The following is a 57,671-nucleotide window of genomic DNA, read 5'->3' as shown; positions in this document are numbered from 1 at the left end:
AACATCCTGCTCAGGAATGCGGGCAGGAAGCCTGCATTCCTTCATCCAAACTTCCCATTCTCCCTAAACTCAAATTAATAATTTGTTACGCAATAAAAATGAACCTTCTCGCGACAATACCAATGCTAATAATTACTATTCCCGTTCTCATTGCGATCTGTTCTTGTAAAAATAAAAAATAGAAACAGCGTCGCGTCATCAAAAAATTCTACGAGAATGCGTTATGTCCTTTACTGGCAGGGGAAAAGTCGCGGAGTTTTGCGCACCGGATATAAGAAAAGTCTTTACCGTTTCATCACTGGCGCTGGCTATTGTTGTGGCGATCAATCCCGTCTGGGCGGCTGAAACCAGCAGCACGGCTAATGCTGCAACGTCAGGTGACTCGCAGGATATGGTGATCGAAGGCTCACCGACCGTCGCCGGCAGTGACGCGCAGGATTACGCGGTTAAAACGACGACCGCCGGCACCAAAATGAACCTGACCCCGCGCGATATTCCGCAATCGGTCAGCGTGATCACCCGTCAGCGTATGCAGGATCAGAACCTGCAATCGGTCGGCGATGTGCTCGACAACACCACGGGCATCTCCACGGAAGTGATCGACAGCGAACGCGTGTCCTATTTCTCCCGTGGCTTTTACATCAACAATTACACCTATGACGATATTCCTTCGTCCGTCAGCGACACCTGGAACTTTGGCGATGCAGCTGAAGACACGGCGATTTATGACCGTATCGAAGTGGTGCGTGGCGCAACCGGTCTGATGACCGGCGCAGGTAATCCGGCAGCGTCGGTGAACATGGTGCGTAAGCACGCCGACAGCAAAGAATTTACCGGTAATATCAGCGCCAGTTATGGCAGCTGGAACAAGCAACGTTATGTGCTGGATGCTTCCGGCCCGCTGAATCAGGAAGGTTCAGTGCGCGGACGGGTCGTGGCGGGCTATCAGGATCAGGACAGCTGGCTGGATCGTTATCACAAGCGTAAAAAATTCCTCTACGGCGTGATCGATGCCGATGTCACTGACAACACCACGGTATCTCTGGGGTACGATTATCAGGAAACCAACACCGGCAATCCGACCTGGGGCGGTTTGCCGACCTGGTATACGGACGGTTCGCGTACGCATTATGACCGCAGCACTAATACCTCCGCTGACTGGACAAATTACGCCATTCAGTCGCGTAAAGTGTTCGCCAACGTGAAACACGATTTTGATAACGGCTGGACATGGCGGGTTAACGGCACGCATGGCGAGCAAACCTTCAATGATAAGCTGCTGTATCTGATGGATTTCCCGGATCACACCACTGGCGAAGGGCTGAGCGGTTTTGGCAGTAAAGACCGTGGCACGCGCAAAGTGGATTCGGTGGATACCTATGCCACCGGGCCGTTTGAACTGTTTGGTCGTCAGCATCAGATGGTTGCTGGTCTCAGCTATAGCCGCCAGCATAACCAGACTTACAGTGCGGATGGATCCATTGACAGCGACGCCATTGGCAGCTTTGGCAATAGCTGGGACGGCAGCGTCAGCGAGCCGGAGTGGGGCGACTGGTACCTGAACGCCGACGATGTGGTTCGTCAGAAAGCGGGCTATTTCGCCACACGCTTTTCGCTGGCTGATCCGCTTTCACTGATCGTCGGTGCGCGTTACACCGAATGGACCAGCAATGGCAGCAGCGGCAACATGCAGAAGAACAACATAACGCCATACGGCGGGCTGGTGTATGACATCAATGACACCTGGTCGGCCTACGCCAGCTACACCTCAATCTTCCAGCCGCAGACAGACCGCGATATCAACGGGCATTATCTGTCACCGACTACAGGTAAAAACTACGAAACTGGCCTGAAATCGGCGTGGATGGACGGTCGTCTTAACGCCTCGCTGGCGGTGTTCCGCATTGAACAGGATAATGTCGCGCAGGCCGATGGCAGCAATTACGTCAACGGTTCCAGCGAGCAGGCGTACGTCGCGGCAAATGGCACAGTGAGCAAAGGGGCGGAGTTTGAGCTGAGCGGCGCTGTCACCGACAATCTGCAAATGACCTTCGGTGCGACGCGTTATGTGGCGAAAGACGATACCGGCAGCCGCCTGAACAGCAACATGCCACAGACCCAGCTGAAACTGTTCAGCCGTTACCAGTTGCCGATGATGCCTGATCTGACGGTCGGCGGCGGCGTTAACTGGCAAAACCGCACCTTCCAGGATGCAACCGGGCCAGACGGCGAGACCCATCGTGTATCGCAGGGCAGCACGGCGATTGTCGATCTGTTCACCCGTTATCAGGTGACAAAACAGTTGTCGGTTCAGGCCAACATCAACAACCTGTTTGACCGCACCTATTACTCGTGGCTCAGTGATTACGCTGTTTACGGCGAACCGCGCAGTGTGTCGGTCAGCGCGAATTATGCGTTCTGATGTGATGCGATAAAGACTATCAGGGCAGCATCGGGATTTCCGGCGCTGCCTTTTTTATGCCTGGTTCAGGTAAAACGTCGGATTTTTGTACAGGGGATGTGAAGGATGCGAGACTTATTACAACTCAGTCAGACGCTGAACGTTCAGGCTTTCCAGTTTACCGTTCAGGATATCGAGAAAATCATCGTGGTAAGGCATTGCCACGTGTTTTTTCAAATCTTCTTCAGACTTCCAGCGTTCAATAAAGACGAATGAGACTTTGCCTTTATTTTCGAGGTTACGCACATCGGGTACAGCATGACTTTCATGCAGATCATATTGCAGGCATCCTGCTTCTTGATGAGTTGGAGAAACCATTGCCAATGCGGCATCTCTTACCGTTTCGATGAATTCGGGCAAAGGGGTCAGTGTGGCAACAATTTTTACTTCGCTCATAGGGAGGCCTTTGGTTGTCAGTTATTTATACTGGATTTACACAATCCGGATGCGGATTATTCAAGGTAGTTATGAATTGGGCATTGTGCCAGCCAATATGACAGAATCAATACTGAATGAGTCAACATGCGACGGGGGGATGGGGTATGAATGATGAACGCATTGATCAATGCATTCAATTTAACATAATCATGATTATGCGCACCGAGTGTGTAAGTCCCATTTGATAATGTCACTTTGGAGATGCGGAGATTTCCCGAAATCCCGGTAGATAAAGTCCTGACTATACTTACCCAATCCGACTCCGATGCGTTTTCCGGATTGTCGTATCCGTTTAGTCCGCGCTGTTATCTGGAGCCATGAGCATGACGGAAATCGGATTTGCTTTGATGGTGTTTACCCTGCTGCTGGCCGCCACAATGGTCGGAATGATTGTCAGGCCATTATTGCCTGAAGAACATAAGGCGCATGAAACCGTGCAACTGATGCAGCTGGTCATTGGTATGCTGCTGACGTTCGCCGCGCTGGTTCTCAGTCTGATGACGGCGTCCGCGAAAAGCAACTTCGATACACTGACCAATGATTTTCGCAATTACGCCGCCGATCTCATTCAGCTCGATGTCACGCTACGCGATTATGGCCCGGAGACTGACAGCGCACGTTTAAACCTTCGGCTTTACACGGCGGCTGCCATTGCCAGTACCTGGCCCGCCGACGCAAAACCAGCTGACACTGCTGTGCAGAAAACAGCACGGCCTGAAAATATACAGGACCGGTTAGAGGATTATCGTCTTGGCGAAATGCTCAATTCAACTCAGCGGCAAGTGCGCGAGTTACCGGCGCAGGACCCGTTGCAGAAAAGAGTCATGGAAGTGGCACTCAGTCAGTTTGACAGGCTGATCCAGGCTCGCTGGAAGCTGATTGAAGTCTCGCACAGCTCTATGTCACAGCCCTTTTTTGCCATGCTAACGTTCTGGCTGATGATCATCTTTCTAAGCTTTGGTCTGATTGCCCCGCGTAATGCGCTGGCGATTGTCACCATCACCCTTGGCGCGCTGTCCATCGCTTCCGCTATTTACGTGATTGTCGATCTGGATTCACCTTTTACCGGTCCGATCATGATTTCCAGCCAGCCCATGCAGGAAGCTTTGCAGCATTTAAGCCGCTGAAAATCAGATTTTTTCCTGATTAACCCGTTCGGACAGTTCCTGATGGCTTTCTTTCCTTTCGCTGTAGCGGTCGGCCAGATAAGCGGAATGCCCTTTCAGAAGCAATGTGATTTTGAACAACTCCTCGGTGACATCCACAATCCGGTCGTACCAGGCCGAAGGTTTCATGCGCCCTTCATCGTCAAATTCCTGCCATGCCTTGGGCACTGATGACTGATTGGGAATAGTGAACATCCGCATCCAGCGGCCCAGTATCCGCATCTGATTTACCGTATTAAATGATTGCGACCCGCCGCTTACCTGCATCACCGCCAGCGTCTTGCCCTGCGACGGTCGCACCGCGCCATCACTTAGCGGTATCCGGGGTCCCCTTGGAAAACGGAAATTATCCTACGCTAAGACTAACCGACGACTTTATGACGAAATTTTGCTTATATTAGAAAGGGGGATGCTGTTTTATGATCTGATGATTCATGCCCTTGTCTGCAAACACAAATCGATCCTGAAACGGAAACGATACCTCCCTTTAAGGCACTAAGATAAGCGCCTGTTCAAAACATTCTTTCACTACCATCGCAATTCACAATATTAATGAATGTCATTCATAGTCCCTATCATCCCACCTGTGATTATCCGCATGAACAAACCCGTTAACATGCCCCTTATCTCTTCATGTCCAACGGATCCCCATGCTTAATCAACAGGCACAAACACAGTCAGCTACAGCTAAAAAAACCGGTCTCTCGTTTCTGCTCATACTCAGCGCCCTGATGGCTGTTACCTCTTTATCAACCGACATTTATCTTCCGGCTATGCCCGTCATGGCGAAAGATTTACAGGGTGATGCAGAGCTGACAATCACAGGGTTCCTTATCGGCTTTTGCGTTGCACAACTGATTTGGGGGCCGATTAGCGATCGTTATGGGCGTCGACTGCCGCTGTTTATCGGTTTAGGTCTATTCATCATCGGTTCGGTGGGCTGCGCGTTATCAACGGATATCGTGCAAATTGTCTTCTGGCGTGTTTTTCAGGCGTTAGGTGCCTGTACCGGGCCGATGCTGGCTCGAGCAATGATCCGTGACTTGTTTAGTCGTACTCGTGCAGCACAAATGCTTTCGACTCTGATGATCATCATGGCTATCGCGCCGATTGCCGGGCCCCTGATCGGCGGGCAGATAATTAAAGTCACCTCGTGGCATGCCATTTTCTGGCTGCTGGCGATTATCGGAACATTAATGCTGATGTCTTTATTCTGGTTACCCGAAACATTACCTGCTGAAAAACGCTCGCAAGCCTCCGTAACCAGAGCCTTTCAAAACTACTATGCTTTGCTAACTAACGCTAAATACATGCGGTTTACGCTATGCCTGACGTTCTACTACGTTGCAGCCTACGCCTTTATCACCGGTTCCCCGTTTGTGTACATCACGTACTTCGGCGTTGATCCGCAGCACTACGGTTGGCTGTTTGCAGTAAACATTGTGGGATTAATGGCTGTGAGTATGGTCAACAGACGTCTGGTTCACCGCTATCCACTGGAAGCGTTGCTCAGGAATGCCGTATTCATCGCCACTATTGCCGCAATAGTGCTGGCGGTCACCACCGGCATGGGTGTAGGTGGAATTACCGTGATTGTCGGCGCTGTGTTCGTATTCTTCTCCATGAATGGCATCATCGCGGCGACATCCACGGCTTGCGCATTAGATGCAGTGCCAAATGTGGCTGGCTCCGCATCGGCGCTAATGGGGGCATTACAATACGGCAGCGGCATCATCTCTTCACTTCTTCTTGCCCTGTTCAGTGATGGCACACCATGGACGATGGGATGGATAATTGCGTTGTTTACAGCAGCCAGCGCCCTGATGGCATTGACCGTTCAGCTAAAAAAATAAAACGTCGTTATTGATGCCAGACGACACTTTCGTCCAGAGATACCCGCCCTTCCCTGTAACTTAGGGAGGGATGCGTTTCATCTGGGATCCCAAAAGAAATACCGTAAAGCAGCCTGAAGCCCTCAGGAACATTTAATATTCGACGCACCGTTTGGGCAAAATAACTCAGCACTGCCTGTGGAACGCCTGCGTAACCGCGAGCTGCCAGAGAAAGCAGGAATGTCTGCGCATACATACCGGCGTCCGAGGCTACGCGAACGTTGTCCCCTACAGCAGGAATGAACAGCAGGGCAACATGAGGCGCGCCGAAAAATCTCACATTACGCTCGACAACTTCTGAGCGACTTAAGTTATCCCCCCGCGCAACGCCCAGTGCCTGATAGTACGAGCGCCCCTGTTCCGAAGCCCGTTGCCTGAATGGCTCGGGATAAGCTTCTTTATCAAACGTAAAATCAAGGCTGTAGTTTCCAGCCCTCAGATCTTCCGTCAGTGCGTGGCTTAATTCACGAAGTTTATCTCCTGCAACGATATGCAGGGACCAGGGTTGAGTATTGCAGTTGGATGGTGCGCATTGCGCTTCGAGCAAAATGTCTTTGAGGATATCGCTGGGGATGGGAGATGGAAGAAAGGCTCTTGCCGAGTACCTGTTTTTTACTACCTCACTAAATGTTGGCTCTTGCGTACTCATTTGCTTCTCCGCCTGAAAGTAATTTTAAGTGAATGATTCACTCTCTCCCGAGCCATCCTGTCACATCAGGCTCATCGTTTTCATTCCCGGTTCCAGATTAGGTCTATGAATTCCATTCATAGCGCCTATTTAAGCAGCGTAATTATCTTTAACCGCAACTTCGTTAATCTGGGTCTATCGTGTGAACACGCAAGCGGAAAGTGGCTACAGCTGATGGACACACCCCAGCCTGCGCGGCTGGGGCGTCGTTGGAGGCTAACTAAATATTCTTATCGAAGAAGACGTCTAACTTTTGCATTGCCTGGTCAACGTATTTTGGCACCCAATACGTCTCGATATGGGTAGCGCCATCGATCAGGAAGAGTTCTTTGTCCTTCGTACCTGTGGCTTTCGCGAACGCATCTTCAGTCATATAGAGCGTATCCGCTTTTGTACCGGCAATCATCAGCAGCGGTTTATTGATGAGATTGATATGGTCCGTTACGTCAAAGCTCATCAAGTCTAACAGGCTGCCTGTAGTGTATTTAAACGTAGAGTTCGGATGGGCGTGGGTTTTCCAGTAATACTCGTAGCCCTGGCGATACAAGGAAAAAGGTAATTTAGCAATCTGTTCATCAGTCAGGTTGGCATCACCAGAGTAAAGCACTTCTCCTCCGGCGGCTTCCTGAGCACGTGCGTCAGAAGCCTGCTGAAGACGCTTCTGGACAGTATCCAGCTGTGAATCCTGCATACCGTTGCGGCGCACAAGGCCTGAATTAAACATGCTGATGGTGGCTATCGATTTGAACCGCTTGTCAGTTTCGGCAGCAACGAGTGAATAACCGCCGCCACCGCAAATGCCCAGCAGACCAAGGCGTGCGGTATCTACGCCAGGATACTGGCTGATGTAGTCAGCCATGCCGTGGACATCCTCAATACGGTTAGCCGGTTTATCCACGCTGCGAGGCATCCCACCGCTGGCGCCCTGATAAGCCGCGTCGGCGGTAATCGTGATGTAGCCCTGTTCGGCAAGACGCTGGGCATACAAACCCGCGACCTGCTCTTTTACGCCGCCATTCGGATGTGCAACCACCACCGCAGGGTATTTTTTGGCGGGATCGTAGTCAGCAGGGGTATAGACATTCGCCGCAATCTGGATGCCATGCAGATCGTATTTCACCGGATGAATGTTGACCTTGCCTTTGACATTCTCAGTAATGGCATCGTCATAGACGAGTGTGAATGGATTTTTTTTGTAATCAGCCGCATTGACTGAGGTGGCTCCGGCCATTGCCGTGATTAGCATTGCACTGATAAGCGTAAATTTCATGGTCTCTCCCGATGAGTGTTGGCCTGGTTATGCAGGCTCGCGGAATCAAATTTGCAGGCTCAGAGTAGTCAGAGAGGGCTGTCAGCATCGTGACGGGGAAATAACATTTTCGTCAGGAAAGGGACTGAGATGGGTAAGTGTTTCTGACAACGCTGTCAGGTAACTGTCAGCTTTATGTTGGCAATCAGGAGGCAGAATGGTCTCGCTTAAATGAGATTCATGTTCAATTTTCTGAGAAACGGAGCGATCAATGAAAAGCCAGAATGCCCCAACAATGCCAGAGCGGCGCAAGCTATTAGTCGCCGGGGCCGGTATTGCCGCCGCCTCGCTGATTCCGCACGTATCAGCGGCGAGCCAATCCTCTCAGGTCGATTCATCCAGACAACCCAGCCAACGCAATGCTGCTCCGGGCAAGCGTAAACTCGGGAAGCTGGAAGTTTCTGCCGTCGGTCTGGGCGTGCAGAACATGAGTCGTAAATACGACACCTCCGTTCCCTGGCGTCCCGAGATGATCAATGTTATCCACCGGGCATTTGATGAAGGGGTAACGTTCTTTGACGCTGCTGAAGCCTACGGCCCGTTTGAAGTCGAAAAAATTCTCGGGGAAGGCGTCGCCCCGTTCAGGGACAAAATCGTTATCGCCACTAAGTTTGGCTGGAACATTGACCAACAGACGGGTAAGCGTCTGCCGGGCCTTAACAGCAGACCTGAGCATATCAGGCAGGTCGTCGACAATATGCTCAAACGCCTGCGTACCGATCGTATCGACTTACTGTATCAACACCGGGTTGATCCACAGATCCCGATCGAAGATGTCGCCGGTGTGGTGAAAGATTTAATGGATCAAGGGAAAGTCCTGCACTGGGGTCTGTCTGAAATGGGCATCAACACGTTGAGACGCGCTCATGCAGCATTACCCGTTACCGCCGTACAAAGTGAATACTCCATGCTCTGGCGTGGCCCTGAAAAGCAGGTATTTCCGGTGTGTGAAGAGCTGGGCATTGGGTTCGTGCCATGGAGCCCACTCGGCGTGCAATTTTTAACGGGCTGGATTGATGAGAATACCCGGTTCGCTGCCGGTGATTTCCGCGCGACAGAAACGCGTTTCTCGCCTGAAAACTTGCCACACAACTTACAGCTGGTTGAACTACTGAAATCCTGGGCAATACGAAAAAATGCCGCACCGGGACAGATTGCACTGGCATGGCTCCTGGCGCGTAAACCCTGGATTGTTCCCATCCCTGGCACCACCAATAAAGACCATATGCTGCAAAACACAACAGCTACTGGCGTGTCGCTGACAGCCATAGAGATGACCGAGCTCACCCGCTCACTGGATGCCATCACTATCCAGGGGCAACGTCTGCCGGATGCTGTTCAGGTGTATTCCGATGTTGAAGCACCATTGAAAAGTTAAGAGGATGTCCCGTTATGCGCCTGTTGTTAGTCGAAGATGAAGAAAAAACGTCAACCTATCTCAACCGTGCGTTGAGTGAGTCCGGGTTTACGGTCGATGTCTCTGCGGATGGCGCTGAAGGTCTTCATTACGCGCTGGAGTTCGACTACGACGCGATAATACTGGACGTGATGTTGCCGGGGATGGACGGCTACCGGGTACTTGAGGGTGTGCGGGCAGCCAAACAGACGCCGGTGCTGATGCTCTCTGCACGGGGATCAGTCGACGAGCGCGTTAAAGGACTTCGTCTTGGCGCGGATGATTATCTGCCCAAGCCCTTTTCCCTTATTGAACTTGTGGCGCGTATTCAGGCGCTGGTGCGTCGCCGCGCTACGGATGGCGCAGACATCACCCAGCTGCAAATTCACGACCTGCATCTCGACTTACTGGCTCGCCGGGTATTTCGCGACGGAACGCGACTGGAACTGACCGCAAAAGAGTTTTCCCTGTTAAGCCTTCTGGCCCGGCATCAGGGGGAGATTTTGTCAAAAATGATGATTGCGGAGCAGATATGGGACATGAATTTTGACAGCGATGCCAACGTGGTTGAAGTCGCCATTAAACGACTTCGAGCCAAGGTGGATGCCCCGTTCGATATCAAACTACTGCATACCGTTCGTGGCATGGGGTATGTCCTCGAAGTCCGGTCCGCATAAATGAAGGGGATAAGCATGCCTAAGCGTTCCATCTCCGTCCACCTGGCGCTGATGTTTGCCTTATCCGCGCTGCTGATTGTCTCCGTTATCGGCATCCTGCTCAGAAGCTCCTTACATGACTCTTTGCAAAAGCAGATGCATAACGAACTGCTGTTCCGGGAATCATTGATGAGTCCGTGGATCACCGCACGAACCTCGGCGGACGGCTGGTCACTGCTTGCCAATAAATTCACCGTGTTAACCAATTCTGAAGGTGAGCGCGTTCGCTACTGGATTGTGAGTGATAACCCACGCTTCAGCATGGGGGGAACACCACCGGTGGGTGTACAGTGGTCTTCTTTGCAGGAGGGCTTTAATAAAGTGCCCGGTGCATCGGAAGGCGCATGCTCGCTGTTTCTGTTAGTCAAAACCATCCCCGCGAACGGAGAAAGACCTGAGCTGCGCTATGTGGTTGCCATCGACTCCACGCCGTACATGGGCACGCTCGATGCGTTCACGCGTACACTGCTGATCATTACTGCACTGGGCGTCGTGATTGTCGCCTTGCTGGGATACATCGTATCAAGGATCGGTCTTCGTCCCGTTGGGGCGCTCAGTAAACAGGCCCAGCAACTCGCTCCCGGGGACTCTGGTCAGCGCCTGAATACCGAAGCATTACCTGACGAATTACAGCAGTTAGCATCATCTTTTAATGGCGTGCTGGAACGGCAAGAGGTCGCCTGGAGGCAGCTCGAAAGCTTTAATGCCGATGTTGCGCATGAACTCCGTACACCGCTGACTAACCTGATTGGTCAGACACAACTGGGGCTCTCACGCCGACGTTCACAAGATGAACTGGAAGAGTTACTGGGTTCTAATCTGGAAGAGCTTGAACGTATGACGTCGATCGTAAACGACATGCTGTTCCTGTCCCATGCCCATGCGGGTGAGCATGCGTCCCAGCTTACCCAAGTGTCCCTGCGGGAAGAAACCCTGAAAACAGCGGATTATGTTGAACCCTCTTTTGCTGAAAAACAGCTCTCTATGGATGTTGAGGGCGACGTCACCGCGCACATCGACCGGCGACTGTTCCACCGCTCACTGGCTAATTTACTGGAAAATAGCGCAAGACATTCCCCCTCCAACAGCACGGTTACGGTACGGTTAAGCGAAACCGGTCATCAGGCCTGTGTTGAAGTTTCAAACCTTGGCGAACCGATATCGCCAGAGCACTTACACCGGCTTTTCGAGCGGTTCTATCGCGTTGACACCTCCCGGGCTAGGAGTGATACCCATCATGGGCTGGGCCTGTCGATCGTACGTGCCGTTGCCATTATGCACCGGGGAGATGTCTTTGCCCGTAGCGAAGGTGGCATCAATACATTTGGCCTCACCTTTGCGATACAAGCGGATAAAGCGGCGGGTAATGCTCACTCCGACACTGAGCCGGGACCAGGGTTAACTGACAGAATTGTCAGGGGGGCGTCAGCCTGACGTCATCACCCCCTCGATAAAATCATCGCAGGCAATCCCCCTCTTCATTGATAAGGACGCTTTGCATGATCGGACATTTACGTTACCTCGGGCTGTTACTGCCCTTCTTCACCTTTTCATCCTGGGCTGCGGAGCAAAATCCTGCTGTCCATATCGCCCCCGCAGGAAGTCAGAATGCGGTGTTCGGGCCAGCCGAGAACTTTACCGGTCGCGTCAGGGTTGATCCTCTCTTCAAACCGGATAACGACATCCGTGTTTCTGGGGCTTATGTCACCTTTGAACCCGGCGCTCGTTCCGCCTGGCATACGCATCCGGCAGGTCAGCGGCTGATTGTGACCTCGGGTGTTGGGCTCACCCAACAAGAAGGCCAGCCGGTGCAGGTTATCCGCGCCGGTGACGTTGTCTCTTGCCCGGCGGGGATCAAACACTGGCACGGGGCGGCACCCGGCAGCGCGATGACGCATCTGGCGATAACCGGGATTGTAGATGGCAAAAGCGTTAACTGGATGGAGAAAGTGACAGATGAACAATACCACGCCCATTAAGGCATTAGCGGCAGCGGTGCTGCTGACCTTTGGTTTTGGTCTCGCGGCACTTGCTGCGCCCGTCAATAAAGGAGCCTCAGAAATGAACCACGAACAAACGGTCTCAGATACGCTGTCAGCCAGCCAACAGTCCATCCCGTTGATAGCGGCATCGATGGCCAGCAGTCAGATGGATAAGCTGAATGCAGCGCTGAATCAGGGTCTTGACGCAGGGCTCACGATAAACGAAACCAAAGAGATTCTCGTCCAGCTTTATGCCTATACGGGCTTCCCCCGTAGCCTGAATGCGCTTAGTGAACTGATGAAGGTCGTCGAAGCACGTAAACAACGTGGTATCAAAGACGTTGAGGGTAAAGAACCGGTTGCCCCGATCCCTGTCGGAGATGAACTTCGCCGTGTCGGTACCGCAAACCAGACAAAAATCTCAGGCGCTGCCGTCCAGGGACCGCTGTTTGATTTTGCCCCAGTGATTAACCAGTTCCTGCAAACGCATCTTTTCGGCGACATTTTCGCCCGCGATAACCTCGACTGGCAAAGCCGCGAGCTGGCAACGGTTGGCGCATTAGCGGCCACACCAGGCGTTGAAGCCCAGTTGCTATCGCATACACGAGCAAGCATGCGGGTCGGCCTGACGGCAGCGCAGCTGCGCCAGCTGGCACAGGTTCTGCGTGAACATGGCGAAAGTGATGCAGCAACGCGAGCTGAAAAGGCGCTGCAACAGGCGCTCGCAAACAATTAGGAGTGGGTTATGGAGCATGATCCCAACCGCAGAATGTTAATCACCGCACTTGCCGGGCTCACGCTGGCGAACATTTCTTTGGCATCAGCTGCGACCGGAACCACAAAAGTGCAGGGTAAAAGCCGTGTTCTGGTTGCGTACTTTTCCCGCAGCGGAAATACACGAGTCATTGCGGGCGTCATTCACCGCAGCCTGAATACCGATCTGTTTGAAATCGAACCGGCTACGCCTTATCCAGAAGACTATTTTCAGACCGTTGAACAGGCGAAAAATGAGCGTGAGCGGGGAGTAAAACCCGCATTAAAAAATAGCGTCGCAGATATCTCACGCTACGAGACCCTGTATTTAGGCTTTCCGATCTGGGGGACCAGCGTGCCGCCTGTAGTGCAAACATTTCTCAGCAGCCACAACCTTGCGGGCAAATTACTCATCCCCTTCATTACCCACGGTGGCTACGGTAATGGAGACAGCGACGACATCCTTGCCCGTCTCGCCCCAACTGCGCGTAGGGAAAAACCGCTGGTTATTGAATGCGACCAGGAACGAAGAACCACTGAAACGGTCACCAGTTGGTTAGAGACAATACGCAGTTAATCGTCCGCATTCATGAGTCTGCCAAATAAAGGCAATCAGGGGTGCTAAATAATTAACGCTGACAACTCAGATATGATTGAACGGCAAACATAACAGAGGATGTAATCTTGAAGACAATCTTAAAAACGCTGGCCATCTGCGTAATGGCGGGTGGCCTGGTGGCTCAGTCGGTCTATGCCGAGCCGCTGGTCATTCAGGAACAAGGAAGCTTTTCTGCTGGCGGCACTATCATCACCGCACCAGGAACATTTGACGCGAAAAAGCCGCTGGACTCTGCTGGCCAAACCTACCATGGCGATCATGCGTCTGTTTTCTACCAAATTCCCGAGAATCCGCATAAATACCCTATTGTCATGCTGCACGGCGCAGGTCAGTTCTCCCGTACCTGGGAAAGCACCCCGGATGGTCGCGAAGGTTTCCAGAACATATTCCTGCGTCGTGGGTTCTCAACCTATCTTGTCGATCAGCCACGCCGGGGCAGCGCCGGGCGCACGACGGTAGAAGGTACTGTTACGCCTAAACCGGATGAACAAATGTGGTTTAACCAGTTCCGAGTTGGCGTGTGGCCAGAGTATTTTAAAGACGTTCAGTTCTCTCACGACAAAGAAGCGTTGAACCAGTATTTCCGTCAGATGACCCCGAACACCGGGCCGTTTGATATCAATGTTATCTCTGATGCGATGTCCGCAGTGGTGGATAAATCCGGCCCGGCTATCCTCTTCACCCACTCTCAGGGGGGCGGACCAGGCTGGTACACGGCGATGAAAAACGACAAGGTCAAAGCCATTGTCGCCTTCGAGCCTGGCAGCAGCTTTGTCTTCCCGGAAAAAGAACTCCCAGCCCCTATGCCAAGCGCGTTCGACACGCTGAAGGGTGAACCTGTTCCGATGGAGCAGTTTATGGCTCTGACCAAAATCCCGATTCTGATTATTTACGGCGATAACATACCGGATAAACCTGTCGCCATGCCCGCGCAGGACAGCTGGCGCGTACGTCTGGCGATGGCTCGCGACTGGCGTGATGTGGTGAACAAGCATGGCGGGGATGTGACTGTGACGCATCTGCCTGAAGTGGGGATCAATGGGAATACCCACTTCCCGTTCTCTGACCTCAATAATGTGCAGATTGCCGATTTGGTGAGTAAATTCCTGAAGGAAAAAGACCTGCAATAGGAAGAGCCAGTATTGAGTCTTCATTATTGAAGGCTCAATACAAACATCATCTTTATAAAAAATAAAGTGGCCTAATCCTGCCGAAAAAAAGTGTTGAATATGGCGGTTTGCTTTGCTCACAAAACAGAGCGTCAGCCCTCCAAAGATTAATGAATACATCTAATAAACCCTAGTTAATTACCCCCTCTAATAGAATAAATAACTTTGCGTTATGCTTTTCCTACACAACAGCTGAAGGATAACGTCATGCAAACTGTAAAACTGAACAACGGTATAGAAATGCCCCTTCTGGGCTTTGGTGTCTTCCAGATGACGGATGCCGCCGAATGCGAAAGAGCCGTGATTGACGCTATCGATACAGGATACCGCCTGATCGATACCGCAGCGTCCTACCAGAATGAAACCCAGGTCGGGAACGCACTGAAACAGACTGGTATCGCACGTAACGAACTCTTTGTAACGACCAAACTTTGGCTCCAGGATACCAATTACGAAGGTGCTAAAGCACAGTTCGAACGCTCCCTGAATCGGCTGCAACTTGATTACGTTGACCTGTATCTGATTCACCAGCCTTACGGCGATGTCCATGGAGCCTGGCGTGCTATGGAAGAACTGCAACAGGCAGGCAAAATTCGCGCCATTGGCGTCAGCAACTTCCATCCTGACCGACTGGCCGACCTTATCGCCTTCAACAAAGTGGCCCCTGCGGTAAACCAGATTGAAGTTAACCCCTTCAACCAGCAGTTGCATGCGGTTCCATGGAATCAAAGCCGTGGCATTCAGCCGGAAGCCTGGGCACCGTTTGCTGAAGGTAAAAATGGTCTGTTCCAGCATCCCGTATTAACGGCAATTGGTCAGAAGTACGGCAAAAGTGTGGGCCAGGTGGTACTGCGCTGGATCTTCCAGCGGGGCATCGTTTCACTGGCGAAATCGGTGCGGAAAGAGCGCATGGCAGAGAACATCGACATTCTCGATTTTAGACTCAGTTCTGAGGATATGCTGCAGATTGCTGCCCTCGACACCGCAACCAGTGCCTTCTTCTCACACCGAGACCCGGCGATGGTGGAATGGCTGACTGGCCGCAAACTTGATGTTTAAGCCGCGATAAAAGAGGTATTCATTCAATGCAAAAGCGCTTTTTAGGTAAATCTGGGCTAGAAGTGTCCGCTCTGGGACTCGGTTGCATGGGGCTCAGCCATGCCTACGGCCCTGCAACAGATACCCGTCAGGCTATAGAACTTATTCGTACAGCAGTTGAACGTGGAGTTACTTTTTTCGATACAGCGGAATTGTATGGCCCCTTACTTAATGAAGAGGTTGTCGGTGAAGCCTTAAAACCGTTTCGTGACCGTGTGGTCATTGCCACCAAGTTTGGTTTTACCTTTGGCGATGACAATAAGCAGCAGATTTTAAACAGCCGTCCGGAGCATATCCGTGAAGCTGTGGAAGGATCATTACGCCGCCTTAAGACTGATGTCATTGATCTGCTGTATCAACATCGTGTCGACCCGGATGTCCCCATTGAAGATGTTGCGGGTGCAGTGAAAGACCTGATCGCGGAAGGCAAAGTTAAACATTTCGGTCTGTCCGAAGCGGGTGCGCAAACCATTCGTCGTGCGCATGCTGTACAACCGGTCACTGCGCTGCAAAGCGAATATTCCATGTGGTGGCGCGAGCCTGAGCAGGAAATCCTGCCGCTACTGGAAGAGCTGGGTATTGGTTTTGTGCCCTTCAGCCCATTAGGCAAAGGCTTCCTGACGGGAGCGATTAAACCAGGAACAACGTTTGGCAAGGATGATTACCGCAGCACCGTGCCGCGTTTCGCAGAACAGGCGATTGAAGCCAATGAAAAGCTGGTCTCATTACTGGGTGAACTGGCAGCAGAGAAAGGCGTGACGTCTGCGCAAATTGCGCTGGCATGGTTGCTGGCACAAAAACCGTGGATTGTTCCTATCCCTGGTACCACCAAACTACACCGGCTGGAAGAAAACCTGGGGGCTGCCGACATCATTCTTTCGCAGGATGACTCACGGCAGATAACCCAGGCGCTTGAAACGATTAAAGTCGTCGGCGAACGTTACTCTCCTGAGCATCAGGCTCGCACTGGCCGTTAATGCCCCGACGGGTCCGCTGCGATTGGCGGACCCGTTATTCTGAGTAGCGAAGGGCATCGATCATCAGCGCAAAAGCGGGCGGATGCTGCTTACGGCTGGGGTAGTAAAGATAATATCCGGGGAAAGACGGACACCAGTCCTGCAGAACCTGAATAAGCTCTCCTGACTTTATATAATCCTGCACCCTGTCTTCAGGTATACAGGCGATGCCAAAACCGGATAAAGCCGCATCAATCCTTTCCGCCTGCAGATTAAACGTTACCTGTCCTTCCACTCTGACCCGTAACGGTTTCCCATTCTTCTCAAACTCCCAGTGGTAAAGACCACCGGCAGTCGGCAGGCGCATATTGATACACCGATGGGTTTGTAGCTCGTGCGGTGTTTCTGGTACGGGGTTAGCGGCAAAATAGGACGGTGCTCCCACCACTGCCATGCGCATTTCCGGTCCAATCCTCACCGCGATCATATCCTTATCTACGCTTTCGCCCAGGCGGATCCCGGCATCAAAACGCCCCTCAACAATATCGACAAAACCGTTATCAACCACCAGTTCGAGATTAATTTCCGGGTATTCCCTGAGAAAGGGCTTTAGCTTAGGCCATACCAGACTTCGCGCTGCATGCTCCCCGGCAGATAAACGGATATTGCCGGAGGCAGTGCCGTTCAGTTGAACAAGCGATTCCAGCTCCTGCTCAAGATCGGCAATACGGGGTTCAAGGCAGGCGATAATTCTCTCACCGGCTTCTGTGGGGGCAACGCTTCGGGTAGTGCGGGTCAGAAGTCGGATATTTAGCCGTTCCTCCAGGGCCTTCATCGCGTGGCTGAGTGCAGACTGAGAAACCCCCAGTTTACCCGCTGCTTTGGTAAAACTTCGCTCCCTCGCTACCACAAGAAAGATTTGCAGTTCGTTGAAGTTTTCTTTGAGCATCGGCGATTTCCTTATGGAGACATTCCCTTCAACGCGCACTCATGAAGGGTGTTCATAGACACAATCATTTTAGCCCCATTACTGACAATAATGATAATTGATATTCTGACTGTAGAGAAAATAAGTCTGAATTATCAGAGGGTTTATCATGAAAATACTCATTGCAGGCGCGACCGGAAGTATTGGTCTTCATGTCGTGAATACCACTATCGAAATAGGCCATCAGCCCGTGGCGCTGGTCAGAAATAAACGGAAAGTAAAATTACTTCCGCGTGGAACGGATGTTTTTTACGGCGATGTTTCAATGCCTGAAACACTTACCGATTTGCCGAAAGATATTGATGCCATCATCTTCACTCTCGGTTCCGATGGCCAGGGGCGTATTGGGGCCAGAGCGATAGATTACGGTGGTGTACGTAACATTTTACGACTATTCAGGGATACGTCTGTACGCATCGGCTTAATGACCACGATTGGCGTGACTGAACGGCTCAGCACCTGGAATCAACGCACTGAGGTTCATGACTGGAAAAGACGTGCCGAACGTCTGGTCAGGGCGAGTGGCCATCCCTATACCATCGTCAGGCCCGGCTGGTTTGACTACAACAATGATGATGAGCACAGAATCGTTATGCTCCAGGGGGATCGACACCATGCAGGAACGCCGGAGGATGGTGTGATATCCAGAAAACAAATCGCCCAGGTTCTGGTCAGTGCGTTGAGTAACGATGCAGCCACAAATAAAACGTTTGAGCTGGTCGCTGAGCGAGGGGAGGCACAACTGGATTTTACACCTCTCTTTACGGACTTACAGGCAGATAACCCTCAAAAAAATGATGGCGTTTTAGATTTGAACAACATGCCTTTCAGTGAAGAACCTGAGTGCATTATTAACGAGCTAAATCTGTTTTCAATACAGGTAAAATCAATCTAACGCCTTTGACAACTTGGTCAAATAGAGACCAGTCTTATGGCAGTTTAGATCCGGCTTTTACCCGAAGTATGGTTTGACGGGTAGTACTAAACTCTCGGGCAATGGCGCTGATGCTTAAGCCTAAATTAATACGCTCAATAACGACCTGTTTTTGTTCTTCGTTCAGGGCAGAGGGACGGCCAAAACGTTTCCCTGCCGCTTTTGCCCGCGCAATACCTGAATGTGTGCGTTCAAGCAGTAGGTCCCGTTCAAATTCTGCCACGGCAGAAATAACCTGCATGGTCATTTTCCCCGCGGGGCTGGTGAGATCTACTCCACCCAAAGCTAAGCAGTGGACACGAATATCGGAATCAGCCAGTTGTTCTACCGTTTGTCGCAGAAAAATATCAAAATCACCTGGGGATATTACTTGCGGGTGGGCATGGTGATGACTATTCCGGTGCTGTTCGTTACGCTTGCCGCGTTGGCGTTGCGGCTATCTTTCACTTTCTAATGAGATACCCTATGAGCATGATCACTATCTATCACAACCCGGCATGCGGTACGTCTCGTAATACGCTGGAAATGATCCGCAACAGCGGCACTGAACCCACCGTTATTCTGTATCTGGAAACGCCGCCATCCCGTGAGGAACTGGCTACGTTGCTTGCAGATATGGGTATTACCCCGCGGCAGTTGCTGCGTAAGAACGTTGAGCCTTATGAGCAACTCGGACTGGCTGAGGATGTCTTCACCGGCGATCAGCTGATGAGTTTTATGTTGCAGCATCCCATTCTGATTAATCGTCCGATCGTGGTGACACCGCTGGGAACCCGACTGTGCCGCCCGTCTGAAGTGGTGCTGGACATTTTGCCTGATACTCAACGTTGCGCGTTTACCAAAGAAGACGGTGAACAGGTTGTGGATGGTCAGGGTAAAAAGATTAAATAACCGGTTACGGCAATGGCTCAGTTTTTCATGTTTGCCATCATTTTGAAGGGAGGCACATTGCCTCCCCTTCCTTCTATGCCTTCACCAGCGCACGTGTTTTATCAAGCAGGAACGGGCGCAGATAACCCACGGTGTTCGACAGCAAAATCACATCGTCAGAAACCTGAATGTTCAGCACGTCCGCCAGATATTTTTTGCGCGCCACCATCCGTTGCCAGACCTGCGGATACTGACTTTCCAGTTCGCGGCGCAACGCTTCATCCGCCAGCGCAACGGTATCTTCAATGCTGCTGCCTCCGTAACCCGGCAGCGAGGGAATAATATCTATCTGGAACAGCATTCCGCTCGCCAGCGGCACGTTAGAATCCGGATAAACCGGCGAACACAGCCATTCCTCATCGGCCACCAGATGCCCCGGATTGAGATGCCAGTTCCAGGTTTTCTGCTCAAGCGTTTTTTCCACCAGGCGGTATACATCGCCACCGCGCATACCGATATGCAGATTCTCCAGCCAGGTGACCACCGTATGATAATAAGGGATCGCCAGACGCGGCAGCCAGTCAGCGACGTCCTGCGGCAACTCTTCCTCACTGGCAACGACGTACGCGGCACGACTCGATAATCCCCCTTTATAGCCGACGGTCAGTGAAAATTTATCACCGTGACGGATGATTTTGTCCGAGGGATAAAGGTTCGCATGAGCAAACCGGTCGCCGGTCGCGGCGATTATGATGACATTGTTTTGCTGACCGTCGCCTGCCAGCAACTGACCGATTTCCTTCTCAGATTTACCGGGAGCAATCGCGTCCAGTGCGGCCATCAGGCTGGATGACGCCAGATTTGCACCGTACTCATAAAATGCAACTTCATTGGCATTATTAATGCACCGTGCGCCATTTTCCGGTGCGATAAACAGGCCGGTGGCATTCACCACATTCTCTTTTCCACCGGCAGCACTGCGCACCGCATCCAGAATAAACGCCGGAATATCAAAGCTGTATTGATCTGTTTGCGGATCGATACGGAACAATTTCCAGCCCGCGACGCCGGTGGTTTGTGACGCTGTCACGCCCGCCATTGCCAGCAGATTTTGCAGCGGCTGATGATGTTTCATCGGCTGATTGGGCAGGGAAAACACCGGCGCGTGCAGACAAGCTCCTCCGTTGCGGGCATGCGGCACCAGTTTGAGATTCTCGTTACCCATTATGTAGGTCATCTCGCCGTTACTGCTTACCACCAGCAAAGCTTCTTCAAAACGTGGGATAAAACCAGAAAGGTATTCGAAATTGCCGCCGTGTTCTTTATCGGCGTAAATCACCAGCGACGATAAGCCTTGTTGCTGCATGGCGCTCAGAACATTGTTCAGGCGGGCTTTCATGGTTTCATCAGACAGCACCGGCGTGGGCACCTTAGGGTAAGTGGCCGGTGCCGGGACAGTGGCCAGTGTGTAGGCAGTATCAGAATTCATTGCGTTTCCTTATGCGTAGAAATCATTATCAGGAGTCAGATTCAGAAATGTTGGGTTCATAAATAACGTAGCCCGCCACGCCGCCCTTCCCGCCGTCTTTCGGATGGTTGATGCCATCGCTGACCGGGATAGGTGAGAAATCGAAGGGCGACACACCTTCGATGCAGGCGACATTGACGCCATAAAATTCGGGATTGGAGCGACGCTGATGGAAGGTATAAATACCGCAAACCGAACAGAAGAAATGCGCGGCCTCACCGCTGTTAAAGCGATATTCCGTCAGCTTATCCGTGCCTTGCGTGATTTCAACTTCACCGGCAGTGGCGACGACCGCGCCGCGCATACGGCAAAATGAACAGTTGCAGCGCAGCACGCCGTTAAAACCGTCGGTCAGTGCGACCTTGAACGTGACGGCACCACAATGGCATTGAGCGGACAATTTATCTGGCATAGCAATCTCCCTCTTTGGGATGAGCGGTCGGGTTGGCCGAGAAAATGTTGTACCAAATTTCGCCGCTGATTACAGCTTTCCCTTAAAAAGCCCATTTTTTAGCCGTAAAACATTCACGCCCGCTATCAATTTCTCGTTTTGAGATCTCATACCAACTTTCTGTCACCTATTTTGTTTTACTACCCGATGTTAGGAAATGTTACGGAAATGATTCCGTAATGAAAATAAAATAGCTGCACGTAAGGAAGCTAACATGAAAAGACTGACCACTTTTTGCCTCGCGGGACTTGTATCATTTAATGCGTTTGCCCTGACCGGCAACGATGCCACCACCAAACCGGATCTCTACTATTTAAAGAATGACCAGGCCATCAACAGCCTGACTTTGCTGCCACCGCCACCGGCTGTGGGCAGCATTGCGTTCCTCAATGACCAGGCGATGTATGAGCAAGGCCGTCTGCTGCGTTCAACCGAGCGCGGCAAGCAGGCTGCTGAAGATGCGAACCTGAGCGGAGGCGGTGTGGCGAATGCCTTCTCCGGTGCGTTTGGATCACCGATCACCGCCAAAGACACGCCGGAACTGCACAAGCTGCTGACCAATATGATTGAAGATGCCGGAGATCTGGCGACGCGTGGCGCGAAAGAGAAGTACATGCGTATCCGCCCGTTTGCCTTCTACGGCGTCCCGACCTGTAACACCACCGAGCAGGATAAGCTTTCGAAGAACGGCTCTTATCCTTCAGGTCATACGTCTATTGGCTGGGCAACGGCGTTAGTGCTGACTGAAATCAACCCGCAACGTCAGGATCAGATCCTGCAGCGTGGTTATGATTTAGGCCAGAGCCGCGTGATTTGCGGATACCACTGGCAGAGTGATGTGGATGCAGCGCGTATCGTCGGCTCTGCGGTTGTAGCAACGCTGCACACCAACGACGCTTTCCAGCAGCAACTGAAGAAAGCTAAAGAAGAGTTCGCGAAACAACACAAATAAGCGTCTTTCAGAAAATTTTTATTTTCAAATATCGCTTATAAAAAACAAAAAAACCGGCCTGATAAGCCGGTTTTTTTACGGAGAGCAGAAAGCGATTCAGGCCGCTTTAACCGCACGCGTCTTTTTAGGAGCTGGCGCTGCTACGGTTTCTTCGGTGTTTTCTTCCGCGGTCTCTTCAGTTTCAGCTTCAGTCACTGCCAGTTCTTCCGTCTGCGCGACAGGGGCTTTCACGGTTTCTTCTTCCGGCAGCTTGCTGGTACGCAGGATGTGCTGGACGGTATCTTTTTGCTCAGCCAGGCGAAGGGCAATGTTTTCTGCCAGCGATTCATCGATCTCCAGTTCGCTCTGCAACAACCAGTCAGTAAAAGCATCTGCCATATCGAGCATTTTGTCGTAAGCGTCCGCTTCTTTCTTATTGGCAAATGTCATTTTTTCTTCACCTTTTCTGACGACAACAAACTTTGTTTCAACAGCCATGATTCGCTCCTTATACTGTAATTATATACAGCATACCAATAATCAATGCAGGATACATCATCCAGCCTGTTTTTTATAGTGCGGCGCAGGCGTGAATTTCTTCCAGATAACCGCTAAGGTAGAAAATAACCCGTTTTATAACGTACTTGTGAGGATTCCGTGACAAATGTGAAAGAAGTCTGCAACTGGAGCAAAGACGCTTACCGGATAACCACCGACATTAGCCAGCTGGATATTCCTGCCGTCCACGCCTATCTGACCCGCTCCAGCTGGGCGCCGGGAATTGACGAGCAAACGGTGCGCGATGGCGCGGAAAACAGCCTCAATTTCAGCTTGTTCGACGATGAAAAACAAATCGGTTACGCACGTTTCATTACTGATTACGCCACCTTTGCCTATCTGTGCGATGTGTATGTGTTAGAGGAATATCAGGGGAAAAATCTGGGAGCATGGCTGATTGAATGTGTTCAGTCGCATCCGGTCACCGCCCGGCTGCGCAGAATGGCGCTGTTTACCTCAACGGCACCCTGGCTGTATGAGAAGTTTGGCTATACGCCGGTGAACGAGCCCAATTACACCTGGGTGATCACCCGTCCGGGGCTTTATCTGAAGAAAGACTGATCAAGGCTAGTGAAGGATTCGAGGGTTTTAGCCAGCATCCGTCATTTCAGTCACCATCCGCACAAAATTATCGCGGATTAAATCCTCTCTGCGCGGATCCCATGCGATCCCGACCTGCCAGCGGGTGGCTTTGCCACTCAGCGGCAGCGTCTTCAGTCCTGGCGGCGCAATATGCATGACACTATTGGGCAGCAGCGCGACACCAACACCGGCGACAACCAGCGCGACAATCGTCTGGATATCTTCGGACTGCTGTACGAAAGGCGTGTGCAACTGGTTTTCATCCAGAAAGCGGTCAGTTTGTGCGTTCAGCCCCCGCCCGCGATCGGGGTATAAACGTAGCAGCGGTTTCTGTTTCAGCCAGCCTGCGACCGTCGTTCCGTCGTCAGCAGGCACCACACACACCAGTTCATCTTCAAACAAGGCGTGATAACTCAGCGGTGCAGCCGGTGGCACACGCACAAAACCAATCTGCAATTTCCCGCTTTGCAGCATGTCGTATTGCACGGCAGAAGGCAGATCTTCCAGCGTGATATCCACACCGGGATACGCTGCCCTGAACCTGGCGATGCATTGCGGCGCAAAGGTAAACGCCGACAGGCCGAATCCCGCCGCCAGCAACCCTTCACCGCCCTTTTCCACCTGACCGGCGTGCTGCATAAAGGCCGTCATCTGACGCAGCACCTTCTCCGCTTCGGGCAAAAGTCGTCGCCCTCCCGGCGTAAGCGTGGTGCCATGGCGTCCGCGATCAAACAGCATCACGTTAAGGCGGGATTCCAGCAAACTGATCTGCTTGGTCAGCGCCGGCTGCGAGATAGAAAGCGTGTTAGCCGCCGCTGCATAATTCCCTGCCTGCGCCAGCGTGACGAAAGCTTTGAGCAAACGCGTATTCATTTTGCATTCCGTTTAGTTATCAGAACCAGAAAATACTTCATTATAAAGTTATCAGCCGCATTGCTTTAATACCAGCGTGAACCCTAAACCTTAACGTTACGGAGAATGACAATGTCGGCATCGATTAAAACGGCGGTAGTTCAGTTTCAGCATCAGGCCGGAAACAAAAAATATAATCTGATGATGATGGAGGGTTTTATCCAGCAGGCGGCGATTAACGGCGTACAAATTCTGGCGTTCCCGGAAATGTGTATCACCGGCTACTGGCATGTGCCGAAACTGGATAACGACGGTGTGGCGGCGCTGGCCGAATCCGTCGAAACTGGTTCGTCTGTGCGCCTTATCCGCAAACTGGCCGTGAAACATCAGATGCTTATTGGTGCCGGTTTTATTGAACGCGGAGATGACGGTCGTCTTTATAACGCCTATGCCGCCTGTATGCCGGACGGTTCACTGCATACGCACCGCAAAATGCACGCCTTTGAACATCCTTCCATGAGCTGCGGTGATGCGTATACGGTGTTTGATACGCCCTGGGGCGTGAAGGTCGGTATCCTTATCTGCTGGGATAACAATCTGGTGGAAAACGCCCGTGCAACAGCACTGCTGGGGGCAGATATTTTACTGGCACCGCATCAGACCGGTGGCACAAATTCCCGCAGCCCGCACGGCATGAAGCCCGTTGCGCTGGAATTATGGGAGCAGCGCGCCACACGACCGGAGGAAATCACCGAAGCCTTTAAAGGTGCCAGTGGCCGTGAGTGGCTGATGCGCTGGCTGCCGTCGCGGGCGCACGATAACGGCATGTTTATTTTGTTCAGCAATGGTGTGGGTGCAGACGATGATGAAGTCCGCACCGGTAACGCGATGATCATCGACCCGTACGGCCGCATCGTCGAAGAAACCTGGGCGGCGGCAGACGCGATGGTGAGTGCAGAACTGGATCTTTCGCTTATTCCGATGAGTACCGGCAGGCGCTGGATGGCAGGCCGCCGTCCGGATCTTTACCGCATTCTGACGGAGCGTCAGGGCTACGAACGTGATGCCATTACGGCGCGTTTTTCCGAAGAATTGCCAGGAATGAAAACACGCTAAAACAGTGTCCGACGTACAGAAAACCCTGCTCCACCAGGCCTTCGGAAACTGGCTGGTGGAGCAGGGGCAGAGTGGTGATGTGGTTGCGGATCAGTCGTAGTTTTCGCCGTACAAACCAATCAGGCGGCGGACGACGCCGTTGGTCCAGCCGAAGCCGTCCTGAAGCGGATATTCCCCGCCGCCACCTTCGCGCGACGCATTGCCGGAAATGTGATATTTCTCGATAAGTTTATGATGCTGCTGGTAAAACTGATTTACCGTTTTCAGCCAGCTGCGGGCAATCTGGTCGCCGAGTGCGTCGTTGCCATACAGCTTGAAGCCCTGAATTGCCATCCATTGCAGCGGCGCCCAGCCGTTAGGTTTATCCCACTGTTCGCCGGTTTCGTATTCCGTGGTCATCAGTCCGCCGGAGGTCAGCAGGCGCGTTTGCACGGCGTCAGCAATACGAACGGCCTGATGATGCGTGGCCAGACCGACGTACAACGGCACCACGCTGGCGGCTGAGAACAGTGCCAGCTGCTGACGGTGCCAGTCGTAATCGCGGAAGCACCCTTCTGTCTCATCCCACAAATAGCGGTTGATGGCTTCACGGCGGGTTTCAGCTTTCTGGCGGAACTCCGCTTCGGTCGCCCGGTCACTGTTGAGGCCGGAAATATTGGCGATGGCGCTTTCCAGTTTGAATAAAAACGCGTTCAGGTCGATCGGAATAAACTGCGTGGTGCGGATACTGGCCAGCCGTTGACCATCACGCAGCCAGCGCGAGGAATAATCCCAGCCTGATTCCGCACCGGCACGCAGATCGCGGTAAACTTCGTTAGCGGGACGACTGGAGAGTTTCGCGGTTTCCACATCTTCGCGCCAGGATTCATCACGCGGCGTGTCCCTGTCATCCCAGTAACGGTTGAGCAAGGTGCCATCCGGCAGACAAACTACGTGGCGATAAGCCTGATTGGGTGCCAGCGAATCCGCACCATCCATCCAGAATTCATATTCCATTTTGAGATGATCAAGATAACGACGCGCACCGCGCACACCATCTTCTTCAAACAGTTCGACCATCAGCGCAAAGACCGGCGGCTGCGAACGGCTGAGATAATAGGTGCGGTTACCGTTAGGGATATGCCCGTAAATCTCGATCAACCACGCAAAGTTATCGGCCATGGTGCGCAGCAAATCGTTGCGCCCGCTTTCCGCCAGCCCCAGCATGGTGAAATACGAATCCCAGTAGTAGGTTTCGCCAAAACGCCCGCCCGGCACCACGTAAGCCTGCGGTAGCGGCAGCAGTGACGACCAGGAAACATGGTCTTCCGGCTGGCGCGTCAGCACCGGCCAGAGTTTATCGATGTGCTCTTTCAGCGAATCACCCGGATCAGACACGTATTCGTCACCGTGCGGTTCCGGCAGCCAGAAATGCGCCTCAACAAAGCGTTTCAGATTAAAGCCCGGATGGTTTTTTATCCGGCGGTAGCGCAGCAGGATATCCAGCGGATCCATTTTTGGCGGACAGTCAGGAAACGTTTTGCTGTCGGCAAAAAGCGATGAGGACTGGACGCTGGTGAACAGTTCCATATATCGGTCGGCAGGCGTCAGCGCATCGGAAGGCGGCAGGCCTTCGATCATCTCCGGTTCCGGCTCGGCGTCCATCATCCGGTCAAGGATCAGCTCAATTGGCTCGAGTTCGCTCAGACGAAACTCTTCGCCTTCCAGTGCTGCGATCTCCTTCGTCTGATGTTTCTCATTTAGCATAAGCGAGCCTTTTGGTTAGAGGACTTAGGTTTCAATAACGATTGCAACAGCGTTTTATTTGCCGCCGTGCAATGTCAGATTGTTCAGATCCCGCAAATAGGTGTCACCCCAGTTTGCGATATCATTTTTAGTCAGCACGGCCATCATGTCGTTATACCGCGCCTGTCGTTCGGCCAGCGGCATGGTCAGGGCTTTATCCAGCGCCGCCGCCACGTCATCACGGTCATAAGGATTGACAATCAGCGCCGAGGTGAGTTCATTCGCCGCGCCGGCAAATTGCGAAAGCACCAGTACGCCGGGGTCAGCCGGATCCTGCGCCGCGACATACTCTTTCGCCACCAGATTCATGCCGTCACGCAGCGGCGTCACCAGCCCGACGTCGGTCAGACGGAACAATTTCATCAGCAGACTGCGCTGGAAATGCTGGTTGAGATAGAACAGCGGCGTCTGATTCATGCTGCCGTACTTACCGTTGATGCGTCCGACTTCGGTTTCCAGCTGATGACGCAGTTCCTGATAGGCCTGCACATCGCCACGCGACGTCGGCGCAATCTGGGTATAACGCACTTTGCCGCGATGCTGCGGGAATTTTTCCAGCAACGCTTCAAAGGCCAGAAAACGCTCCGGCAGCCCTTTGGTGTAATCGAGGCGCTCGCAGGAAATAATATTCTGCGCTTCACGCAGTTCACGTTCAATGGCGGCCATTTTTGGCGGCAGAGGCCCTTCCGCCATCTCTTTAATACTTTCTGGCGCAATACTGATCGGAAACACGCCGGTGGCAAAGGTATTACCGAAAGCCTGATGGGTGCCGGAACTGGTCTGTTCCAGCGCGGTAAGCTGGCTCAGATTATCGAGAAACGCCTGACGATCGCTTTCGGTCTGGAAACCGAGCAGGTCGTATTCGCTCATCATTTTGATCAGCTCATCATGCGTCGGCACCGCGTTGAAAATCTCCGGCGTCGGGAACGGAATATGCAGGAAGAAACCGATGCGATTTTTCACACCCAGCTTGCGTAATGCGGCAGCAAACGGCAGCAGGTGGTAGTCGTGGATCCACAGAATGTCGTCTTCTTTAATCAGCGGCTGCAATCTTCTCGCCAGCAGATCGTTAACGCGGCAGTAGCCGTCCCAGGCTTCACGCTGGAAATCAACGAGATCGGTGCGGTAATGAAGCGCGGGCCAGAGCACGGCATTGGAAAACTGGCAGTAATACAGGTCGTAATCGTTCTGATCCAGCGGAACAGAAGCGTACGTGATGCCGTCATCTTCAACCAGACTCAGCTCATCTTCGTCATCTTCACCGGAAATTTCGCTGATTTCGCCATTCCAGCCAAACCACAGACCTGAGGTGTTTTTCAGTGCGTCAAGGATCCCAACGGCCAGCCCGCCTGCGGACTTCGACCCGTCAGGAATAGCGATACGGTTAGATACAACAACCAGGCGGCTCATGAGTGTGACTCCTTTGTATGTGTGTTTGTATGAGTAGTAGATGAAGATAATGCGGCGTGACGTTGTAACGTCTCCAGCCATTGATAAACATCGCGAACGTGTTTAACACGGTATTTCGCCAGACTGGAACCTTCGCCGACTTTTACGGAAATTCCGTTCAGCGCGTTGACGACTTCAAACCCTTTCTCATCGGTCAGATCGTCGCCGACAAATATCGGCAGACGTCCGGCAAACGGCGGTTGCTGCATAAAGTCATAAATCGCCGCGCCTTTGTCTTTACCGCGGGGTTTGATTTCAATCACGCATTTCCCCGGCTGAAGAACCAGCTCCGGGTGTTTTGCTACCACAGATTCTGCCAGTTCGAGCACGTGCTGCTGATGAAGCATGGCCTGACGGTAATGCAGCGCGAAGGCCATCCCTTTCACTTCCAGTAATGTGCCTGGCAGCTTTTCCATACCGGCGGCGAGCGTCTGTTCAACGTCTTTCGCCATCTGCGCCGGTAACGTCACGCGGTGAAACTGCCCTTCGCCGTCACGCATTTCTGCACCGTGCACACCGGCTGCTGGCAGAATTAACGGTGCAACCAGCTGGTCCAGTTGTTCAACCGGCCGGCCTGAAATCAGCGCCAGTGCGCCGGAGGAGGCGGTAAACAACGCCTGTAAATGCTGACGGACATCGGACGGAATCGACACGGCATCGGGCTCATCGCGGATTTCGGCGAGCGTGCCATCGACATCGAAAAAGAAGGCGTATTGTTGACTGTCCGGGTGCGGGAGTAGCGGTGTTTCGGTGGTGTTTTCCTGAATTTCTGAGGTCAAGGTCATTCTCCTGCTGATAAGTTACGACACAACGCGTCATTGCGCTGAAAACCCTCGGGCGTTTTCTTATTTTGTAATAGTTGTATCTGATACCTTGTTCACGATTAACTATTAAGCACTGAACTATTTCATTCTGAACTATTTCACCGCAAGCTATTTCGCGATGACCAATTTCGAATTAACAAATATAGTCTCTTATCAGCGCACCGACGGGATAATCAGATTTATCCACAAGCCCGCCGGTGCAGGGTATTCTCAGAAAATCCCGATAAACGTGACAATGTCACTCATGCGTTTGCCTCGCTTTCATCAGTTACGATTTCGTCATCGCTCAGACGGTCAATCACCGGATAGGCGACGGCGGCAATGTGATGATGCACACGCCGGTAATCACGCAGCACGCGCTGGAAAATATCACCGGATTCCGCCCAGGCATTTTTATCGTCACGCAGCTTTCTGAAGTGCTCGCGGCTGGCTGTCGCCTCTATCTGACGTACCACCTCTTTACGCGCCACCAGCTGATGCGCTGCCGCCAGATCCTCGCCAAGAAATGCGGTGATCGCCAGACGCAGACTCACCAGGATTTCCGCGTGCAGCAGGCCGATATTGTGCAGTTCGAATGCGCTGAACTGCTCGCCACGGCGTCCGCGACGGGTTGCCAGCTGCGTCAGGCTGCTGGAAAGAATGTCGCCTGCGTGCTCGATATTAATGACAAACATCAGGATTTCCTGCGCCCGGTCGGCATCTGAATCGCTCAGCCCTTCCTGCCCGATATCCGCCAGATAGGCGCGGATCGCCGCACTCAGCCCGTCGAGTGACTGATCGGCCTGCCTGATTTCGCCTGCTTTCAGCGGATCGGGAGCGGCAAACAGCGCACGCAGGCGGTCGAGCATAACGTTCAGCATGTCCGCAACCCGCAGTGATTCGCGCACGGAATTGGACAACCCGATGTAGGCAATATCCAGCCCCGCCTCGTCGAGATACATCGGCATACCCGGATCCGCCGGACGCGGTTCTTCCGGGAAAAACCGCTCCAGTGCGCGCGCCAGCGGACCGGTCAGCCCGATAAAAATAATGGCCAGAACGGCGCTGAACGCGGTATGAAACATCACCACCAGCTGCGGCGTGGTCAGTTCGAAAGCGGCGGCCAGTTTGCCGAGCAGCGGCATCAGCGCCAGAGCCACTACGCATCCCGCACCGCGCACCAGCAAATTGCCTGCTGGCAGACGGCGAGCCACGGCTGAACCCGCGTTCAGTAATGGCGGCAGCGCCCCGCCGATATTGGCACCCAGAACCAGCACCATCGCGGTAACCGGTGTCATCACGCCAGTGGCAGCAAGCGAGGCAATCAGCAAAATCACCGCCACGCTCGAGTGACAAACCAGCGTGAGAATAATGGCAACCATCAGCGCAATCAGCGTGTCGCCTTCCAGCCCCTGCATCACCGCATGAAATACCGGCGTGGTTTCGATATGTCCTAGCGTGGCGCTGAGCATCCCGAGCGCCAGCAGCATCTGGCCGAGGCCTATCAGCGCGCAGCCCGCACTTTCGAAACCGGAATGGTCACGAAGTTTAAACACCACAAATCCGCTCAGTATCAGCAAGGGAACGGCAATTTCGGTGTTGAAACTCATCAGCTGAACCACCAGCGTCGACCCGACATTCGCGCCGAGCATAACCGCCAGCGCCGGTGCCAGGCTCAGCGTTCCGGCGGCGGTAAATGAAGTCGCCATCAGGCTGACCGCGGTGCTGCTTTGCAACAGGCCGGTAATCCCGACGCCAGCAAGCAGCGCCATCCAGCGGTTAGTGAGATGCCGCCCCATCCAGTGACGCAGCGGCGTACCAAATCCGCGTTGCAGCGCGGTTGAAATCATGTGAGAACCCCACAGCAGCAGCGCGATGGCGCCTGCCAGATGCACAAGCAGTGTGGTTCCGGATTGAGTCGTCATAATCATTGTCATTCCCCTTTTTCAGGGTTGTTTTTGTGGTGTGAAAACCGTTACGAAAAGCAAGGTCACGATAAAAGCCGGTACAGTCATGGTGATGCTCCTGTCACCGGATAACGCGCAGATGAAACCGCAGTCTGTTATTTTCAGACAGCAGAAACCCTTCACCTTATTTCAGTGATCGGTATTTAATTATTTTCGCGCAGAATTCCCCGCCGTTTATTTTCCTTTAATTAAAAAGTTAATAAACAGAGTGAAATCGATCATGTGTCTTTTATTGATGCATAACTGACGCTGGAATTTTATTAAAGAAATAATAAAACGACCAAAGCCGTCAGACATGTGTCAAGACGATGTTCAGTGCAGCGAAATGCTGACGTTGAATCAGTGAAAGGAAATCCGACTATGTGGATCTTCGCTGTCAGAAACGATACAGCGTTGTTCCAGCTGACCGGTGACAGGACTGACCCGCCACGTGGTAACGCGGTGATTAATCTTGTTGATTTTAGAGGAAAAAATAGACGATGCGTCTTTCTTGCGGGCAGCCAACATCCTGTCACGGGACGGGCGGACACGCAAAGTGGATGTCATTGTTTTGACATCAGAAAAAAGGGTAGATTTGAACTTCATAACACACCTCGGGACCGTGACATTCAGGTTGAGGCAGGATTACACGAGAGCATCAGGCTCTGGCGAGGCACACCCAAACGATGAAATGATCACAATCGATTTTATGTTTACTGTTCCGGCACGCTATATCAGCGTCATCCGGCAAGCTACTGGTTACAGTGTCCATTAGTCTCTTATGTAAAGTTAATAAAGGCCGCTACTTGCGGCTCGTGCAATTTACCCATGCGCTATATTATTGTCAACCCGAAAACATTGCTTGATATGTTTCGTTTATATTTCAGTGAAGAAATAGCCGGACAGCATTCGCTGACCGGCTGACAGATGTCTCACCCGAATGTGATAACATCAGAAATTATATTGGATCCCTAACCTGAAACGTGTTTGTCTTTCGTCAGTGGTTTTCCGCACAGACACATTGCCGATTTGCGCATAAGGCGTCCACTGCTTATTAATATTGTAAGCGACTTTCAGATCCTGCTCATAATCCCATTTATCATTGTCGTAAAGGATTTGATCGCTGTGTTTATAAATATAATTATATTCAAAGCGCCAGTCGGCAATCCGATAACCTAACCAGATTTCACCACGATTAGTTTTACGGTCTTCGGTATTCTCTTTCGTATAACGGGTATATTCATAACGATAACGGGCATTAAAATAGATCCCGTTGTCGAATGTATAGCCTGCGGTTAAAAAAGGTTTATAGATGCTGCTGTCAGAACTGGACTCCAGCGTGAAGCCAGGCTGGATAAACACTTTAGGGGTGATCTTATACTGATAGCTTATGGTGCTTTCAGTACCGTTATCCACCAGATTATTAAAGGGTTTGTTCGGGTTGTCACCGCCGGACTTCCATTTGGCTTCCAGCGAGAAACCAAACCCGTTAGCGAAACGGTGTGACACCATCGCGCGGTCTTTATGCTGTTTACTGTCATCCAGCCATTCATGGCGAAGATCAATCGTCACGGCATGACTGCTGGCGCTGGCCAGCAGTAAGCCGCAGAGTATCAGTCTGCAATTTTTCATTAGTTCTAGATCCCAGAGATATTGAGTAATATTATTTATTTAAAATGGGTATTGCTTTTTAACTGCGCTGCATTCACTTTTTCTTCAGAAAGTCAGCGTAATTAAATCCGCCGTCTGAAAGACGGGTTATCGGATCCGGCAGCCGCAAAGAAATAAAATCTCCGGGCTGAATTTCTTTATTTTGTTTATTCATCGTTTTGTGGCCGGTATAAAAATAATTGCTGTCGTCCACATTGCCGGTCACGGCATCGTCATATTTACCCGGCGAGGTGCGCAAGGAAAGATTGCCTTTGAAGGTGCCCTGCTTGTCGGCCGTGGTGTAAGGCGACGGGCGGAACAGGAAGTTGAAGCGTTTGTTGTCCAGCGCGCGGTTGTTTTCGACCACCAGCGCACCGGGGTTGAAGTTATCGGTGAAACCGTCCATGCCGTTTTCGACCGCCACGCTGTCACGGATGATGTGTGCGACAGGCAATCCTTCACCGCCCAGTTTAAAACCGTTACTGCCGTTGTGAACAGACAGACTGTTTTCAATCGTCACGCTGCCGTTCGGGCCGTCCTCAATTTTGTTGAACAGGTCAAAGCCATCGTCAACATTGTCATGCGAATAACAATTCACCAGCCGGTTACCCTCTCCGACGCGCATTTTGACCGCGAAACCGTCGGCATTTTTGCGTCCCGGATCCTGATTTCCCCAGGATTCTGAATTGCTGATCAGGTTATGGCTGGCCCACAGCGCACGGCCAATGCCGTCCGGTGAGGCGACCCAGATGCCGGTATCATCGGCGTGATGGGCTTTCACGCGGTCAATATGATTGTAGCTGCCGGCAATGTGGAAGCTTTTCTGCGTGACAGTAATGTCCCGGATATTCCAGAAGCTCGCATCGAGCTTCAGCCCGTTAAACACCACGTTGTCGCCCTGCGCTCGCAGCGTTTTGCGATTCTGTTCCGTGCCGCTGGCCGTTGCCGGTATCACGCCAGCCGGATATTCCCCCTCTGCCAGCCACAAGGTGCCGCCCGGCGCTAACAGATTAACGGCACTGGCGAAATCAAGCGGATGTTGCGCGGAACCGTCGTTACCGGCCTCGCCCTGCGGGGACACGTGCAATTCATCAGGGTTGCTGACCAGTGCCATTTTCAGCGGAAATTCCAGCGTGACCGGTGTGCCGTTATCCGGCGTAAAAATTATCTGTAACGGCGTGACAGGCTGCTGTGCGTGGAATGGCGCTGTCATCACTTCGCCGCCGCGAACGGCGGTCTGGCGCAGTAAAGGTTTGCCATCCTGATCAATCTGCAACTGACCGTCACCGTTGGTACGCCACTGGATCACGCTGTCACGCCGGGTGATCAGTGGCGATGACATGACTTCGATACGCGCTCTAAGTGACGGTGTCACGTAAGGTGCGGAAGGTTGGGTATGCGCTTCATCCAGCGTCAGTTTGGCGTGACTGACGGTGATGCTGGCATTGCGGGAAGCAAAGAATCCGACGTAATAGCCGGTTTTATCCAGCTGCGTCACACGGTCAGCCCCAGCAACGGACTGGCTGATCCACTGGTCGCTGCTCTGCGGCGCGTAAGCGACATCAAAACTGTTATCCGTGCGGGTCAGGCGTAATGAGAAATGTGCAGGCGTGGTCAGCCGGTGGTAACTCTCACGCACGATGCTGATCCCGGTATTTCCCCACGGTTGTTGCACGCCCTGACGGGCAATCAGCGCCAGAACCGGCGGTTTATCGCCGCTAGCCATTACGCTGTTCATCACCATATTTGATGCGGCCGGTAATTCTTCAATGCCGGGTTTGGTCACGGGTTCACGAGGCGTACCCAGAATATCGCGCACCAGTAATCCGGCCCCTTCCTGCCCTGCCGGTTTTGCGCCGTTTTCCGGCCCGAACTGGTTGAGGGTGAAATCGGCCTCAAGACGGAAATTCACGTCAGCCGGTAATTTCGTATAGAAGTAGGTTAAGCCATCATGACTGTTACCGACCTTGCCGCCGCGGCTTTCCAGCGTAAACGGCGTGCTGAGCAACGTGCCGGCGGCAGGTACCGGTTTACCGTCAGCGAGCCGGGTTTCGTTCATGCCGATTTTTTGTGGCAAAACGTTGGTGGCAAAATTGACGTCAGTAGACTGACCAAACGTGATGCTGCGCCAGACCAGTTTACTGGCGTCAGGCAATGCAGCGGCGCTGCTTTGTGCGCACATCCCGAGGGACAGCGCGGCAATAACAAATTTTGATGCCCGCATAATCGTTCTTATCCTAAAAACGTGAGGGGTCGCTGGCCGGTTTCCCGGCCAGTCGGTGAAGTAAGAAATGCAGAGTTAAATCAGGGTTACGGTTTTTGCGTGGCGCTGACCATCGGTTTAGTCGCGTCCAGTTCAACGGCGGGAGTGTCGAAGATTTTGCGGCAAACTTTGCTGTTGCCCCAGCATTCTTCATACGGATAGCCGATCAGTTCTTCCATCACTGCGCGAACTTCCGGCTGAACGTCGGTGATCGCCCCGCCGGCTTTGATACGCGCCACTTCCCCCAGAACCACTAAGTGTGTTTTGCGGTTCAGTTTCATCTGGTGGCTGAATACCATCGCCATCAGTGCCAGTGCTATCACGCCGATGCAGAACACCAGCGCAATCGCCGTTACCGCGCTTTCAGGCTGCGTATGGGATTTAGACTGGAAACCGTAGAAGCTTAAAATCGCGCCCATCACGAAGACAATCACCGAGCGCATCAGTTTGCCGGAGAAGGTCATCGCACCGGCGTAAATCCCTTCCCGGCGGCGGCCGGTAAAGGCTTCATCAATATCAGCCAGGAAGGTGTAAACAGTCCACGGAATGTAATACACGCCACCGGTGCCGATCCCAAACACCACGGTGATCGTCAGCATCGCCACGGTCGCGTACTGTTGCGGCAGATGCAGGAAGTGCAGCAGGCTGTAGCATACGACCGAGAATACAACGATGCCGAGCGCCAGAATGTAAGGCTTGCTGAAGCCGTGCTTCACGCAAATTCCGATGAAAATGGCGGTGGAGAACAACTGCAGAATAGAGTTCAGACTGCTCAGCCCGGCCACCATCGTCGGATCATATTGCAGCACAAAGATGATGAAATACGTGAACACCGAGGCGAACAGCCATTCCGCGCCGAACCCGCACAAATACATGCCCAGATGCTTGCGGAATACGCGCAGGTGGAACGTGGACTTCATGTCCCGCACCAGCGTCAGCATGGTTTTGCCCAGCGTCATTTTCTTCTCATCCACCGGCGTGGTTTCTTCCACCGGACGTTCCCAGGAAGATAAATATAAGAGGCCGATGGCGATACACAGAATGACGCCGTAAGTCAGTGCGGTGAAGAAGAACGGCTCAGCGGAATCTTTGCCGTAAATCAGGATGAACTGACCCGGAATAAAGGCCGCCAGGAAGTTCGCCACTTTGCCGAAAATCGCTTTGTAGCCGGTCAGTTTAGAGCGGGCTGAGAAATCAGTGGTCATTTCGGTGGCCAGTGTTTCGTAAGGCACCATCACCGAAGTGTAAATCAGTTCGAACAGCACATAGGTGGAAAGGTAATACCAGAAACCGAAGCCTTCGACCCATAACAACGGGTAGAACATCATCAGCGGTACACCGAGCAGAATAAAGAAACGACGACGGCCAAAACGTTTGCCGAGACGCGTTTTGCCAAAGTTATCAGAAAGATAACCCATCAGCGGATTACTGATAGCATCAATGATACTGGCGACAGAGAAGATTGCTGAAGCCTGCAACAACGTCAGGCCGCAAAACGTGGTGTAGAAGTACAGCAACCAGATACCGGCGATTGCCAGTGCCCCGCTGCCCAGTAAGTTCCCGCCGCCATAGGCCAGCTGGTGTCTGAAAAGAATTGGTTTTTCTGCGTTCATAGTCGTCCCGCCCGGAGAGTGATTATAAAATTGAACCGCTGTTTCGATTTTATGGATATGGCGTTTTATATAGGCGAGGCGAATGAATAGATGTGAATTAGTTCACATTTGACACAGGAGTGTACGAATGAGCGGTCAGTTTTGAGATACGTGTAACAATATCATTCATAATTAATACACAATTTGCGCGACTATTGGGAATGAATTGGTTTTAATTCGAATGATTAGATAACTACGACTTATGAAACCGTGGCTTAAGCAAAGTGCAGATAAGAATTTCTAAAGGGAATTTTCCGTGAAGGTCGAGCATCTGGCGGGCGTTATCGGGGCTATGGCGTGCAAATTCAGGCAGAAAGGCCATTCCCTGGCCCTGTTGCCTGCTACAGCGAGTCATAATTCTGAGGATGTTGCTGTCAGCTTTTCAGCAGCGACGCAGTGCTTTCATGCAGTTCATCGAGCAGCGTGTAACGTTTGCGGTATTCGGAACGTTTCTTACTGGCAATCTCTTCCATCGGTTTGCGCGGCAATTCCAGGGGTACGTCATACAGTGCCGAGGAATACGGCGTCGCGCTGATGGAATCCCAGAATTCGTTATAACTGGCGACAAACACATTTTTCTTGCGGTGACGGTAGCGCAGGCTGCGGAAAACGTGGCCGGTATCGCTCACGGCCAGAATGCGCTGAGCGCCGGTCTCTGCCGCGACGCGTTGCAGGCTTTCCAGCAGCAGGCGTTTTGGGAAAAGCCCGTAACAGGATTTCGTCGCCTGTTTAATGACTTCATGTGGCGTCGAGCGGTGTGCGCCCTGGAATCCCCCGACGATCATCGTCGGCCCTTCCGGGCGCTGCACAATGCTGAAGGTCAGCGCCGCCAGCAAGGTGTCTTCCATATACAGGAACATATTGGCTTCGCCTTCGCGCTCGGATTTACCGATGGAACCCAGTACCACGCGGAAAGCTTCGCCATCTTTACCGGTGAACTGCGTCACGGTGTTCCCCTTTTCGCTGAGGAAAGTGTTACGCATTTGCACGTTTTCGAGGCTTTTGACGAACTCGTAGTGATCCACCAGCGCATCCGCACGACCGGCAGAAGGCAGGCCAAGATGCAGATAGGGTTTGTGGATTTTGCTGGGCAGTTTGGTTTGAATGCTGAATGCTTCCTGCCAGACGGGTTCACTGGCCATTTTATTGAGCACTTTCAGGGTATCAAGCGGGTGCAGCAAGGTACGCACGGCGTATTTCACACGGAACATCCGGTCACGCCACAGATTATCAGGCACGCACGCGCCGCTCAGCAGATCCATAAACAAGCTGAATCCGCTGCTTTTTTTGATTGTTTCTTCAACGCCGATTTGTCCGGAGGAAAATGTGCCGTTGAGGGATTCGGTTTCGTTAAGGGATGAGTGTTCCATGATCGGTTTCCGCTGCCTGAAATAATCACGGTATCACCCGATTTTTAAACATCTTTACAACGTAGAATTAAAGAGAACGCAATGCAGGTGGGAAAATGACGAGCGTTTAGTTGCCGTTTACATATTCCTGACATTAACCTCTTTCTGCCTCCTGATTGTGCGAAGCGTCGGAGAGTACATAAGGCTTTCCGCGGATAGATACTAAATGTCTGAAAATTGTCTTTTTTACAGGGACTGCTAATTGTCAGACCTCTTGCACAGGCATAACGTATACCCCTCAATACATAAAGGGATTTGATTATGTCCGTACCAGACAGGATTCTCTCGTAGATGATTGGACATTTATAGGAACGAGGGAACGCGGGAATTTTCGTCTTATCCTCTCAGACCCGATGGTACTGGGGTTTCTGATGGTTGTATCACCTTTTATAACCATACGGATTTTAACGTTTTGCGGGATTATTAGCTTCGCGCTCATACGATGATTATTCCTGTCTTAGGCCAAAAAGCGTATGGAGAAATTGAAGTTCTGGGAGATATCAATGCACCATGCCTGCATTTCTAGCGCGTTGAAAATTGTTTGGCGGTTGGTGCTGTTCATTGTCATTACATGGCTTTTGATACCTTTAAACGAGTCAGTCACACACTATATTTACCTGATAACTGATCCGGTTGTGGAGTTTTATCATTCTTTTTTAGGATTTGATGCAGGTGACCGCGGGGATATGGAAGAACTTACGTTTCTAATATTTTCGGTGACTACTACATCAATTATTGCTACGTGTTTTATAGCCGTCATTGAAGCATCTTTTAGAAAACTAATGCGGATGTTACGGGGGATATGAATGCGCCATGCCTTATTCTGTAAGATAGCGGTGCGGCTGGCGCTTTTTATTTTTATAGATTACTACCTGTTGTCGCCCTTTCCCGGCTGGCTGATTGATTATGAATACATCAAATCGATAGCCATCGCGGATTATTTTGATCAACTGATGAAGCCAGATTACGGAGAGCCGCCGTGGCCTGGATTGCAGGATGATATTTTTGTCGTGCTCTTGTCTGTTACTGGATTGATCCCTACCCTGTTAATAATGGTTATTATTGAAGCAATAGTGAAAGCAGTTCAGAGGAGTATTAAACGTAAAAAGTTAAATTAAACCCGGTCAATGCCGGGTTATTTATTTATGAATACAAAAACATGAATAGAATAAATTAGCGCATGACTATTTATTCTCTACAAATTCAAATGCCAGCCGCAGCTGTTCCGCATTCGGATTTCCAGGCAACAGATGAATGGATTCTCCGGCCTGTAATGTGCGTTCAATCAGGCGCGACATCTGCCGTTCATCGTGAATATCCACCTGCAATTGCGCCAGACTGACCGGCAAATCCAGCACTTTGTACAGTGCGGTTAACTGCTGCACCACTTGCGGCTGATTGAGCAACGCGCTTTGCACCAGAATGCCATACGCCACTTTCGTGCCGTGCAGAAACGTATCGGTTTGCGGCAATGCGGTCAGGCCGTTGTGTACGGAATGCGCCGCCGCGATACGCGTATAATGGTCGCCCAGTCCGCCGACTAATCCTCCGCCCGCGATAATCGCGTCCAGTACATTGAGAAACGACTGCGTCAGCTGATTATCATCCTGCGCCTGCAACGCCGCTTCGCTTTCATTGAGCAACACATCCCGAATGGTCAGCGCAGTATTCAGGCCGAGCTGAACGGTTAAGGGCAGTTTTTCCGGCTGCGGGCTGAGCACCACGGCTTCGTACCATTTCGCCAGCGTATCGCCGATACCGGCCAGCAGATATTCCTTGGGCGCACGCAGAATAATGCGTGGCTCGACCAAAACCAGATGGTTAGCGTCGTTAAAAATTTCATAACGCAACGCCTGCCCTTCATTGTTGTACCAGACAGACAGTGGCGTCCAGGCGGCACAGGTCGCGGCAATGGTCGGGATAGCGACAACCGGCAATCCCAGACGTCGCGCCACGACTTTGGCAGTATCCAGCACTGCACCGCCGCCAATGCCGATCACTACCTGACGGTCATTCCCGCCAATATCCGCAATACGCTGCACCTCGGTTTCGCTGCAATGCGCTTTAAACAGAACCCGTCTGGCCTGCGAAGCGGTAAAGGCTTCCGGCAGGAAATCCTGTGCTGCCACTAAGGCACGCTCGCCGTAAATCCACAGCGCGTTATCCAGTTGCGCCGGTGTGTAGAAGTCGCTCAGCCGGTCGATAGCACCGGGGAACGAAAAATAACTGGCGGGGCCGGTGACCACGCGGATATCTGTCTCACTCATGGGGAAATCCTTAATTTAGAAGCTGTTATCATCCTACGCCCGGACATCCGGATGGCTAATAATCTTTGGCATTAACTTATGCCTTTTCGTTCGTTGCCATTCATTCGCGGGTCATCAAAACTCGGGCAATCAATTCATTAACTCAATATAAGAGCCTGTACAAGGCCTGTCATGAATTGTCCTCCCGTTAAAATGATGATTAACCACACAGGGTAATAACCATGAAACTGTTTTCCTCGTCGTTACTGGCGTTAAGTTTGCTCTCCGTTTTCCCTTCTTTTGCCGCCGGCACCGCGCCAGTACCGAAAGCCATCAGCGATCATAAAGGGCCGATACGCATTGCAGTGATCCGCAATCTGGGCTCAGACGACAACACGACGCAGTTTGTCTCCGGCGCGATTCAGGAAGGCCGCAAGCTGGGCTTTCAGGTGAATACATTTCTCAGTAACGGTGATGACGCCAAATTCCAGGACTTTGTGAATCAGGCGATCAGCCAGAAATACGATGGCATTATTTTGTCACAAGGGCGCGATCCCTATTCCACCGAACTGCTCAAACGCATCACCGCCAGCGGCATTGCCGTTTCAGTGTTTGATACGGCGGTCAACGGTGACATTCCCGGTGTGACCGTTACCCAGCAGGACGATGCGTCGCTCACCGATCTTTCCGTCGGTCAGCTGATTAAAGATTTCAATGGCAAAGCCAATATCGTCAAACTGTGGGTCGCCGGTTTCCCGCCAATGGAACGTCGTCAGGACGCGTATAAAAAAATCTTAGCCGCCAATCCGGGCATTCATGAGCTGGAATCCGTCGGCGCGGTGTCTTCTGACGTTCAGGGGGATACCGCAAATAAAGTCGGCGCGCTGCTGGCGAAATACCCGAAAGGCAAAATCGATGCTATCTGGGGAACCTGGGATGCGTTCAGTCAGGGCGCGTACAAAGCCCTGCAGGAGAATGGCCGTACCGAAATCAAACTCTACAGCATTGATATTTCCAATCAGGATATTGGTTTGATGCGCGAAGCCAACAGCCCGTGGAAAGTCAGCGTGGCGGTCGATCCGAAACTGATTGGGGCGATCAACATGCGTCTGGTTGCCAGTAAAATTGCCGGTGAGAAAACGCCTGCCAGCTATGAATTCAAAGCCGCAGCCATTCCGCAGGCGCTGCTGGTCAGCAATCCTGACGCGGTAAATGTGGCGTCGCTGGCGAAAGTGATCCCGGGCTGGGGTAAATCCGATGATTTTATTGCGCCGTGGTTCGCCACGCTTGAAGCGCAGCACAAAAAATAAGGCCTGAAGATGACTACACATTCTCTCCCCACGCCGGAATACAGCCGGAATATGCGGCTGATCGGCCACAGCGATCAGGGCGGAAAACCTGACGGCGTGCAGGTCATGGTTCACCGTGGTTATGCCTATATCGGTCATATGGTGTCGCAGGGCTTTTCCATTGTGGATGTGCGCGACCCTAAAAATCCACGCCCTGCCGGTTTTTTCGCTGCGCCTCCGGGCACCTGGAACGTGCATTTACAGGCGCACGACGATTTACTGCTGGTGATCAACGCGCGGGATTTGTTCGCCGACGTGCGTTTTGCCGATGAAAAAGTCTATTACACCCGCTCCGTCAGCGAGACAGTCCAAGGCACGCAACAGCGTGGATGGAGTGCCGGTGTACGTATCTTTGATATTTCGCTGCCCGATCAGCCAAAAGAGATTGGCTTTCTCGGGCTTGAAGGGATCGGTGTGCATCGTATCTGGTACGTCGGCGGGCGCTGGGCGTATGTGTCCGCGCTGATTGACGGCTACAGCGATTACATTTTCCTGACCATTGATCTGGCCGACCCGCGCAATCCTCAGATTGCCGGTCGCTGGTGGTTGCCCGGAATGCACACCGCTGGCGGTGAAACGCCGGACTGGCCGGAAGGTAAACGCTACGCATTGCATCACGCGATCATCAGCGGTGATACCGCCTATGCCAGCTGGCGCGACGGCGGCCTGACACTGCTGGATATCAAAGACCGCAGCGCGCCGCAGCTGATTTCACACCGCAACTGGAGCCCGCCATTTGGCGGCGGCACGCATACCGCCCTGCCGTTGCCGGACCGGGATCTGCTGGTCGTGCTCGATGAAGCGGTGCTGGATAATCAGGAAGATGGCGAGAAGCTGATCTGGGTATTTGATGTGCGCGAGCCGTCGAATCCGGTGAGTATTTCGACCTTTCCGCAACCGGAGGAACGGGATTACGTCAGCAAGGGCGCGCATTTCGGGCCGCATAATCTGCATGAAAACCGTCCCGGTAGCTTTGTCAGTTCGACGCTGATTTTCGCCACCTATCAGAATGCCGGAGTGCGTGCGTACGACATCAGCAATCCGTATCAGCCAAAAGAAACCGGTGCGCTGGTGCCCGCGCCACCAGCAAGCATGATGGATAAACGTCCGGGCAGGCCGCAGGTGATCCAGTCCTGCGACGTGTTTGTCGATGCACAGGGCATTATCTACAGCACCGACTACAACGGTGGTTTATCAATCATCGAATATCTTGGCTGACGCCCTGCCCGTACCTGGCTTAGTGGATTGAATCTATTTGGCTTCAGGTGCGGGCGTTTTTGCTTTTCCCGCCAGCTTTTTTCCCGGACTTAGTACCAGCCTTAAGTTGCAGGGCGAGTCCTTCACTGCGTTCCGCTGACAGGAAATCGCTCTTTTTGATCCTCATGCGATCTATAACCCAGCCAAAGGTGTGTGATAGGTTTAATACTTATCATCTATCTTTTGCTGCGTTCTGCAGCGATGTTGTTTTTCCGGGACAGAAGACAATGAGCCACAGTAAATCGGATGCGTCAGAACATCCGCAGGGAGAAACCGCCGCCAGTAACGGGATCTCCGTTATTGCTTTATTGGTTGCTGCTGCTTTCTTTATGGAGTTTATCGACGGTACGGTGATTGCCACCGCACTGCCGCAAATGGCGATTTCTTTCGGCGTATCAGCGGTCGATCTCAATGCCGGGATGAGTGCGTATATGCTGACGCTGGCGGTACTGATCCCCGCCAGTGGCTGGGCAGCGGAACGTTTTGGTGCCCGCAACGTATTCACCTTTGCTCTCGCCGTCTTTACGCTGGCTTCGCTGTTTTGTGCCATGGCGACCAGCGTCAGTGAGTTTATCATTCTGCGTATTATTCAGGGTGTTGGCGGTGCGCTGATGGTGCCGGTCGGGCGTCTCACGGTGCTGAAAACTACGCCAAAACCACAGTTAATCAAAGCTATCGCCACGCTCACCTGGCCTGCGCTGGTGGCGCCGATCCTCGGGCCGCCGCTCGGTGGGTTCATTACCCATTACGCCTCATGGCACTGGATTTTCTATATCAATGTGCCGCTCGGAATTATTGCGATGATGCTGGCGTGGCGTCTGTTTCCTCAGGCACCTTCCGATGAACCCAAACATTTCGACAAACCGGGGTTCCTGCTCACCGGGCTGGCGATGCTTTCGCTGGTCACCGGTCTGGAGCTGATCAGCCAGGATCATATTTTGTGGACAACCGCCGGGCTGTTACTGGTCGCAGGTGTGGTGCTTTCGGTGCTGGCTGTGCGTCATCTTTACCGTGACCCCGCGCCGATGGTGCATCTGGGGGCGATGGTGATCCCGACATTCCGTATCAGTATGGGCGGCGGTTCGTTGTTTCGCGTGACCATCAGCGCGGTGCCGTTCCTGCTGCCGCTGATGTTACAGGTCGGATTTGGTATGGATCCGTTTCATGCCGGTTTACTGGTGCTGGCGGTGTTTGCCGGTAATCTGGCGATGAAACCGGCGACCACGCCGCTGATCCGCCGTTTCGGCTTCCGTCCGGTGCTGGTGGTGAATGGCCTGCTGAGCGTTTTCTCACTGCTGTTCTGCGCGTTTCTGACGCCGGGCACGCCGGACTGGCTGGTGATGTTATTGCTGTTTCTCGGCGGCCTTAGCCGTTCAATGCAGTTTACCGGTATCAGTACGCTGGCCTTTTCTGATGTGCCTGCAAAACAAATGGCCGATGCTAATACGCTGTTCAGCACGGTACTGCAACTGTCGGTCGGGCTTGGGATCACGGTCGGTGCGCTCGGTACGCGCCTGGGTGAACAACTGGTGGATATGCTGCACTGGGAGTCTGTTCCCGGCATGAGTTTCAAAGTGGCCTTTATTGTTATCGCGGTGCTGACCCTGATTGGCTGGCTGGATATGTTGCGCCTGAAACCGGATGCCGGTTCATCTGTTTCGGGCAAAAAGTAAATCGCTGCTCTATGCTGAGTCGTGTTAATTAACCCCTTTGGGAGACCCCGATGTTCACAGGATTAAGTGCTTTTCCTCTCACCCCGCTGACGGATAAAGGCATTGATGAGAAATCTTTTGTCAGGCTAATGTCGCGTCTGGTGAGTGCGGGTGTGGATTCCATCGGCGCACTGGGCTCGACGGGCAGTTATGCTTATCTGAAACACAGTGAACGTGACCGCGTTGCCCGGCTGGCGGTAGAACACGCTGAGGGTATTCCCGTGATGGTCAGTATCGGTTCAGTGCGTACCTCTGACGTGCTGCACCTTGCGGAAGATGCCCAGCGGGCGGGGGTGAGTGCTGTATTACTGGCACCTGTGTCGTATCAGAAACTCACCAGTGATGAAGTCTTCACGTTGTATGAAACGGTGACCCGCCATCTTTCGGTGCCGTTGTGCGTTTACGATAATCCTGCCACGACGCATTTTGATTTCACCGATGGGCTTTACGGGCGCATCGCGCAACTGCCGCATGTTGCCAGTATCAAAATCCCCGGGTTATCTGCTGACCCTGTTGCCACGCAAAAACGTCTGGCGGCGCTTCGTCCGTTGGTTCCGGCGCATGTGACGCTCGGCGCGGCGGGTGATCTGGCTGCTGCCACGGTTCTGACGCAGGGCGGCGATGTGTGGTATTCGGTCATTGCCGGATTGTTCCCGGAAATTCCGGTGGCGATCACACGTGCAGCACAAAACGGGGATACCCAAACTGCGCAGTCTTTATCGGCACAGCTTGAGCCGTTATGGGAATTGTTCCGCCAGCACGGAAGCCTGCGCGTTGTGGCAGCCGCCGCAGAAATTCTCGGCCTGGTTTCTGCCCCATGTCTGCCGTTACCGCTTCAGTCTGTTACGGGTGATGAACGCCAGCGACTGGCACGTGTTATTGAACAGCTTAATTTGCGAGCCTGATATTCGCGGCGGAAATATTTCCGCCGATATTTATTTCATCTGCGCAGCAGGTAAGAGTTATTTATTTTATAAATAGATGGCATTGCTATTATTCATCATGTTTATTAATTTCTGATACATAGAAAGTTCCTCTTTTTGCCTTTCACCCTGTGTTAGACTGGGTTGCCTAAAAATGAAGTTTCAACTTTCGTCGATGTGATTATTTAAAAAATAAGGATATTTATGCTGACACAGGCAAAAAGTAGGCATCAGTCCAAAGATGACCTTTTTCTTCAAAGACTTAAAAATAAACAACTCGCGAAACTCACTCAGACAATAAAAAATACCAGCCATACATACGAGTTTCAAAATAAGTTGGCGCACGATCGTAATTTCAATAACATAGAGAAAACCGTTCAGGAGTCCTGGGCTGCTGCTGTTATTCTCAGGAATGCCAATGTCTTCGGCGAAACGGTTTATAAACTCTGCGGTAAGTTAAAGAGCATATGGTCAGAAAGTAATAACTCTGAGGAGTTTGCTTTTTTTAAAAAAGAAGTTGAAGCAGATGTTGATATCGATGGTCAGTTTGCAAGAATATCCAAACAGGATATTACCTCTGTTCTGTTGTCTGCAGAATATTCAGCAGAAATGTTCGTCAGAAAAATACAGTTACTTAAATCGATGGGGACGTTTATCATCGATCATGCGATTCATGATGCGGGTAAATATGCGTTTTTGTTTAAAAATAATGCCTCCCCGGTGGAAAAAATAAAACAAAGGAACAGACCGGCCAGTCTGTTCACTGTCAGGGGGCGGAGCGGCGTGCTATCGAAAACTTATCGTGAAGACATCGGTATTCTTGATAAAGCCACCTTCGATCAGCTTGACCCAAAACTGCAAAAAATATTAACCATTAATGGACTGACGAAAATTCGACCGCTTTTTAGGACCCGGATCAGTCACAAACTGGCTGATGGCAGTCGCGCATTTGTGGAACGTATGTTTGACCGCGATAACCCTTTGCTCGCCTCTATCTCCGGCAGTACCGCAGACATATTTATTGCAGCAGAAGTTCTTGACGATAAACTGAATCAGTCTCAGCTTGATCAGTTAACTCTTTCCGCTATTGCCCTGATTGTCGGGGGCGGCTATCATGCTATGCACGAAGTCATTAATATCCGTTCACCACACCTTAATGTTATCGCCAGCATTGAAAGCCAGATGCGACTAAAAAATTGTAGTGCAGAGTTGCAGGAATATATCGCGGCTTTACATGATGCCTGCGACCGGCTCAGATAATTTATTCCCCCGCTTTTTACCGGCAGGGTCCTGCACAGTGAGGATGCTGCCGCTTTTACGTCACGGCTTCTGCATTCACCCTTTTTGTTGATTACCATCCCTATGATTGCGCTGAAATTGCTCAGGATGGCAGCCTTTTGACTTTTAAGTCCTGCGCCCTGTCGGCAAAGCAGAACCATTTATCTTATTAATAGATATTTTCCATTTCTATTATTCATTAAGTTTATTAATAAACCTAAACTAACGATTTAATCCGTTTGGTTATTTCCTTGTGTTAGACTCCGCTGCCAAAAAATGAAATCTGATTTTTTGCAGAAGTGATTCTTTTAAATAATAAGGAAATTTATGCTGCCACAGGCAAGAAATGGATCCCAGTCCAAAGATGATTTATTTATATACAGATTGAAAAACAAACAACTTGCTCAACTCACCAGCACGAAAAGAAAGTTAAGCCATACTTATGAGTTTCAGGGGAAGTTGGTACATGATCGCAATTTCAACAATATAGAGAAAACGGTTCAGGAATCCTGGGCTGCCGCCGTTATTCTCAGGAATGCCCCTGTTTTTGGTGAGACGATTTATATTCTTTGCGCTAAGTTTGCGAAGATATGGTTAAAGAATAACGGCTCTGAAGAATTTGATTTTTTTGCAAAGGAAGTTGAAAAAAATGTAGATACCACTGGCCAGTTTGCAAGGGTATTCAAACAGGATATTACCTCCACCCTTCTGTCATCAGAATATTCAGCAGAAATTTTCGCAAAAAAAATACTGCTAGTTAAGGCTATGGGTGAATTTATCATCAATCATGCCATTAATGATGCGGGGAAATACCCATTTCTGTTTAAAGATAATGTTCCTCCGGTAGCAAAAATAGTGCAAAGAAACAGGCCTGACAGTCTGTTCACCGTGAGGGGACGCAGTGGCGTGATGTCGAATACCTACCGTGAAGATATCGGTATTCTTGACCAAGCCGTCTTCAGTCAGCTTGATCCGAAACTGCAAAAAATATTAACCATTAACGGCCTGACGAAAAACAGACCGCTTTTCCGTACCCGTATCAGTCATAAACTGGCAGACGGCAGTCCGGCATTTGTTGAACGCATGTTTGATCGTGATAATCCTTTGCTGGCTTCTATCTCGGGCAGCACCGCCTGTTTATTTACGGCGGCAGATGTTCTGGACGATAAACTGAGTCAGTCTCAGCTTGATCAGATAACCCTGTCCGCTATCGCCCTGTTCGTCGGGGGCGGCTATCATTCCGTGCACGAAATCATCAATATCCGTTCACCGCATCTTAATATTATGGCAAGCATTGAGAGCCAGATGCGGCTTAAAAACCGTGGTGCGGAATTGCAGGAATATGTGGCGGCTTTACATGCCTCACGCGATCTTCTGAGATAATTTGCTATTCCCCTCTATTTTAACGGCGACACCCTCCCGCGGGGGGATGCCGCCGCTTTTATGTCACGCAACAAACAGCCACCCTTTTTGACCCTTATTCCCCCGTTTGATTTCGCTTAAATCGCTTAAGGTGGCAGCATCATGAACCTTTTCTGCCTGCGCGCTGGCGCGGTGCAAAACCACTAAAGGCTATTCAGGCGTGGCAAAATCATTTTTACGCAGTGGCAGTCTCAACGACATCCTCGCGCTGGGCGAAAACGGGCAGCCGGTATACGCATCAGCCCTGCAATTACGGGAAACCTTACGCCTGCGTAAACAACCCGCAATCGCGGATTGTCTGGCTATTCCTCAACTCAATGAGGCCGGTGACCGTCTCGACTGGTATTCCCCTCGCGAAGGCAAAGTGGTTTCCTGGGCGGCTGCCACGGACGCGGCGCGTGCCTCGGCCTTACGTCAGCTGGAAAACTGCCTCGATGTCGTGTCGCAAATCAGCAAAGCCGCTAAATCCTCTGAAAAATCAGCCAGTCAGTTTTTTGGTGCGCTACTGGAAAAAGCCTTTCGTTTTCCGGATCAGAACCACGTTTATCTGGTCGGCGGCCAGCCTGTTCTGACGTTCTGGGGCTTTGTCAGCCTCGACAGCACAGCCAGTGCCGAACCTTTTGCCGCCCTGCGCGATACGCTCAAAGCTGACGAACCGTTGCCTTCACTTTCGCTGGCCGCCGAAAAAGTCAAAACGCCTGAACCGGTTATCGCGCCTGAAGCGCCATTGCGTGTGATAAAAACCATTGAGGCGCGCGCCGCAGAACAGGAGGCCGTCACGCCTGAACCGGTTGCTGCACCGCGCCGTAAAATATCGCCACTGATCTGGGCACTGCCGGTGGCGGCGCTGGTCGTGGCCGGTTCGGCTGCGGGCTGGTTGTATTCGCGCACGCCTGCACCGAAAGCTGAGATAGCTCAAACCGAAACCCGGAAACCTGCTCCGGTAGCCGAACCTGCGGTGATCGCCCCGCCACCGGTTGCTGAACCTGCGAAGGCACCGGAAGTTACAGCATCAGAAGTGAAAGCATCAGAAGTGAAAGCCCCGCAAGCCGCGCCTGCTGCTGTAGTGGTGCCTGCGCCAGAGCCGGTCGCGGAAGTCGAGAAAACGCCGGTAGTGGCAGAGCCTGCCCCAGCGCCAGTCAGCAAAAATGCGCTGGTACTTCCGCCGGATGCGGTAAAAATCGGTTCGACGAAATTCCTCAACGGCAACTGGAATGGCATCGTTGAAATCAAAGACCCGGTTACCGGCAAGCCGCCGGTGCTGCGTTATCAGTTCAAACAGGGTCAGGGTACGGTGAAAATTACCTATGGTGCAGGTGTTACCTGTCGCGCGCCGGTTAATGCCGGGCTGATGCAGTCAGGGAATCTGGTGATCAATACCCGTTACAGAGCGAAATGCAGTGACGGCTCCCGCTATCAGATGCCGGAAATCAGTTGTACCCAGGGCGCGACTGGCGCTGCCGTGTGTCAGGGCCGTTATAACGGCGACACGGTTTACCCAATGACGATTAAGCGCGAAGGTAAATAAGACCATGCTGGCAACCATTACTGATTTTAAACAAAAGATTACTCTGATCCGGGACAGCGGCATCCAGTTCCTCGACTTCTCGCTTAAGCCGGTCTGGGATCTCGAACTGCCTGCCAAATTTGTGCGTAAAAGTGCCAACGGCCCGCTGTTGCGACTGGATTATAATCCGCAAAATGGCCGTCACTTTTTACCGGCAACCGATGGCGGCGCGCCGGAAGTCGTGCGCCCCGAGTTCAGTTTTCCGCTGGAACAGTCGCTTAAATTGCTGGATCAAATCTGGCTGCCGCTGCCTTTCCTGCGCTTTAATCCGCCGCGCACTTTCATGGCCGGCCCGGATAACTGGGCGCGGGTGCAAATCCGTCAGCTGGATACGCCGGAAGCGGACGGCAGCACGCACCGCGTGGTGATTGCTTTTGATACCCGCGTGGTGGAAGGCGATGATGAACAAACTCAGCTCGCCCCTACGCCTGATGATGTGAAAAACGGCATCAGTTTTGCGCTGGCCTGGCATAACGACGAACTGCCGGATTTCCTTGACCAGACCTGGGTTGACGGCTGGCTGCGTGAAGTGTTTACCGAACAATCCGCCATTCGCGAAAAGCGTGAGGCACGCAACATCAAAGTTGCCCTGCGCGAGTTTGAATATCAGGCGCACTACCTGAATTTGCTGGAAATGCTCGGCAGTCAGCTGGGTATTCCGGAGCTTAAAATCAGCGGCGCCACCTTGCAGGAACCGGCGATCAACGTGGATTTGATCCTCGATGTCGGTAACTCGCATACCTGCGGCATTCTGGTTGAAGATCACGTTGGCGAAACAGACGGTCTGAAGCAGACCAGCGAACTGCAACTGCGCGACCTTTCTCAGCCGCATTTTCTCTATAACGAACTGTTCGAAAGCCGCGTGGAGTTTGCTCAGGCGCGCTTCGGCAAACCTAACTTTTCTGCCGAAAGTGGCCGGGATGATGCGTTTATCTGGCCGTCGATTTTACGTGCCGGTCGCGAAGCCAGTCGTCTGGCTTTACTGCGCGAAGGCACCGAAGGATCAACCGGGATTTCCAGCCCGCGCCGCTATTTGTGGGATGAAGACAGTTATACGCCGGGCTGGCGTTTCAGTCAGGGCAGGCACGGCGCGATCACTGAACCGGTCGCGGCGGCCATGCCGCTGACGTTTCTGATTAACGATGAAGGCCAGCCGCTGTCTGATTTGCCTGTTGAAGATCGTCTTCCGGTGTTTTCGGCGCACTACAGCCGCAGTTCTGTGATGACGCTGATGTTGTCCGAACTGCTGGCGCAGGCGCTGATGCAAATCAACAGCCCGGCTCAGCGAACCAAAATGCTGCGATCTTCCGCCCCGCGTCAGTTACGCAATATCATTCTTACCCTGCCTTCGGCGATGCCTAAACCGGAGCGCGAAATCTTCCGCCGTCGTATGCAGGAAGCGATTGGTCTGGTGTGGAAATCGATGGGCTGGCATCCGTCTGATGACGGTTTTAAACATCCGGCTGACAAGGCCAAAAGCCTGATGCCGGTACCGGATGTGCAGATGGAATGGGACGAAGCCACCTGTGGTCAGATGGTGTATCTGTATAACGAAACGCAGGTGAATTTCGGCGGACATACCGGTGAATTTTTTGCCAGCATGGCGCGTCCTGACCGTGAACTGGCGGATGACGAACCAGTTGGCAAAACCCTGCGCATCGCCTCCATTGATATCGGCGGCGGTACAACCGATCTGGCTATCACCCAATACTGGCTGGATGACGGTATGGGGAATAACGTCAAAATCACCCCGCGTCTGCTGTTCCGCGAAGGCTTCAAAGTGGCGGGCGACGATATTCTGCTCGACGTTATTCAGCTCTACATTTTGCCAGCGCTTCATGCAGCATTGAAAAAGGCCGGTCTGGCGAATCCTGACGGGCTGATGACACGTCTGTTCGGCAGCGAAGGTCGCATGGACGGGCACGCAACGCTGCGCCAGCAAAGCACGTTGCAAATTTTCATTCCGCTGGCCCATGCGGTGCTGGAAGTGTATGAACGCTTTGACCCGCTGGACACCCACGCGGAAATTGACGCACCGTTTGGTGAGTTGCTGGAACAGCCGCCGACGCAAAAAGTGCTCGATTATCTGCACACAGAAATCCAGCGCGTGCTGCCTGCCGGTTCCGCGGTCTTTGATATTTTGCACACACCGCTGGTGCTCAAGCTCAGTAAGCTGCACGGCGAGTTTTTATCCAACCGGATGAGTATTACTCAGAATCTGCGTTCACTGTGTGAAGTCGTGTCGTTGCATGATTGCGATGTCCTGCTGCTGACCGGCCGCCCTTCGCGTTTCCCGGGGATTCAGGCGTTGTTCCGTCACCTGCAACCGCTGCCGATTAACCGCATGTTATCGCTCGACGGTTATCACACCAGCGGCTGGTACCCGTTTAATAAACTCGGTCGCATCGATAACCCGAAATCTACCGCCGCCGTGGGCGCAATGCTGTGTCTGCTGGCGCTGGATCTGCGTCTGCCGGGCTTCTATTTCAAAGCCGGTGATTTCCAGCCTTATTCGACGGTACGTTATCTGGGTATGCTCGATGGCAATCAGGCGCTGACCGACGAGAACGTCTGTTACAGCGATATTGACCTCGATGCCCATGATTACAAACTCGACAGCGCGGCCAGTTTCCGTATTCGTGGTGCCATTTGTCTGGGCTTCCGTCAGCTGGAAAATGACCGCTGGCCTGCGTCACCGCTGTATACCCTGTCAATTGCCGAACCTGAACTGGCGCGTAAAGTGGCCGGTGACAGCGTGCTGCGGGTGAAACTGGCGGTGAAAAAAGGCGAAGACCACCCGACGCCTGAATTTTTTGATATTGCCAGCGCAGTGCTGGATAACGGCACCAAAGTGCCCGTTCATCACCTGCGTCTGCGGCTAAATACACTGGGCGAAAGCCATTACTGGATCGACAGTGGGAGCGTATTCGTCTCATGACAACCAGCACAACAGCAACAATCCCGGAACAGGCAGTGACTACAAATGTGCTGCAACGTCAGTTTGCCGCCGCGTCTGACACCATCGGTGACGCGCTGAACTGGGTGGAAAACACCCGCGCTCAGGCACCGCGTTTAGATCTCGAAGCAGACCGGCTGAATTTGCAGTTAAAACGCTGCCGCGATAAAGCGCAGCGTCTGGCACTGGCCTGCGAGCTGCCGCCCGCGCTGGGCTTTTACGGTCATTCTCAGGCGGGAAAATCCTATCTGATCTGCTCGCTGGCAGCGGGGAATTATGGCCGGCTGGAAACCCGTCTGGGCGGCGTTACGCTGGATTATCTGACGCAAATTAATCCGGGCAACCGCACTGCACGCCTTGCCACCCGCTTCACCCGTCAGTCTGATGTGCGCGACCGGGCTTTCCCGGTGCGCGTGTTGTTACTGAATGAGCCTGATCTGGCCCGCATTGTTATCCGCGCCTTCAAGCCGGACAGTCATTATCACGTGCCGGATACGCAGCAGATCACCGAGCATCTGAATAAGCTGATGATGCATCGCCAGCCGGAGCCGGTTGAAGGCTTCAGCAGCGAGCAGATGATGGGATTATGGGATTCTATGATTCGGCTGGATGCCCGCCGTTTTCGCCACCTCAATGCGCATTTTTGGCCGGTTGCGGTAAATCTCGCGCCGTATCTGAATGTCGATGACCGTGCGCGTTTGTTTTCCATACTGTGGGACAACGTGCCCGCGCTGACCACGGCTTACCGTCATTACGCGCATACGCTGCAACATCTGGGCGGCGCAAAAAGTCTGCTGGCTCCGCTCAGTGTGCTGGTTGATGATGCGATGCAACCGGCGGATGGGATCTTCAGTCAGTCTCCGGCTTTTGACATTGAGATTTCTGTCTGCCCCGAATTTGAAGGTACGGTCACTGCGCCGGTGACGTTGTCACTTGAAGAGCTGACCCTGCTGGCCGCTGAAGTGCAAATCCCCCTGCTTTCGCCGCCACGCGAAGCGTTATTCGAACAGTTTGATTTACTGGATTTACCGGGCTACGGCAGCGCTGAAAACGATGAAAGTGACGATGATGGCGGTGATGATATCAGCCCGCTGTTTCGTGCCAAAGTCGCTTATCTGCCGGAACGTTACACCGACCGCCATGAGATGAATATGCTGATGGTCTGCACCGCTGCGGATAAACGCGATGATGTGGTCGCCGTGGGCCGGATGCTTGAGCATTGGGTGAAAGAGATGCACGGCGAAAACACACAGGTGCGCAGCCGCCGTAAACCAGGGCTGGTGTGGGTGCTGACCCCGTTCGACCGGCGGATGACGCAGTCTGTGCATTTCGACGAGGCCGTCCAGCGTCATGTCGGCAATCCGGGCGATGCCTGGGGCGCGCTGCTGGCGATGGACGAGCGGGGTCTGCAACGCATGGCGGATTATCTGGTGGCTGAAATTCGTCCTGATGTGCGTCTCAACCGTTTGAGTGAATTGCGTGATGAACTGCATCGTGAACTGGCAGATAACCTGCTGGGTCGCTGGTATCAGGAAGGCGAAGCGGCTGACCCGTTGCAGAAACAGCGCACGGTACAAACAGTGATTAAAGCGCTGCAAACCCGCACCGGCGTTCATGGCGAACTCCTGGAAAAGCTGTTGCCGGGCCGCGACGAGCTGCACCGTATTTATCTGGAGCATACCGGCCAGCCAGTGGAGTCCGGAGCTCAGGATCAAAACGGTGCAGAGAGTTTTGGTATTGGCATCGATATTGATCTGTTCGCTGAACAACAGGACGCGCCAGTCTGGCAGGCTAAACCGGATGACGGCACCGCCTTTGCCCGTCAGGTACAGCGTTACTGGATCAACCATCTGCGCAGCCTGCCGGAAAACGAACCCTTGATCGCCCTGCTTGGCGTGGCGAAACCGACGGTTGAATTGCTGATGGAAGAGCTGATCACCGCCAGTTTCCGACTTAATATGGGCGATGCGCTGGTGCGGTCTCTGGGCAGCACATTACCGGCGGGCGCGCGTGAACACGATCATCATGCCGACCGGCAGGTTTCCCGTGCGCTGACCGTGCTGGGTGATTTTGTGGCGTGGCTGGGTTTTGAAAAACAACCGGAAGCTGAGCGTCCGGAAAGCCGTATTAACAAAGGCCACAAGATTTTCGCCAAACCGAAGAAAAGTGTCGCCAGCTGGAAATCATCCCAGCGCCTGACCAAACTATCGGCTACTCCGACCAATTCCACCGCGTTTTATATCTACGACTGGCTGGTGGGTTTGCAGGAAAGCATCATGCGTAATGCAGGTTACGCAGCGGGCGGTGAAATCCCGGCAACACAGCGCGACAGTCTGGCGCGGTTGCTGAAGGTGTTGAGAGTCGCAAGCTGATAAAAAAACCGGGACATCAGCGTGGTGTTCCGGGTTTAGGTATGACCGGTGTGGGTTATTGTTTAAAAGAAGATTTAAAAAGTGTTTGCTGGCAGCATGCACCCTGAATTTTTTTCTACATACTCCTCAGCACAATAAGTAAAATCATGTGCAAATGATCACGGCCTCATGAACAAACCGGACAGCAAGATGAATGTAACCCGCATTACTCCCTCTTTTATTTTCCCGACAAAAATCACGCATAAACACAGCCGGTACCGAGGGCTTTCCATGCTGTCCGGTGTATTTTTATTTATCACACTTTTCAATACACCAGCCTATGCCGGCTGGTATCAGGTACGTAATTACACAGGGTTTGTAGGTAGCTATCCCGTTCATGTCTCACTGCAAAACTATGATGAGTTAAATCGTGGAGAGGCCAGTCAGCAAAAAATTGACGGGAGTTACTATTATGATGCAAACCGGCGCCCTATCGCTTTAGTGGGTACGCGCCATGCGGATGGCAAGATGGTTCTTTGCGAAGCGACGCCTCCCGATACTCTCGGAGACAGTCCGGTGGTGCCGAAGCCGACATCCGCACGTCCCAATCCTTGTCCGATTGAACTCAGCGTTGAGAGCGGAAAAGTGACGGGTATCTGGAATGACGGAAAAAAATCCCTGGATATACGTCTGCAAGAAGTGGCTCAACTTGATAACACTGACGACAAAAGTCAGGAGATAAAACCTGCCGGGGATGTCGACATTCCTATGTGGTATCACACGAAAACGCATTTATTAATAGGGGTTTACCAGCAAGCGCAGGACTGTGCCTTTTCAATGAGGAAGCTGCGGTTCATTAATATCCGAACGGGTAAAACGGACAAAGAAATGGCATTTGAATGCGGTGCTGGCACCGTCGCAACCTCCATTTACAGTAATGTGTGGCAAGGAAGCAGTGATAAACATGTCACGATTGAATTCCCTGGTGGCTTTAACAATATGGGTGAAGACAGAGATGTTTTGATTGAGTAAGCGCAGAGTGACCGGCTGCTGAAAAAGCGCAATCTGAGTTACACAAAATGCCGGTAAGGCGACTATAAGTATGGGGTCAGGAAATTTCATTCACCGCTCTGAGCGTTCGCAAAGAGCCGAAAAGGAGTCCATATGACTGATATCGCTAAGTTACTCGGCAAAGAAGCTGATTCACTGCTGCAGCATCAATGTTCCACCATCACCGCCGATCAGCTTTATCTTCCCGGCAGCGATTTTGTTGACCGTGTAATGATCGACAATAACCGCTCTCCCCGCGTGCTGGCCGCAATGCAAAACTTGTATAACACCGGACGCTTAGCCAAAACGGGTTATCTGTCCATTTTGCCGGTGGATCAGGGCGTCGAGCACTCCGCAGGCGCTTCCTTTGCCGCGAATCCCCTCTACTTCGATCCTAAAAATATTGTCGAACTGGCAATTGAAGCCGGCTGTAACTGTGTGGCATCTACATACGGTGTGCTGGCATCAGTTTCACGCCGCTATGCCCATAAAATTCCGTTCCTGGTCAAGCTGAATCATAACGAAACCCTGAGCTATCCGACGCAATACGACCAGACGTTGTATGCCAGCGTGGAACAGGCATTCAATCTTGGTGCGCAGGCAGTCGGTGCGACGATTTATTTTGGCTCGGAACAATCTCGCCGCCAGATTGAAGAAATTTCAGCCGCTTTCGAGCGTGCGCATGAACTGGGAATGGTCACTGTTTTATGGGCATATCTGCGTAATCCGGCGTTTGTGAAAGACGGCAAGGATTATCATTCCAGCGCCGATTTGACCGGACAAGCCAACCATCTGGCTGCGACCATTGGCGCGGATATCGTGAAACAGAAAATGGCGGAAAATAACGGCGGCTATACCGCGGTGAAATTCGGTTATACCGATGAGCGCGTGTATTCGAAACTGACCACCGATCACCCTATCGATCTGGTACGTTATCAGCTGGCTAACTGTTATATGGGGCGTGCAGGTTTAATTAATTCCGGCGGTGCAGCCGGGGAAAATGATATCCAGGAATCGGTCCGTACGGCAGTTATCAATAAACGTGCTGGTGGCATGGGTCTGATTCTGGGGCGTAAGGCCTTTAAGAAATCTATGAAAGAAGGTGTTGCGTTAATAAACGCCGTGCAGGATGTTTATCTGGATAAGAAAG

General features: G+C 52.2%; 47 protein-coding genes and 3 pseudogenes (2 of these 50 cut by a window edge). 31 read left to right on the top strand and 19 right to left on the bottom strand.

Annotated features, from left to right (window positions below; genetic code table 11):
* Positions 1-2: a 2-nt sliver of a PQQ-dependent sugar dehydrogenase gene (locus tag ACM615_RS11940; RefSeq protein WP_129640019.1), read on the top strand. 1,303 nt of this gene lie to the left of the window's left edge; a 2-nt sliver of its 1,305-nt coding sequence is all that appears in the window; its start codon lies off the left edge, out of view; the stop codon is cut by the window's left edge — 2 of its three bases fall inside, at positions 1-2.
* Between the two features lie 221 nt (positions 3-223).
* The gene (fhuE, locus tag ACM615_RS11935) at positions 224-2,422 is read left to right on the top strand and encodes a ferric-rhodotorulic acid/ferric-coprogen receptor FhuE (protein ID WP_129640020.1); all 2,199 of its coding nucleotides are present in this window, start codon (positions 224-226) and stop codon (positions 2,420-2,422) included.
* 117 nt (positions 2,423-2,539) lie between these two features.
* Here the strand turns inward: fhuE and ACM615_RS11930 are convergent, their stop codons facing one another.
* Complete coding sequence (locus ACM615_RS11930) at positions 2,540-2,857, bottom strand: putative quinol monooxygenase (RefSeq protein WP_129640021.1); 318 nt, start codon at positions 2,855-2,857, stop codon at positions 2,540-2,542.
* A 365-nt stretch (positions 2,858-3,222) separates the two neighbouring features.
* Here ACM615_RS11930 and ACM615_RS11925 point away from each other — a divergent pair, with 365 nt between their 5' ends.
* Entirely contained in the window at positions 3,223-4,026 is an 804-nt protein-coding gene (locus ACM615_RS11925) for a DUF4239 domain-containing protein (protein WP_132964204.1), read from the top strand.
* A 3-nt stretch (positions 4,027-4,029) separates the two neighbouring features.
* On the opposite strand, the pseudogene ACM615_RS11920 reads toward ACM615_RS11925, so the two are convergent.
* Positions 4,030-4,386, bottom strand: a pseudogene (locus ACM615_RS11920) (NAD(P)H-dependent oxidoreductase); the annotation flags it as partial.
* Positions 4,387-4,715: 329 nt separating this feature from the next.
* Here ACM615_RS11920 and ACM615_RS11915 point away from each other — a divergent pair.
* A complete protein-coding gene (locus tag ACM615_RS11915) occupies positions 4,716-5,918 on the top strand; it encodes a multidrug effflux MFS transporter (protein WP_431011949.1) in 1,203 nt (400 codons plus the stop codon).
* A gap of 7 nt (positions 5,919-5,925) precedes the next feature.
* On the opposite strand, the gene ACM615_RS11910 is transcribed toward ACM615_RS11915, so the two are convergent.
* Positions 5,926-6,606 carry a nitroreductase gene (locus tag ACM615_RS11910; protein WP_133632139.1) on the bottom strand — a complete coding sequence of 227 codons (681 nt, stop codon included), beginning with the start codon at positions 6,604-6,606 and terminating at the stop codon, positions 5,926-5,928.
* Positions 6,607-6,865: 259 nt separating this feature from the next.
* A complete protein-coding gene (locus tag ACM615_RS11905) occupies positions 6,866-7,915 on the bottom strand; it encodes an alpha/beta hydrolase (protein WP_431011948.1) in 1,050 nt (349 codons plus the stop codon).
* Between the two features lie 250 nt (positions 7,916-8,165).
* On the opposite strand from ACM615_RS11905, the gene ACM615_RS11900 reads away from it, so the two are divergent.
* The 9 genes from ACM615_RS11900 to ACM615_RS11860 all read left to right on the top strand — a co-directional run bounded on the left by ACM615_RS11900 (position 8,166) and on the right by ACM615_RS11860 (position 16,664).
* A complete protein-coding gene (locus tag ACM615_RS11900) occupies positions 8,166-9,332 on the top strand; it encodes an aldo/keto reductase (RefSeq protein WP_181955592.1) in 1,167 nt (388 codons plus the stop codon).
* Between the two features lie 14 nt (positions 9,333-9,346).
* Positions 9,347-10,027: a heavy metal response regulator transcription factor gene (locus ACM615_RS11895; protein ID WP_034950016.1), complete on the top strand. Its 681-nt coding sequence runs from the start codon at positions 9,347-9,349 to the stop codon at positions 10,025-10,027.
* A gap of 15 nt (positions 10,028-10,042) precedes the next feature.
* On the top strand, positions 10,043-11,500 hold the full coding sequence (locus ACM615_RS11890) for a heavy metal sensor histidine kinase (RefSeq protein ID WP_034950019.1): 1,458 nt from the start codon (positions 10,043-10,045) through the stop codon (positions 11,498-11,500).
* Positions 11,501-11,565: 65 nt separating this feature from the next.
* Positions 11,566-12,045: a (R)-mandelonitrile lyase gene (locus ACM615_RS11885; protein WP_034950021.1), complete on the top strand. Its 480-nt coding sequence runs from the start codon at positions 11,566-11,568 to the stop codon at positions 12,043-12,045.
* Entirely contained in the window at positions 12,023-12,784 is a 762-nt protein-coding gene (locus ACM615_RS11880; protein ID WP_050881808.1) for a carboxymuconolactone decarboxylase family protein, read from the top strand. The genes ACM615_RS11885 and ACM615_RS11880 overlap by 23 nt, the downstream gene beginning before the upstream one ends.
* A gap of 9 nt (positions 12,785-12,793) precedes the next feature.
* Complete coding sequence (locus ACM615_RS11875) at positions 12,794-13,378, top strand: flavodoxin (protein WP_431011947.1); 585 nt, start codon at positions 12,794-12,796, stop codon at positions 13,376-13,378.
* A 107-nt stretch (positions 13,379-13,485) separates the two neighbouring features.
* Entirely contained in the window at positions 13,486-14,550 is a 1,065-nt protein-coding gene (locus tag ACM615_RS11870) for an alpha/beta hydrolase (RefSeq protein WP_034950029.1), read from the top strand.
* Between the two features lie 246 nt (positions 14,551-14,796).
* Positions 14,797-15,648, top strand: a complete 852-nt coding sequence (locus ACM615_RS11865) for an aldo/keto reductase (protein ID WP_034950032.1) — start codon at positions 14,797-14,799, stop codon at positions 15,646-15,648.
* Between the two features lie 26 nt (positions 15,649-15,674).
* Positions 15,675-16,664 carry an aldo/keto reductase gene (locus ACM615_RS11860; protein ID WP_159282784.1) on the top strand — a complete coding sequence of 330 codons (990 nt, stop codon included), beginning with the start codon at positions 15,675-15,677 and terminating at the stop codon, positions 16,662-16,664.
* Between the two features lie 34 nt (positions 16,665-16,698).
* On the opposite strand, the gene ACM615_RS11855 is transcribed toward ACM615_RS11860, so the two are convergent.
* Complete coding sequence (locus ACM615_RS11855; protein WP_034950038.1) at positions 16,699-17,592, bottom strand: LysR family transcriptional regulator; 894 nt, start codon at positions 17,590-17,592, stop codon at positions 16,699-16,701.
* Between the two features lie 148 nt (positions 17,593-17,740).
* Here ACM615_RS11855 and ACM615_RS11850 point away from each other — a divergent pair, with 148 nt between their 5' ends.
* A complete protein-coding gene (locus ACM615_RS11850) occupies positions 17,741-18,526 on the top strand; it encodes an SDR family oxidoreductase (protein WP_001572334.1) in 786 nt (261 codons plus the stop codon).
* A 34-nt stretch (positions 18,527-18,560) separates the two neighbouring features.
* On the opposite strand, the pseudogene ACM615_RS11845 reads toward ACM615_RS11850, so the two are convergent.
* Positions 18,561-18,905, bottom strand: a pseudogene (locus ACM615_RS11845) (recombinase family protein); the annotation flags it as partial.
* Here ACM615_RS11845 and ACM615_RS11840 point away from each other — a divergent pair.
* Both ACM615_RS11840 and arsC read left to right on the top strand, forming a co-directional pair.
* Positions 18,897-19,019 (top strand): annotated as a pseudogene (locus tag ACM615_RS11840) (ArsB/NhaD family transporter); the annotation flags it as partial. The pseudogenes ACM615_RS11845 and ACM615_RS11840 overlap by 9 nt on opposite strands.
* 11 nt (positions 19,020-19,030) lie before the next feature.
* Positions 19,031-19,456, top strand: coding sequence for a glutaredoxin-dependent arsenate reductase (arsC, locus tag ACM615_RS11835; RefSeq protein ID WP_431011946.1), 426 nt, complete (start codon positions 19,031-19,033; stop codon positions 19,454-19,456).
* A 73-nt stretch (positions 19,457-19,529) separates the two neighbouring features.
* Here the strand turns inward: arsC and ACM615_RS11830 are convergent, their stop codons facing one another.
* Together ACM615_RS11830 and ACM615_RS11825 are read right to left on the bottom strand one after the other, a co-directional pair.
* Entirely contained in the window at positions 19,530-20,924 is a 1,395-nt protein-coding gene (locus ACM615_RS11830; protein ID WP_431011945.1) for a M24 family metallopeptidase, read from the bottom strand.
* Positions 20,925-20,952: 28 nt separating this feature from the next.
* Entirely contained in the window at positions 20,953-21,375 is a 423-nt protein-coding gene (locus ACM615_RS11825) for a GFA family protein (protein ID WP_132964184.1), read from the bottom strand.
* A 253-nt stretch (positions 21,376-21,628) separates the two neighbouring features.
* On the opposite strand from ACM615_RS11825, the gene phoC reads away from it, so the two are divergent.
* Complete coding sequence (gene phoC, locus ACM615_RS11820) at positions 21,629-22,366, top strand: acid phosphatase PhoC (protein WP_112286645.1); 738 nt, start codon at positions 21,629-21,631, stop codon at positions 22,364-22,366.
* A 96-nt stretch (positions 22,367-22,462) separates the two neighbouring features.
* Here phoC and ACM615_RS11815 read toward each other — a convergent pair whose 3' ends face one another.
* Entirely contained in the window at positions 22,463-22,843 is a 381-nt protein-coding gene (locus ACM615_RS11815) for a YebG family protein (protein ID WP_113878192.1), read from the bottom strand.
* Between the two features lie 159 nt (positions 22,844-23,002).
* Here ACM615_RS11815 and ACM615_RS11810 point away from each other — a divergent pair, with 159 nt between their 5' ends.
* The gene (locus ACM615_RS11810) at positions 23,003-23,464 is read left to right on the top strand and encodes a GNAT family N-acetyltransferase (RefSeq protein WP_112286647.1); all 462 of its coding nucleotides are present in this window, start codon (positions 23,003-23,005) and stop codon (positions 23,462-23,464) included.
* A gap of 27 nt (positions 23,465-23,491) precedes the next feature.
* Here ACM615_RS11810 and ACM615_RS11805 read toward each other — a convergent pair whose 3' ends face one another.
* Positions 23,492-24,358 carry a LysR substrate-binding domain-containing protein gene (locus ACM615_RS11805; protein ID WP_431011944.1) on the bottom strand — a complete coding sequence of 289 codons (867 nt, stop codon included), beginning with the start codon at positions 24,356-24,358 and terminating at the stop codon, positions 23,492-23,494.
* A 105-nt stretch (positions 24,359-24,463) separates the two neighbouring features.
* Between ACM615_RS11805 and ACM615_RS11800 the strand changes: the two genes are divergently transcribed.
* Entirely contained in the window at positions 24,464-25,453 is a 990-nt protein-coding gene (locus ACM615_RS11800) for a nitrilase family protein (RefSeq protein WP_431011943.1), read from the top strand.
* 90 nt (positions 25,454-25,543) lie between these two features.
* Here ACM615_RS11800 and ACM615_RS11795 read toward each other — a convergent pair whose 3' ends face one another.
* The 8 genes from ACM615_RS11795 to ACM615_RS11760 form a co-directional block, all read right to left on the bottom strand.
* The gene (locus ACM615_RS11795; protein ID WP_431011942.1) at positions 25,544-27,199 is read right to left on the bottom strand and encodes an alpha,alpha-trehalase; all 1,656 of its coding nucleotides are present in this window, start codon (positions 27,197-27,199) and stop codon (positions 25,544-25,546) included.
* 54 nt (positions 27,200-27,253) lie between these two features.
* Positions 27,254-28,648, bottom strand: a complete 1,395-nt coding sequence (gene otsA / locus ACM615_RS11790) for an alpha,alpha-trehalose-phosphate synthase (RefSeq protein WP_431011941.1) — start codon at positions 28,646-28,648, stop codon at positions 27,254-27,256.
* Positions 28,645-29,454 (bottom strand): trehalose-phosphatase, encoded by an 810-nt coding sequence (gene otsB / locus ACM615_RS11785; RefSeq protein ID WP_431011985.1) that lies wholly within the window; start codon positions 29,452-29,454, stop codon positions 28,645-28,647. Before otsB ends, otsA begins: the two co-directional genes overlap by 4 nt.
* A gap of 299 nt (positions 29,455-29,753) precedes the next feature.
* Positions 29,754-31,415 carry a Na/Pi cotransporter family protein gene (locus tag ACM615_RS11780; protein ID WP_113878205.1) on the bottom strand — a complete coding sequence of 554 codons (1,662 nt, stop codon included), beginning with the start codon at positions 31,413-31,415 and terminating at the stop codon, positions 29,754-29,756.
* Positions 31,416-32,387: 972 nt separating this feature from the next.
* Positions 32,388-33,068, bottom strand: a complete 681-nt coding sequence (locus ACM615_RS11775; RefSeq protein WP_129640034.1) for an oligogalacturonate-specific porin KdgM family protein — start codon at positions 33,066-33,068, stop codon at positions 32,388-32,390.
* Positions 33,069-33,141: 73 nt separating this feature from the next.
* Positions 33,142-35,310 (bottom strand): right-handed parallel beta-helix repeat-containing protein, encoded by a 2,169-nt coding sequence (locus ACM615_RS11770; protein ID WP_431011940.1) that lies wholly within the window; start codon positions 35,308-35,310, stop codon positions 33,142-33,144.
* Positions 35,311-35,396: 86 nt separating this feature from the next.
* On the bottom strand, positions 35,397-36,962 hold the full coding sequence (locus ACM615_RS11765; RefSeq protein WP_113878183.1) for an MFS transporter: 1,566 nt from the start codon (positions 36,960-36,962) through the stop codon (positions 35,397-35,399).
* 413 nt (positions 36,963-37,375) lie between these two features.
* A complete protein-coding gene (locus ACM615_RS11760; RefSeq protein WP_431011939.1) occupies positions 37,376-38,371 on the bottom strand; it encodes a VirK/YbjX family protein in 996 nt (331 codons plus the stop codon).
* Between the two features lie 845 nt (positions 38,372-39,216).
* Between ACM615_RS11760 and ACM615_RS11755 the strand changes: the two genes are divergently transcribed.
* The gene (locus ACM615_RS11755; RefSeq protein ID WP_120163594.1) at positions 39,217-39,528 is read left to right on the top strand and encodes a hypothetical protein; all 312 of its coding nucleotides are present in this window, start codon (positions 39,217-39,219) and stop codon (positions 39,526-39,528) included.
* A gap of 66 nt (positions 39,529-39,594) precedes the next feature.
* Here the strand turns inward: ACM615_RS11755 and ACM615_RS11750 are convergent, their stop codons facing one another.
* A complete protein-coding gene (locus ACM615_RS11750; protein WP_431011938.1) occupies positions 39,595-40,677 on the bottom strand; it encodes an oxidoreductase in 1,083 nt (360 codons plus the stop codon).
* Between the two features lie 221 nt (positions 40,678-40,898).
* Here ACM615_RS11750 and ACM615_RS11745 point away from each other — a divergent pair, with 221 nt between their 5' ends.
* The 11 genes from ACM615_RS11745 to fbaB all read left to right on the top strand — a co-directional run.
* A complete protein-coding gene (locus ACM615_RS11745; protein ID WP_431011937.1) occupies positions 40,899-41,966 on the top strand; it encodes a sugar ABC transporter substrate-binding protein in 1,068 nt (355 codons plus the stop codon).
* 9 nt (positions 41,967-41,975) lie between these two features.
* Positions 41,976-43,223, top strand: coding sequence for an LVIVD repeat-containing protein (locus ACM615_RS11740; protein ID WP_159282771.1), 1,248 nt, complete (start codon positions 41,976-41,978; stop codon positions 43,221-43,223).
* Between the two features lie 266 nt (positions 43,224-43,489).
* Positions 43,490-44,935, top strand: a complete 1,446-nt coding sequence (locus ACM615_RS11735; RefSeq protein ID WP_129640041.1) for an MFS transporter — start codon at positions 43,490-43,492, stop codon at positions 44,933-44,935.
* 50 nt (positions 44,936-44,985) lie between these two features.
* Positions 44,986-45,879, top strand: coding sequence for a dihydrodipicolinate synthase family protein (locus ACM615_RS11730; protein WP_159282770.1), 894 nt, complete (start codon positions 44,986-44,988; stop codon positions 45,877-45,879).
* Between the two features lie 222 nt (positions 45,880-46,101).
* Positions 46,102-47,157 carry a hypothetical protein gene (locus ACM615_RS11725; protein ID WP_431011936.1) on the top strand — a complete coding sequence of 352 codons (1,056 nt, stop codon included), beginning with the start codon at positions 46,102-46,104 and terminating at the stop codon, positions 47,155-47,157.
* Between the two features lie 345 nt (positions 47,158-47,502).
* Positions 47,503-48,558 carry a hypothetical protein gene (locus ACM615_RS11720; protein ID WP_159282768.1) on the top strand — a complete coding sequence of 352 codons (1,056 nt, stop codon included), beginning with the start codon at positions 47,503-47,505 and terminating at the stop codon, positions 48,556-48,558.
* 199 nt (positions 48,559-48,757) lie between these two features.
* Positions 48,758-50,125, top strand: a complete 1,368-nt coding sequence (locus tag ACM615_RS11715; protein ID WP_113878171.1) for an SrfA family protein — start codon at positions 48,758-48,760, stop codon at positions 50,123-50,125.
* Positions 50,126-50,129: 4 nt separating this feature from the next.
* The gene (locus tag ACM615_RS11710; RefSeq protein WP_159282767.1) at positions 50,130-53,102 is read left to right on the top strand and encodes a virulence factor SrfB; all 2,973 of its coding nucleotides are present in this window, start codon (positions 50,130-50,132) and stop codon (positions 53,100-53,102) included.
* Positions 53,099-55,492 carry a virulence factor SrfC family protein gene (locus ACM615_RS11705; protein ID WP_431011935.1) on the top strand — a complete coding sequence of 798 codons (2,394 nt, stop codon included), beginning with the start codon at positions 53,099-53,101 and terminating at the stop codon, positions 55,490-55,492. The genes ACM615_RS11710 and ACM615_RS11705 overlap by 4 nt, the downstream gene beginning before the upstream one ends.
* Positions 55,493-55,660: 168 nt before the next feature.
* Positions 55,661-56,503 (top strand): hypothetical protein, encoded by an 843-nt coding sequence (locus tag ACM615_RS11700; protein WP_431011934.1) that lies wholly within the window; start codon positions 55,661-55,663, stop codon positions 56,501-56,503.
* Positions 56,504-56,635: 132 nt separating this feature from the next.
* On the top strand, positions 56,636-57,671 hold the 5' portion of the coding sequence (gene fbaB / locus ACM615_RS11695; protein ID WP_112286672.1) for a class I fructose-bisphosphate aldolase. The gene runs 14 nt beyond the window's last position; 1,036 of the gene's 1,050 nt are visible here — the first part of the coding sequence; its start codon is at positions 56,636-56,638; the stop codon falls past the right edge of the window.

This window comes from Rahnella sp. PAMC25617, assembly GCF_050606005.1.
Classification (GTDB): Bacteria; Pseudomonadota; Gammaproteobacteria; order Enterobacterales; family Enterobacteriaceae; genus Rahnella; species Rahnella variigena.
This window is presented reverse-complemented; position numbering and strand designations above follow the sequence as displayed.

Coding starts and splice junctions, on each gene's coding strand:
- ACM615_RS11745 (WP_431011937.1), top strand. CDS start 40,899: ATGAAACTGTTTTCCTCGTCGTTACTGGCGTTAAGTTTGCTCTCCGTT.
- ACM615_RS11915 (WP_431011949.1), top strand. CDS start 4,716: ATGCTTAATCAACAGGCACAAACACAGTCAGCTACAGCTAAAAAAACC.
- ACM615_RS11755 (WP_120163594.1), top strand. CDS start 39,217: ATGCGCCATGCCTTATTCTGTAAGATAGCGGTGCGGCTGGCGCTTTTT.
- ACM615_RS11865 (WP_034950032.1), top strand. CDS start 14,797: ATGCAAACTGTAAAACTGAACAACGGTATAGAAATGCCCCTTCTGGGC.
- ACM615_RS11905 (WP_431011948.1), bottom strand. CDS start 7,915: ATGAAATTTACGCTTATCAGTGCAATGCTAATCACGGCAATGGCCGGA.
- ACM615_RS11795 (WP_431011942.1), bottom strand. CDS start 27,199: ATGCTAAATGAGAAACATCAGACGAAGGAGATCGCAGCACTGGAAGGC.
- ACM615_RS11710 (WP_159282767.1), top strand. CDS start 50,130: ATGCTGGCAACCATTACTGATTTTAAACAAAAGATTACTCTGATCCGG.
- ACM615_RS11720 (WP_159282768.1), top strand. CDS start 47,503: ATGCTGCCACAGGCAAGAAATGGATCCCAGTCCAAAGATGATTTATTT.
- ACM615_RS11885 (WP_034950021.1), top strand. CDS start 11,566: ATGATCGGACATTTACGTTACCTCGGGCTGTTACTGCCCTTCTTCACC.
- ACM615_RS11735 (WP_129640041.1), top strand. CDS start 43,490: ATGAGCCACAGTAAATCGGATGCGTCAGAACATCCGCAGGGAGAAACC.
- ACM615_RS11875 (WP_431011947.1), top strand. CDS start 12,794: ATGGAGCATGATCCCAACCGCAGAATGTTAATCACCGCACTTGCCGGG.
- ACM615_RS11855 (WP_034950038.1), bottom strand. CDS start 17,592: ATGCTCAAAGAAAACTTCAACGAACTGCAAATCTTTCTTGTGGTAGCG.
- ACM615_RS11895 (WP_034950016.1), top strand. CDS start 9,347: ATGCGCCTGTTGTTAGTCGAAGATGAAGAAAAAACGTCAACCTATCTC.
- ACM615_RS11725 (WP_431011936.1), top strand. CDS start 46,102: ATGCTGACACAGGCAAAAAGTAGGCATCAGTCCAAAGATGACCTTTTT.
- ACM615_RS11765 (WP_113878183.1), bottom strand. CDS start 36,962: ATGAACGCAGAAAAACCAATTCTTTTCAGACACCAGCTGGCCTATGGC.
- ACM615_RS11805 (WP_431011944.1), bottom strand. CDS start 24,358: ATGAATACGCGTTTGCTCAAAGCTTTCGTCACGCTGGCGCAGGCAGGG.
- ACM615_RS11815 (WP_113878192.1), bottom strand. CDS start 22,843: ATGGCTGTTGAAACAAAGTTTGTTGTCGTCAGAAAAGGTGAAGAAAAA.
- ACM615_RS11900 (WP_181955592.1), top strand. CDS start 8,166: ATGAAAAGCCAGAATGCCCCAACAATGCCAGAGCGGCGCAAGCTATTA.
- ACM615_RS11700 (WP_431011934.1), top strand. CDS start 55,661: ATGAACAAACCGGACAGCAAGATGAATGTAACCCGCATTACTCCCTCT.
- ACM615_RS11925 (WP_132964204.1), top strand. CDS start 3,223: ATGACGGAAATCGGATTTGCTTTGATGGTGTTTACCCTGCTGCTGGCC.
- ACM615_RS11930 (WP_129640021.1), bottom strand. CDS start 2,857: ATGAGCGAAGTAAAAATTGTTGCCACACTGACCCCTTTGCCCGAATTC.
- ACM615_RS11760 (WP_431011939.1), bottom strand. CDS start 38,371: ATGGAACACTCATCCCTTAACGAAACCGAATCCCTCAACGGCACATTT.
- ACM615_RS11860 (WP_159282784.1), top strand. CDS start 15,675: ATGCAAAAGCGCTTTTTAGGTAAATCTGGGCTAGAAGTGTCCGCTCTG.
- ACM615_RS11730 (WP_159282770.1), top strand. CDS start 44,986: ATGTTCACAGGATTAAGTGCTTTTCCTCTCACCCCGCTGACGGATAAA.
- ACM615_RS11910 (WP_133632139.1), bottom strand. CDS start 6,606: ATGAGTACGCAAGAGCCAACATTTAGTGAGGTAGTAAAAAACAGGTAC.
- ACM615_RS11825 (WP_132964184.1), bottom strand. CDS start 21,375: ATGCCAGATAAATTGTCCGCTCAATGCCATTGTGGTGCCGTCACGTTC.
- ACM615_RS11740 (WP_159282771.1), top strand. CDS start 41,976: ATGACTACACATTCTCTCCCCACGCCGGAATACAGCCGGAATATGCGG.
- ACM615_RS11750 (WP_431011938.1), bottom strand. CDS start 40,677: ATGAGTGAGACAGATATCCGCGTGGTCACCGGCCCCGCCAGTTATTTT.
- ACM615_RS11800 (WP_431011943.1), top strand. CDS start 24,464: ATGACAATGTCGGCATCGATTAAAACGGCGGTAGTTCAGTTTCAGCAT.
- arsC (WP_431011946.1), top strand. CDS start 19,031: ATGAGCATGATCACTATCTATCACAACCCGGCATGCGGTACGTCTCGT.
- ACM615_RS11775 (WP_129640034.1), bottom strand. CDS start 33,068: ATGAAAAATTGCAGACTGATACTCTGCGGCTTACTGCTGGCCAGCGCC.
- ACM615_RS11705 (WP_431011935.1), top strand. CDS start 53,099: ATGACAACCAGCACAACAGCAACAATCCCGGAACAGGCAGTGACTACA.
- ACM615_RS11780 (WP_113878205.1), bottom strand. CDS start 31,415: ATGACGACTCAATCCGGAACCACACTGCTTGTGCATCTGGCAGGCGCC.
- phoC (WP_112286645.1), top strand. CDS start 21,629: ATGAAAAGACTGACCACTTTTTGCCTCGCGGGACTTGTATCATTTAAT.
- ACM615_RS11850 (WP_001572334.1), top strand. CDS start 17,741: ATGAAAATACTCATTGCAGGCGCGACCGGAAGTATTGGTCTTCATGTC.
- ACM615_RS11830 (WP_431011945.1), bottom strand. CDS start 20,924: ATGAATTCTGATACTGCCTACACACTGGCCACTGTCCCGGCACCGGCC.
- otsA (WP_431011941.1), bottom strand. CDS start 28,648: ATGAGCCGCCTGGTTGTTGTATCTAACCGTATCGCTATTCCTGACGGG.
- ACM615_RS11890 (WP_034950019.1), top strand. CDS start 10,043: ATGCCTAAGCGTTCCATCTCCGTCCACCTGGCGCTGATGTTTGCCTTA.
- fhuE (WP_129640020.1), top strand. CDS start 224: ATGTCCTTTACTGGCAGGGGAAAAGTCGCGGAGTTTTGCGCACCGGAT.
- ACM615_RS11770 (WP_431011940.1), bottom strand. CDS start 35,310: ATGCGGGCATCAAAATTTGTTATTGCCGCGCTGTCCCTCGGGATGTGC.
- ACM615_RS11880 (WP_050881808.1), top strand. CDS start 12,023: ATGAACAATACCACGCCCATTAAGGCATTAGCGGCAGCGGTGCTGCTG.